This window comes from Sphingobium sp. MI1205 (assembly GCF_001563285.1).
GTDB lineage: Bacteria > Pseudomonadota > Alphaproteobacteria > Sphingomonadales > Sphingomonadaceae > Sphingobium.
Genome location: NZ_CP005188.1, coordinates 2,692,013 through 2,744,482, shown reverse-complemented (window position 1 = coordinate 2,744,482; position 52,470 = coordinate 2,692,013). Strand labels below are relative to the sequence as shown.

66 protein-coding genes (1 of these 66 running past the window's edge) are annotated in these 52,470 nt (G+C 63.3%); 36 read left to right on the top strand and 30 right to left on the bottom strand.

What is annotated here, in order from left to right; translation table 11 throughout:
• Positions 1-2 precede the first annotated feature (2 nt).
• Both K663_RS13550 and K663_RS13545 read left to right on the top strand, forming a co-directional pair.
• Positions 3-998, top strand: coding sequence for a FecCD family ABC transporter permease (locus K663_RS13550; RefSeq protein ID WP_062118542.1), 996 nt, complete (start codon positions 3-5; stop codon positions 996-998).
• Positions 992-1,771 carry an ABC transporter ATP-binding protein gene (locus K663_RS13545; protein ID WP_062118539.1) on the top strand — a complete coding sequence of 260 codons (780 nt, stop codon included), beginning with the start codon at positions 992-994 and terminating at the stop codon, positions 1,769-1,771. The genes K663_RS13550 and K663_RS13545 overlap by 7 nt, the downstream gene beginning before the upstream one ends.
• Before the next feature lie 14 nt (positions 1,772-1,785).
• Here the strand turns inward: K663_RS13545 and K663_RS13540 are convergent, their stop codons facing one another.
• Positions 1,786-2,985, bottom strand: a complete 1,200-nt coding sequence (locus tag K663_RS13540; protein WP_062118536.1) for a penicillin-binding protein activator — start codon at positions 2,983-2,985, stop codon at positions 1,786-1,788.
• Positions 2,986-2,996: 11 nt separating this feature from the next.
• Between K663_RS13540 and rsmI the strand changes: the two genes are divergently transcribed.
• Genes rsmI through K663_RS13520 form a run of 4 tightly spaced genes read left to right on the top strand, consistent with a single transcriptional unit; the run spans position 2,997 to position 5,825 of the window.
• Positions 2,997-3,839 (top strand): 16S rRNA (cytidine(1402)-2'-O)-methyltransferase, encoded by an 843-nt coding sequence (rsmI, locus tag K663_RS13535; protein WP_062118533.1) that lies wholly within the window; start codon positions 2,997-2,999, stop codon positions 3,837-3,839.
• Complete coding sequence (locus tag K663_RS13530) at positions 3,836-4,189, top strand: YraN family protein (RefSeq protein WP_062118531.1); 354 nt, start codon at positions 3,836-3,838, stop codon at positions 4,187-4,189. The genes rsmI and K663_RS13530 overlap by 4 nt, the downstream gene beginning before the upstream one ends.
• Before the next feature lie 30 nt (positions 4,190-4,219).
• Complete coding sequence (gene gshB, locus K663_RS13525) at positions 4,220-5,194, top strand: glutathione synthase (protein ID WP_062118529.1); 975 nt, start codon at positions 4,220-4,222, stop codon at positions 5,192-5,194.
• Positions 5,195-5,225: 31 nt separating this feature from the next.
• A complete protein-coding gene (locus K663_RS13520) occupies positions 5,226-5,825 on the top strand; it encodes a DedA family protein (protein ID WP_062118527.1) in 600 nt (199 codons plus the stop codon).
• A gap of 16 nt (positions 5,826-5,841) precedes the next feature.
• Here the strand turns inward: K663_RS13520 and K663_RS13515 are convergent, their stop codons facing one another.
• The gene (locus K663_RS13515; RefSeq protein ID WP_062118525.1) at positions 5,842-6,729 is read right to left on the bottom strand and encodes a tyrosine recombinase XerC; all 888 of its coding nucleotides are present in this window, start codon (positions 6,727-6,729) and stop codon (positions 5,842-5,844) included.
• Positions 6,730-6,889: 160 nt separating this feature from the next.
• On the opposite strand from K663_RS13515, the gene K663_RS13510 reads away from it, so the two are divergent.
• From K663_RS13510 to K663_RS13495, 4 genes are all read left to right on the top strand, one after another.
• Positions 6,890-7,768, top strand: coding sequence for an MBL fold metallo-hydrolase (locus K663_RS13510; protein ID WP_062118523.1), 879 nt, complete (start codon positions 6,890-6,892; stop codon positions 7,766-7,768).
• 72 nt (positions 7,769-7,840) lie between these two features.
• Positions 7,841-8,827 carry a quinolinate synthase NadA gene (gene nadA, locus K663_RS13505; RefSeq protein WP_062118522.1) on the top strand — a complete coding sequence of 329 codons (987 nt, stop codon included), beginning with the start codon at positions 7,841-7,843 and terminating at the stop codon, positions 8,825-8,827.
• Positions 8,828-8,831: 4 nt separating this feature from the next.
• The gene (gene nadC / locus K663_RS13500) at positions 8,832-9,680 is read left to right on the top strand and encodes a carboxylating nicotinate-nucleotide diphosphorylase (protein ID WP_062118519.1); all 849 of its coding nucleotides are present in this window, start codon (positions 8,832-8,834) and stop codon (positions 9,678-9,680) included.
• Positions 9,673-10,473, top strand: a complete 801-nt coding sequence (locus K663_RS13495) for a ribonuclease T2 family protein (RefSeq protein WP_062118517.1) — start codon at positions 9,673-9,675, stop codon at positions 10,471-10,473. The genes nadC and K663_RS13495 overlap by 8 nt, the downstream gene beginning before the upstream one ends.
• 19 nt (positions 10,474-10,492) lie before the next feature.
• Here K663_RS13495 and K663_RS13490 read toward each other — a convergent pair whose 3' ends face one another.
• Positions 10,493-10,915, bottom strand: coding sequence for a DUF4112 domain-containing protein (locus K663_RS13490; RefSeq protein WP_062118515.1), 423 nt, complete (start codon positions 10,913-10,915; stop codon positions 10,493-10,495).
• A 20-nt stretch (positions 10,916-10,935) separates the two neighbouring features.
• Positions 10,936-12,411 carry an ABC transporter substrate-binding protein gene (locus K663_RS13485; protein ID WP_062118512.1) on the bottom strand — a complete coding sequence of 492 codons (1,476 nt, stop codon included), beginning with the start codon at positions 12,409-12,411 and terminating at the stop codon, positions 10,936-10,938.
• A 190-nt stretch (positions 12,412-12,601) separates the two neighbouring features.
• Here K663_RS13485 and K663_RS13480 point away from each other — a divergent pair, with 190 nt between their 5' ends.
• The 8 genes from K663_RS13480 to grxD all read left to right on the top strand — a co-directional run bounded on the left by K663_RS13480 (position 12,602) and on the right by grxD (position 17,920).
• A complete protein-coding gene (locus K663_RS13480) occupies positions 12,602-13,540 on the top strand; it encodes a right-handed parallel beta-helix repeat-containing protein (RefSeq protein ID WP_062120929.1) in 939 nt (312 codons plus the stop codon).
• A gap of 42 nt (positions 13,541-13,582) precedes the next feature.
• Positions 13,583-13,786 (top strand): hypothetical protein, encoded by a 204-nt coding sequence (locus K663_RS13475; protein ID WP_062118509.1) that lies wholly within the window; start codon positions 13,583-13,585, stop codon positions 13,784-13,786.
• A gap of 165 nt (positions 13,787-13,951) precedes the next feature.
• Complete coding sequence (locus K663_RS13470; protein ID WP_062118506.1) at positions 13,952-14,638, top strand: glutathione S-transferase family protein; 687 nt, start codon at positions 13,952-13,954, stop codon at positions 14,636-14,638.
• A 96-nt stretch (positions 14,639-14,734) separates the two neighbouring features.
• A complete protein-coding gene (gene leuC, locus K663_RS13465; protein WP_062118502.1) occupies positions 14,735-16,189 on the top strand; it encodes a 3-isopropylmalate dehydratase large subunit in 1,455 nt (484 codons plus the stop codon).
• 109 nt (positions 16,190-16,298) lie between these two features.
• Positions 16,299-16,892: a 3-isopropylmalate dehydratase small subunit gene (gene leuD, locus K663_RS13460; protein ID WP_062118499.1), complete on the top strand. Its 594-nt coding sequence runs from the start codon at positions 16,299-16,301 to the stop codon at positions 16,890-16,892.
• A 57-nt stretch (positions 16,893-16,949) separates the two neighbouring features.
• Positions 16,950-17,273, top strand: coding sequence for a DUF1476 domain-containing protein (locus K663_RS13455; RefSeq protein WP_037467662.1), 324 nt, complete (start codon positions 16,950-16,952; stop codon positions 17,271-17,273).
• Between the two features lie 18 nt (positions 17,274-17,291).
• A complete protein-coding gene (locus K663_RS13450; protein ID WP_062118496.1) occupies positions 17,292-17,525 on the top strand; it encodes a BolA family protein in 234 nt (77 codons plus the stop codon).
• Positions 17,526-17,587: 62 nt separating this feature from the next.
• On the top strand, positions 17,588-17,920 hold the full coding sequence (gene grxD, locus K663_RS13445; RefSeq protein ID WP_062118492.1) for a Grx4 family monothiol glutaredoxin: 333 nt from the start codon (positions 17,588-17,590) through the stop codon (positions 17,918-17,920).
• A 19-nt stretch (positions 17,921-17,939) separates the two neighbouring features.
• Here the strand turns inward: grxD and hemW are convergent, their stop codons facing one another.
• On the bottom strand, positions 17,940-19,115 hold the full coding sequence (gene hemW, locus K663_RS13440; RefSeq protein ID WP_062118490.1) for a radical SAM family heme chaperone HemW: 1,176 nt from the start codon (positions 19,113-19,115) through the stop codon (positions 17,940-17,942).
• A 79-nt stretch (positions 19,116-19,194) separates the two neighbouring features.
• On the opposite strand from hemW, the gene K663_RS13435 reads away from it, so the two are divergent.
• Complete coding sequence (locus K663_RS13435) at positions 19,195-19,773, top strand: CAP domain-containing protein (protein WP_335339095.1); 579 nt, start codon at positions 19,195-19,197, stop codon at positions 19,771-19,773.
• Between the two features lie 17 nt (positions 19,774-19,790).
• Here the strand turns inward: K663_RS13435 and rdgB are convergent, their stop codons facing one another.
• Both rdgB and rph read right to left on the bottom strand, forming a co-directional pair.
• Positions 19,791-20,420 carry an RdgB/HAM1 family non-canonical purine NTP pyrophosphatase gene (gene rdgB / locus K663_RS13430; RefSeq protein WP_062118467.1) on the bottom strand — a complete coding sequence of 210 codons (630 nt, stop codon included), beginning with the start codon at positions 20,418-20,420 and terminating at the stop codon, positions 19,791-19,793.
• 88 nt (positions 20,421-20,508) lie between these two features.
• Complete coding sequence (rph, locus tag K663_RS13425; RefSeq protein WP_062118464.1) at positions 20,509-21,225, bottom strand: ribonuclease PH; 717 nt, start codon at positions 21,223-21,225, stop codon at positions 20,509-20,511.
• 97 nt (positions 21,226-21,322) lie between these two features.
• On the opposite strand from rph, the gene K663_RS13420 reads away from it, so the two are divergent.
• The 5 genes from K663_RS13420 (at position 21,323) to K663_RS13400 (ending at position 24,547) form a co-directional block, all read left to right on the top strand.
• On the top strand, positions 21,323-21,832 hold the full coding sequence (locus K663_RS13420; RefSeq protein WP_062120926.1) for a DUF6438 domain-containing protein: 510 nt from the start codon (positions 21,323-21,325) through the stop codon (positions 21,830-21,832).
• A 44-nt stretch (positions 21,833-21,876) separates the two neighbouring features.
• A complete protein-coding gene (gene hrcA, locus K663_RS13415) occupies positions 21,877-22,920 on the top strand; it encodes a heat-inducible transcriptional repressor HrcA (RefSeq protein ID WP_062120923.1) in 1,044 nt (347 codons plus the stop codon).
• Positions 22,917-23,471: a nucleotide exchange factor GrpE gene (grpE, locus tag K663_RS13410; RefSeq protein WP_062118462.1), complete on the top strand. Its 555-nt coding sequence runs from the start codon at positions 22,917-22,919 to the stop codon at positions 23,469-23,471. The genes hrcA and grpE overlap by 4 nt, the downstream gene beginning before the upstream one ends.
• 144 nt (positions 23,472-23,615) lie before the next feature.
• The gene (locus K663_RS13405; RefSeq protein ID WP_335339069.1) at positions 23,616-24,263 is read left to right on the top strand and encodes a PadR family transcriptional regulator; all 648 of its coding nucleotides are present in this window, start codon (positions 23,616-23,618) and stop codon (positions 24,261-24,263) included.
• Between the two features lie 5 nt (positions 24,264-24,268).
• Positions 24,269-24,547 carry a DUF2218 domain-containing protein gene (locus tag K663_RS13400; RefSeq protein ID WP_062118455.1) on the top strand — a complete coding sequence of 93 codons (279 nt, stop codon included), beginning with the start codon at positions 24,269-24,271 and terminating at the stop codon, positions 24,545-24,547.
• Positions 24,548-24,664: 117 nt separating this feature from the next.
• On the opposite strand, the gene ruvC is transcribed toward K663_RS13400, so the two are convergent.
• The 3 genes from ruvC to K663_RS13385 form a co-directional block, all read right to left on the bottom strand.
• Positions 24,665-25,156, bottom strand: coding sequence for a crossover junction endodeoxyribonuclease RuvC (gene ruvC, locus K663_RS13395; protein WP_062118453.1), 492 nt, complete (start codon positions 25,154-25,156; stop codon positions 24,665-24,667).
• 57 nt (positions 25,157-25,213) lie between these two features.
• Entirely contained in the window at positions 25,214-25,957 is a 744-nt protein-coding gene (locus tag K663_RS13390) for a YebC/PmpR family DNA-binding transcriptional regulator (protein ID WP_062118452.1), read from the bottom strand.
• A gap of 67 nt (positions 25,958-26,024) precedes the next feature.
• Positions 26,025-26,351, bottom strand: coding sequence for a heavy metal-binding domain-containing protein (locus K663_RS13385; RefSeq protein WP_174525906.1), 327 nt, complete (start codon positions 26,349-26,351; stop codon positions 26,025-26,027).
• Between the two features lie 36 nt (positions 26,352-26,387).
• Here K663_RS13385 and K663_RS13380 point away from each other — a divergent pair, with 36 nt between their 5' ends.
• Complete coding sequence (locus tag K663_RS13380) at positions 26,388-27,047, top strand: hypothetical protein (RefSeq protein WP_145902276.1); 660 nt, start codon at positions 26,388-26,390, stop codon at positions 27,045-27,047.
• A gap of 7 nt (positions 27,048-27,054) precedes the next feature.
• Here K663_RS13380 and K663_RS13375 read toward each other — a convergent pair whose 3' ends face one another.
• The gene (locus K663_RS13375; RefSeq protein ID WP_062118448.1) at positions 27,055-27,297 is read right to left on the bottom strand and encodes a DUF2312 domain-containing protein; all 243 of its coding nucleotides are present in this window, start codon (positions 27,295-27,297) and stop codon (positions 27,055-27,057) included.
• 45 nt (positions 27,298-27,342) lie between these two features.
• Positions 27,343-27,642, bottom strand: coding sequence for a DUF1244 domain-containing protein (locus K663_RS13370; RefSeq protein ID WP_062118446.1), 300 nt, complete (start codon positions 27,640-27,642; stop codon positions 27,343-27,345).
• A 106-nt stretch (positions 27,643-27,748) separates the two neighbouring features.
• Between K663_RS13370 and pyk the strand changes: the two genes are divergently transcribed.
• Positions 27,749-29,200: a pyruvate kinase gene (pyk, locus tag K663_RS13365; RefSeq protein ID WP_083535976.1), complete on the top strand. Its 1,452-nt coding sequence runs from the start codon at positions 27,749-27,751 to the stop codon at positions 29,198-29,200.
• Here the strand turns inward: pyk and K663_RS13360 are convergent.
• Together K663_RS13360 and ykgO are read right to left on the bottom strand one after the other, a co-directional pair.
• On the bottom strand, positions 29,184-29,816 hold the full coding sequence (locus K663_RS13360; RefSeq protein ID WP_062118444.1) for an HAD family hydrolase: 633 nt from the start codon (positions 29,814-29,816) through the stop codon (positions 29,184-29,186). The two genes, pyk and K663_RS13360, sit on opposite strands and share 17 nt — an antisense overlap.
• On the bottom strand, positions 29,817-29,942 hold the full coding sequence (gene ykgO, locus K663_RS13355; RefSeq protein ID WP_004210176.1) for a type B 50S ribosomal protein L36: 126 nt from the start codon (positions 29,940-29,942) through the stop codon (positions 29,817-29,819). It abuts the gene before it with no gap.
• 201 nt (positions 29,943-30,143) lie between these two features.
• Between ykgO and K663_RS13350 the strand changes: the two genes are divergently transcribed.
• The 3 genes from K663_RS13350 (at position 30,144) to K663_RS13340 (ending at position 33,283) form a co-directional block, all read left to right on the top strand.
• Positions 30,144-30,740: a hypothetical protein gene (locus tag K663_RS13350; RefSeq protein ID WP_062120918.1), complete on the top strand. Its 597-nt coding sequence runs from the start codon at positions 30,144-30,146 to the stop codon at positions 30,738-30,740.
• Positions 30,737-31,867, top strand: coding sequence for a M14 family metallopeptidase (locus tag K663_RS13345; RefSeq protein WP_062118441.1), 1,131 nt, complete (start codon positions 30,737-30,739; stop codon positions 31,865-31,867). The genes K663_RS13350 and K663_RS13345 overlap by 4 nt, the downstream gene beginning before the upstream one ends.
• 219 nt (positions 31,868-32,086) lie before the next feature.
• Positions 32,087-33,283 (top strand): FRG domain-containing protein, encoded by a 1,197-nt coding sequence (locus tag K663_RS13340; RefSeq protein WP_158511186.1) that lies wholly within the window; start codon positions 32,087-32,089, stop codon positions 33,281-33,283.
• A 105-nt stretch (positions 33,284-33,388) separates the two neighbouring features.
• On the opposite strand, the gene K663_RS13335 is transcribed toward K663_RS13340, so the two are convergent.
• The 3 genes from K663_RS13335 to K663_RS13325 form a co-directional block, all read right to left on the bottom strand.
• On the bottom strand, positions 33,389-34,108 hold the full coding sequence (locus tag K663_RS13335; RefSeq protein WP_062118435.1) for a dienelactone hydrolase family protein: 720 nt from the start codon (positions 34,106-34,108) through the stop codon (positions 33,389-33,391).
• A 151-nt stretch (positions 34,109-34,259) separates the two neighbouring features.
• Entirely contained in the window at positions 34,260-35,258 is a 999-nt protein-coding gene (locus tag K663_RS13330; RefSeq protein ID WP_062118432.1) for a 50S ribosomal protein L11 methyltransferase, read from the bottom strand.
• A gap of 166 nt (positions 35,259-35,424) precedes the next feature.
• A complete protein-coding gene (locus K663_RS13325; RefSeq protein ID WP_062118429.1) occupies positions 35,425-36,756 on the bottom strand; it encodes a methyl-accepting chemotaxis protein in 1,332 nt (443 codons plus the stop codon).
• A 168-nt stretch (positions 36,757-36,924) separates the two neighbouring features.
• Between K663_RS13325 and sdhC the strand changes: the two genes are divergently transcribed.
• The 5 genes from sdhC to K663_RS13300 all read left to right on the top strand — a co-directional run bounded on the left by sdhC (position 36,925) and on the right by K663_RS13300 (position 40,904).
• Complete coding sequence (gene sdhC, locus K663_RS13320; RefSeq protein WP_062118427.1) at positions 36,925-37,320, top strand: succinate dehydrogenase, cytochrome b556 subunit; 396 nt, start codon at positions 36,925-36,927, stop codon at positions 37,318-37,320.
• Positions 37,320-37,709: a succinate dehydrogenase, hydrophobic membrane anchor protein gene (gene sdhD, locus K663_RS13315; RefSeq protein ID WP_062118424.1), complete on the top strand. Its 390-nt coding sequence runs from the start codon at positions 37,320-37,322 to the stop codon at positions 37,707-37,709. Before sdhC ends, sdhD begins: the two co-directional genes overlap by 1 nt.
• Complete coding sequence (gene sdhA / locus K663_RS13310) at positions 37,709-39,523, top strand: succinate dehydrogenase flavoprotein subunit (RefSeq protein WP_062118420.1); 1,815 nt, start codon at positions 37,709-37,711, stop codon at positions 39,521-39,523. Before sdhD ends, sdhA begins: the two co-directional genes overlap by 1 nt.
• A 215-nt stretch (positions 39,524-39,738) precedes the next feature.
• On the top strand, positions 39,739-40,431 hold the full coding sequence (locus K663_RS24360; protein ID WP_062118417.1) for a hypothetical protein: 693 nt from the start codon (positions 39,739-39,741) through the stop codon (positions 40,429-40,431).
• The gene (locus K663_RS13300; protein WP_083535909.1) at positions 40,314-40,904 is read left to right on the top strand and encodes an FRG domain-containing protein; all 591 of its coding nucleotides are present in this window, start codon (positions 40,314-40,316) and stop codon (positions 40,902-40,904) included. Before K663_RS24360 ends, K663_RS13300 begins: the two co-directional genes overlap by 118 nt.
• Positions 40,905-41,087: 183 nt before the next feature.
• On the opposite strand, the gene K663_RS13295 is transcribed toward K663_RS13300, so the two are convergent.
• From K663_RS13295 to flgB, 13 genes are all read right to left on the bottom strand, one after another.
• Positions 41,088-42,149 (bottom strand): flagellar motor protein MotB, encoded by a 1,062-nt coding sequence (locus tag K663_RS13295; protein WP_062118410.1) that lies wholly within the window; start codon positions 42,147-42,149, stop codon positions 41,088-41,090.
• Positions 42,150-42,152: 3 nt separating this feature from the next.
• Positions 42,153-43,016 carry a flagellar motor stator protein MotA gene (gene motA / locus K663_RS13290; protein ID WP_062120915.1) on the bottom strand — a complete coding sequence of 288 codons (864 nt, stop codon included), beginning with the start codon at positions 43,014-43,016 and terminating at the stop codon, positions 42,153-42,155.
• A 178-nt stretch (positions 43,017-43,194) separates the two neighbouring features.
• Complete coding sequence (locus K663_RS13285) at positions 43,195-44,040, bottom strand: flagellin (protein WP_062118408.1); 846 nt, start codon at positions 44,038-44,040, stop codon at positions 43,195-43,197.
• A 13-nt stretch (positions 44,041-44,053) separates the two neighbouring features.
• Positions 44,054-45,391 (bottom strand): flagellar hook-associated protein FlgK, encoded by a 1,338-nt coding sequence (flgK, locus tag K663_RS13280; RefSeq protein WP_062118405.1) that lies wholly within the window; start codon positions 45,389-45,391, stop codon positions 44,054-44,056.
• Positions 45,388-45,699, bottom strand: a complete 312-nt coding sequence (locus tag K663_RS13275; RefSeq protein WP_062118403.1) for a rod-binding protein — start codon at positions 45,697-45,699, stop codon at positions 45,388-45,390. Before K663_RS13275 ends, flgK begins: the two co-directional genes overlap by 4 nt.
• A complete protein-coding gene (locus K663_RS13270; RefSeq protein ID WP_062118402.1) occupies positions 45,699-46,826 on the bottom strand; it encodes a flagellar basal body P-ring protein FlgI in 1,128 nt (375 codons plus the stop codon). Before K663_RS13270 ends, K663_RS13275 begins: the two co-directional genes overlap by 1 nt.
• Entirely contained in the window at positions 46,826-47,503 is a 678-nt protein-coding gene (locus tag K663_RS13265; protein WP_062120913.1) for a flagellar basal body L-ring protein FlgH, read from the bottom strand. The genes K663_RS13270 and K663_RS13265 overlap by 1 nt, the downstream gene beginning before the upstream one ends.
• Before the next feature lie 8 nt (positions 47,504-47,511).
• Entirely contained in the window at positions 47,512-48,300 is a 789-nt protein-coding gene (gene flgG / locus K663_RS13260) for a flagellar basal-body rod protein FlgG (RefSeq protein WP_062118399.1), read from the bottom strand.
• Positions 48,301-48,357: 57 nt separating this feature from the next.
• Entirely contained in the window at positions 48,358-49,101 is a 744-nt protein-coding gene (locus tag K663_RS13255; RefSeq protein WP_062118389.1) for a flagellar basal body rod protein FlgF, read from the bottom strand.
• A 35-nt stretch (positions 49,102-49,136) separates the two neighbouring features.
• Entirely contained in the window at positions 49,137-50,000 is an 864-nt protein-coding gene (locus K663_RS13250; protein ID WP_062118387.1) for a flagellar hook-basal body complex protein, read from the bottom strand.
• Between the two features lie 59 nt (positions 50,001-50,059).
• Positions 50,060-50,719 carry a flagellar hook assembly protein FlgD gene (locus K663_RS13245; RefSeq protein WP_062118384.1) on the bottom strand — a complete coding sequence of 220 codons (660 nt, stop codon included), beginning with the start codon at positions 50,717-50,719 and terminating at the stop codon, positions 50,060-50,062.
• Positions 50,716-51,126 (bottom strand): flagellar basal body rod protein FlgC, encoded by a 411-nt coding sequence (gene flgC / locus K663_RS13240; RefSeq protein WP_037467621.1) that lies wholly within the window; start codon positions 51,124-51,126, stop codon positions 50,716-50,718. Before flgC ends, K663_RS13245 begins: the two co-directional genes overlap by 4 nt.
• A 2-nt stretch (positions 51,127-51,128) precedes the next feature.
• On the bottom strand, positions 51,129-51,497 hold the full coding sequence (gene flgB, locus K663_RS13235; protein WP_062118381.1) for a flagellar basal body rod protein FlgB: 369 nt from the start codon (positions 51,495-51,497) through the stop codon (positions 51,129-51,131).
• 259 nt (positions 51,498-51,756) lie between these two features.
• Between flgB and K663_RS13230 the strand changes: the two genes are divergently transcribed.
• Together K663_RS13230 and K663_RS13225 are read left to right on the top strand one after the other, a co-directional pair.
• On the top strand, positions 51,757-52,425 hold the full coding sequence (locus K663_RS13230) for a motility protein A (RefSeq protein WP_062118379.1): 669 nt from the start codon (positions 51,757-51,759) through the stop codon (positions 52,423-52,425).
• Positions 52,422-52,470 carry the start of a flagellar motor protein MotB gene (locus tag K663_RS13225; protein ID WP_062118376.1) on the top strand. 449 nt of this gene lie beyond the right edge of the window, so 49 of the gene's 498 nt are visible here — the first part of the coding sequence; it begins with the start codon at positions 52,422-52,424; its stop codon lies beyond the right edge, outside the window. Before K663_RS13230 ends, K663_RS13225 begins: the two co-directional genes overlap by 4 nt.

Here is a 52,470-nt window from a genome sequence, read left to right as displayed (position 1 = left end):
CCATGAGCCTGCACCGTCACCCGATGCTGATCCCTATTCTGGCCGCACTGACCATTTTCGCCGCGCTGGGATCGATCACGCTAGGCGCGGTTCCGCTCAGCGCCACGCGCATTTTTGCGGTCCTCACGGGCGGCGGCGACGAGGTTGCTCGCGCGATTCTTGTCGATCTGCGCATGCCGCGTATGCTGCTGGGCGTCATCGTCGGCGCGATGCTCGGGCTGGCTGGGGCCGCCCTGCAGGGTTATCTGCGCAACCCGCTGGCCGAGCCCTCGGTCCTTGGTGCATCCAATGCCGCCGCGCTGGGCGCTGTCTGCGCCATATATTTCGGTCTGGCGCAGATGCACCCGGCCATATTGCCTATCATGGCAATCGCCACCAGCCTGATGGCGATCACCGCGCTTTTCCTGCTCGCGGGGCCATCTGAAAGCCCGCTGACGCTGATCCTCGCGGGTATCGCCGTCGCCACGCTGGCGGGGGCTGGTATCAGCCTGTCGCTCAACCTCTCACCTAACCCGTTCGCGGCGATGGAGATTATGAGCTGGTTGATGGGCAGCCTTGAAAACCGCAGCTATGCCCATGTTTGGATCGCGCTGCCCTGCGTCCTCATCGGTGGCGCGCTCCTGTTCGCCGATGGCCGCACGCTCGATGCGCTGACGCTGGGCGAGGAGGGCGCGCAGGCGCTGGGCGCTGACCTTGGCAAGGCGCGGCTGCGCATCATGCTGGGCGTCGCCATCGGCGTGGGTGGGGCGGTTGCGGTTTCCGGCGCGATCGGTTTCGTCGGCCTGATCGTGCCGCATCTGGTTCGTCCGCTGACCGACCGTTCGCCTTCGGCGATCCTGCTCCCTTCGCTGCTCGGGGGGGCGGCGCTGCTCACCTTCGCCGACATTGGTGTCCGGCTGATCCCGACCAGCAGCGAATTGAAGCTCGGCGTGCTCACCGCGTTGCTTGGCGTGCCGGTCTTTCTGGTCCACCTGATGCGGGAGCGGCGGCTATGGTGACCATCCGGGCCGAAAGCCTGTCCGTCCGCCTTGGGCGTCATGCCGCCGTAACCGCCGTTACCATGACGCTGGAGCCGGGCCAGCTGGTCGGCATCATCGGTCCCAATGGCGCGGGCAAATCGACGCTGATCCGTGCCCTGCTGGGCCTTGTCCGTGCGAAAAGCGGCGAGGTCTGGATTGATGAGAGTCCGATCGCCAGCCTCAGTCGCAAGGATGTGGCGCGTCGGGTAGCCTATCTGCCGCAGGGCCAGACGCTGCATTGGCCGTTATTGGTGGAACGGCTGGTGGCGCTCGGCCGGATGCCGCATCTGGGGCCACTGTCCCACCTGTCAGATCAGGATGAGGCCATTGTCGATGCCGCGCTCACCCGCGCCGATGTTCTGCATTTGAAGGGCCGAATCGCGACGGAACTGTCGGGTGGCGAGCGCGCCCGCGTCCTGCTGGCCCGCGCGCTGGCGGTGGGCGCTCCCGCGCTGATCGCCGACGAACCGCTCGCCGCGCTGGATCCGGGGCATCAGCTTGATGTGATGGACTTGCTCAAGGCCGAAGCGAGCGCCGGGTCGTTGGTGGTGACTGTGCTGCACGACCTGGGCATGGCGGCGCGCTATTGCGACCGGTTGCTGCTGATGGACAAGGGCAGGCTGGTCGCTGATGGCAAGCCGATGGCGGTGCTGACCGAACAAAGCCTTGCTGAGGTCTACGGCATATCGGCTTGCATCGAGCCTGATGGCGAATGGCCTCTGATCCTGCCGACGGGGCGAATCAGAGGCTAAACAGGGAGAGTTTATTACTCCCCAAAAGCCTTGGGAGCGGCTGCCACTACCGTATAGGTGCCCGTGCTGATTTCCGATACTTCCAGCGCGCGTTCCGCCACGCCATTCCGGCCGAAGCGGAATGCGCCGTCGATGCCGGAAAAGCCGCCCGAATCGCGGAGCCTGGCGGCCGGGAAAGTCGTCCCAGGCTTCCAGTCGCGCGCGATCCGCACGGTCAACAGCACGGCGTCATAGCCCAGTGCCGACAGGCGGAACGGTGCGCTGCCATAGCGTGCGCGATATTTGTTCGCCAGCTGGCCATAGAGTCCGTCGGAAACAGTGGCGAACCACGCGCCGCGCAGTGCCGGGACGGATGCCAGCCCCCTGTCCGTATTCCACAATTCCGTCCCCAGCAGGCGTGCGGTGGCCCCGCCATTTTTTCGCACGATCGGGGCCAGCTGCATAGCGACCCGGCCGCTGTCTGCGATCAGCAGCGCGTCATAGCTGGACGACGCCTGCAATTTCTTGACCGCGGCCGTCATGGACGCAGGCGTCCGGTCGAATGTCTGCATAGACACGACCGTCCCGCCTTCTGCCTCTACCGCCCGGAGCAGGGACGTGCCCGACCGCTCGCCATAGGTGCCCTTGGGTATCAACGCCGCGAATTTCGAAAGTCCCTTGGCTTTTGCGAATTCGACGACCCGATCGATCGACTGGTTGGGATTGTAGCCCATGATGTAGACGCCGTTCCCGGCAACGCTGACATCGTTGGAAAAGCTGATGACCGGCACGTTGGCACGCGCCGCGATCGGGCCGATGATCCGCGCATCTTCGGCCAATAAAGGGCCAAGGATCAGCCGGTTGCCTTCGGCCAGGGCCTTGTTGACGGCCGCCGCCGCGCCCATGCCGGTGTCATAGGTGGTGATCCGTACCCGATCCGCCTTGGTATCCAGCAGCGCCAGCGTGGTCGCATTGGCGATCGACTGACCCACGCCAGCGTTGGGACCGCTCAATGGCACCAGCAGCGCCACGCGATGGCGCATCGTGTCGGTGGGCAGTCCTTGGGTCACATCGGGACCGCTGGGTGCGGGATCGACAGGTGCAGGGCCCGCGCCCCGTGGAACGACCGACTGACAGGCAGCGACCAGCAATGCGCTGGCCGCGAATATCATGCGCGCGCCGCGCTTCATGGCCGCGAACATGTTCGCTTGCCGGGAGGCATCCGTCTCTGTCATCTGGCGTCCTTATGGAAACTCAATCTTCTGGGCTGGAGCCCGGGCTTTACATCGTTGCGGGGCCGATCGGCAACCTTGGAGACCTTAGCCCGCGCGCAGCCGAAGTCCTGCGCCTTGCCGATGTAATCGCCGTGGAAGATACACGGGTGAGCGCACGCTTATTGCGGCATGCGGGATCAGACCGGCCGATGATCCCCTATCATGACCATAGCGCCGAAGGCGTGCGTGCGCGCCTGATCGAGCGCATGGCGGGCGAATCGGTCGCGCTGCTTTCCGACGCGGGCACGCCGCTCATTTCCGATCCGGGCTACAAGCTGGTTCGCGACGCCCGTGCCGCTGGACGGACCATCACGACGCTTCCCGGCCCCAGCGCGGTCATCGCCGCGCTCACCCTGTCGGGCCTCCCCACCGACCGTTTCCTTTTCATGGGGTTCCTGCCCGCCAAGCAGAAGGCGCGCGCGGACGCTCTGGGCGAAGTCGCCGCGCTGCGCGCCACGCTCATCTTCTACGAAAGCGGGCCGCGTCTTTCCGAAAGCCTTGCCGCCATGGCGGAGCATCTGGGTGACCGTGACGCCGCCGTATCGCGTGAAATCAGCAAGACGTTTGAGGAAACGCGGACCGGCACCCTCTCCGAGCTTTCCGCCCGCTATGCGGACGCTCCACCCAAAGGCGAGATCGTCGTCATCGTCGGCCCTCCGGGCGAAGCGCCGCCAGCCAGCGCAGAGGATGCCGACGCTGCCCTGCTGGAAGCGATGGAGCGGCTTCCGGTCTCCAAGGCGGCCGGGGAAGTGGCCAAGAAGCTGGGTCTCGACCGCCGCGCCCTTTACACACGTGCGATGGAACTGAAAGGGTGAGGCGTCAGCAGGCCGAGAGGCGCGGGCGACAGGCGGAGCGCATCGCGGGCTGGTGGTTGCGCCTGAAGGGCTGGCAGATCGTCGGCCGCCGTTTGCGCACTCCAGCGGGCGAGGTTGATCTGGTCGCCCGGCGCGGCGCGATGCTTGCCTTTGTCGAGGTGAAGGCCCGTGCAAGCGGCGCCGATCTGGACCTTGCCATCGACGAGCGCCGCCTGTCGCGCGTCGCTGCGGCGGCAGAAATGCTGTTCTACGATCTTGCGAAGCCCGGTGATGATATGCGGATCGATGTGATCCTCCTTGCACCGGGGCGCGCGCCGCGCCATCTGGCGAATGTCTGGCATGGGGGGTGACAGCCCTGAACGGAAGGAACAGCTAGTCCGATGACCGATCTCAACCCCCTGACCGTCGCTGTGCAGATGGACCCGATGGAAGGGATCAATATCAAGGGCGATTCGACCTTCCACATCATGCTGGCGGGGCAGGCGAGGGGGCATCGCCTCTACCATTATCTCGCGCCCGACCTCACCTATCGCGACGGTCGCATCCTGGCGAAGGCCCGTCCCGTCAAGGTGCAGAAGGTGGACGGCGATCATTTCGCCTTTGGGGCATCGGAGCTCCTCGACCTTGGTCGCGACGTGGACGTCGTGCTGATGCGACAGGACCCGCCCTTCGATCTCAGCTATATCACTGCCACTCACCTGCTCGAACGTGTGCAGGACGAAACGCTGGTTGTGAACGACCCGGCTTCGGTTCGAAACGCGCCTGAAAAGCTGTTCGTCCTGGACTATGCGCGATTCATGCCGCCGACGATGATCACCCGCGACCTGGCCGAGGTTAAGAGCTTTCTGGCCGAACATGGGGAAGTCGTCGTCAAGCCGCTCTACGGCAATGCGGGCAATGCCGTCTTTCATGTCGGCCAATCCGGCGCAAACCTCTCCGCACTGGTGGAACTGTTCAACGCGTCGTGGGTCGAGCCTTTCATGGTTCAGGCGTTCATTCCGGGCGTCGCGCAAGGCGACAAGCGTATCGTTCTTATCGACGGCGAGATCGCAGGTGCGATCAACCGCATTCCCGGCGCTGGCGAAATACGGTCAAACCTTGCGGTCGGCGGATCGGCTGCCAAGACCGAACTGACCGATCGGGAACTGGAAATCTGTGCAGCCATGGGGCCGGAACTCAAACGTCGCGGCCTGCTGTTCGTCGGCATTGACGTTATAGGGGGTGAGTGGCTCACCGAAATAAACGTGACCTCTCCTACCGGCATCGTCTCGATCGACGCCTTTAATGGCACGGACACCGGCGGCATGATCTGGGACGCCATCGACGCCCGCCTGGCTGCGCGGGCCGCCGCTTGACGCTTGACCCCGCTATCATAGCGAGGCGCAAGTGACCGACTGGGTTCTCCACCTGATCGACGCGGGCGGCTATTGGGGTATTTTTGCCCTGATGGTGATAGAAAATGTCTTTCCGCCGATACCATCGGAACTGATCATGGGGATTGGCGGCATCCGGGTTGGGCAAGGCCGGATGTCGATGGAGTGGCTGCTGCTGGCGGGGACGCTCGGCACGACCGTCGGCAATTATTTCTGGTATCTGGTGGGTCATGTCCTGGGATTTCATCGCTTGAAGCCATTGGTCGATCGTTATGGCCGTTGGGCGACACTGGAATGGAGGGATGTGGAGGCGCTGGACCATATATTCGGGAAATATGGCCAGATCGTCGTCTTCGTCTTCCGCTTCCTGCCCGCCTTCCGCACCATGATTTCGCTGCCGGCAGGGCTGTTCCGCATGGGCCATTTCAAGTTTTTGGCCTGGACGGCGGGTGGGGCGCTGATCTGGAATATCATCCTGGCCTATGCGGGATTTCTTCTGGGCCAGAATTTCCGCGACATTGACAAATATGTGGGGCCAGTTGCGACCGCCTGCGTTGTAGGAGCAATCGCCCTTTACCTCTGGCGTCTTGCCACGTGGAAGCCCAGGGGCTGATCGTCATACGATGCGATCAGGCGCGCGGATGTGCGTTCCGATACACGTCCAGCAGATGTGCCGCATCCACCTGGGTATAAATTTGCGTGGACGACAGGCTGGCATGCCCCAGCAGTTCCTGAAGCGAGCGTAAGTCCGCCCCGCGTCCGAGCAGATGCGTCGCGAAACTGTGTCGCAGCGCGTGGGGGGTCGTTCGATCCGACAGTCCCAGCCTGCCCCGGGCGCCCTGCACTGCCCGCCGGATGATCGCAGCCGACAATGGCCCGCCCCGCGCGCCACGGAACAGTGGCTGGCGCTGCTCCAGCGGATGGGGGCATGCCGCAACATATTTTTCGATGGCTTCCCGCACCTGCGGCAGCAGCGGCACGATCCGCGTTTTCCCCCGCTTGCCCGTCACGCGCAGCGTTTCGCCTAGCGGCATGACGTCGCCGGTCAGCGCCATCGCCTCACCAATCCGCAATCCAGCGCCGTACAACAACAGCAGCACCGCCCAGTCGCGTGCGCCGATCCACCCTTCTCGCGCGGATTCCGCAATATCCGCGGCCAGCGCGACCGCTTCGTCGGGTGACACAGGTCGCGGCAACCCGCGCTTTACCCTCGGCCCCTTCAGCAACGGCACGCGCGCGTCTTCGCCGCCAGTGAATTTCAGAAAGCCCCGCACGGCCGATAGCTCCCGCGCCGCAGACCCATTGCCGATCCCGTCCATCCGTCGCACCGTCAAAAAAGCGCGAAGGTCGGCTTGCTCGATCGTCGCCAGTGTCGCTGCGCTCACCGGGCCGCCGCGATGCTCTTCAAGAAACGCGATCAGCCGCTCGGCCGTCGCCATATAGGCGCGTACCGTATGCGTTGAGCGTCGGCGGTCGAGCGTCAGATGATGCCGCCATGCTTCCACCAGATCTCGCAACTTGCACTCCCAACGCCCGTTCGCGGCGATCCTCGCGACCGCCTGCCAATCTACTCACCCCGCACGAACGGAAGTGGGGATATTAGGGCAGCCTTCCCCCAAACGGAATCCCTCATCACCGCGCCCTTGAAAATCCCCGCTAAATGGGCACATGAGGCGCATGGCCTCCGCTTCCGACACAGCCGACATGCCCACTGGCGCATTGCTGCAGATTTCACCGCTGGTAGGCCGCGTGCTGGCGCCCAACCCATCGCCCTTTACCTATACCGGCACGCAAACGTACCTCGTAGGCGGCAGCGATCTCGCCGTCGTCGATCCCGGCCCGGACGATGCGGATCATCTTGCCGCGCTGATTGCCGCCGTAGGCGACCGCCCGGTGCGCGCGATCCTTTGTACCCACACGCATCGTGACCACAGTCCTGCGGCAGCGCCGCTCTCTGCCAGGACAGGCGCGCCGGTCATTGGTTGCGCTCCGTTGGCGTTGGAGGATGACGGGCCGCGCGCCGACGCTGCGTTCGACATCCACTACAGCCCCGACAGCATAATGGCCGATGGGGATCGGTTGGCCGGGGAGGGCTGGACGCTGGAAGCTGTCGCCACGCCCGGCCATACCTCGAACCATCTCTGTTTCGCCCTGGTTGAGGAGAACGCGCTCTTTACGGGCGATCATGTCATGGGCTGGTCCACCAGCGTCATCTCGCCCCCGGATGGCGACATGGCTGACTATATGCGCTCGATGCAGCGCCTGCTCGATCGAGAAGACGCGGTCTATTATCCTGCCCATGGCGAGGCGGTCAAAAATCCCCGGCGGCTGGTGCGCGGCATGATGGGACACCGCAAGCAGCGTGAGGGTCAGATCGTGCGCTTCCTGGAGCGTAATGGTGCATCGGAAGTCCCCGAGATGGTGGCCGAAATGTATCGGGGCGTGGATGCGCGGTTGCATCCTGCTGCGGGCCGTTCGGTGCTGGCGCATCTCATCGACCTTGGCGGGCGAGGTGTCGCTACCGCCATGGCGGATGGCCGCTGGCGGCTATGCTAGGATCAAATACTGGCCAATCGGGCCAACGCCCGCTAGGGGCGCGCTGAACAAGGCCCTTGAGGAGTAGGGACAATGAACGCCATCACGGGAATCCCCCAGGGGGTTGATCTGCGCGCGGAAATCGACCGCCTGCGCAAGGAACGCAACGCCGTCATCCTCGGCCATTATTATCAAAAGCCCGAAATCCAGGACCTGTCCGACTTCGTTGGCGACAGTCTGGAGCTTTCGCGCAAGGCGGCGGAGACGGATGCGGAAGTCATCGCCTTTTGCGGCGTGCGCTTCATGGCTGAAACCGCCAAGATCCTGTCGCCTGAAAAGATCGTCGTCTTGCCGGACATGGATGCCGGCTGCTCGCTGGAGGACAGCTGCCCGCCCGCGCAGTTCAAGGCATTCCGGGAAGCGCATCCCGACCATATCGCCTTGAGCTACATCAACTGCTCGGCCGAAGTGAAAGCGCTGAGCGACATCATCGTCACATCATCGTCGGCGGAAACGATCCTGAGCCAGATCCCGAAGGACCAGAAGATCATCTTCGGCCCCGACAAGCATCTGGGCGGCTACCTCATGCGCAAGTTCGACCGCGACATGCTGTTGTGGCCTGGCGTGTGCATCGTCCATGAGGCGTTCAGCGAGACCGAACTGCTGAAGCTGAAGGCCGAGCATCCCGACGCGCCTGTCGCCGCTCACCCCGAGTGCCCGCCATATATCGTCGATCACGCGGACTATGTCGGATCGACCAGCGGCATCCTGCAATATGCCAAGACGATGACCGGCGACACGCTGATCGTCGCCACCGAACCGCATATCATCCACCAGATGCAGAAGGCGGTGCCCGACAAGAGCTTCATCGGCGCACCCGGCGCGGACGGGAATTGCAACTGCAATGTCTGTCCGTACATGGCGCTCAACACGATGGAGAAGCTCTATCTGGCGCTCCGCGATCTACAGCCGCGCATCGAGATGGATGAGAATCTGCGCCTTGGTGCCCGCAAGAGCCTGGACCGCATGTTGGAGATGGCCAGCGGCACGGTGGGCAAGGGCGACGTGGGGAATCGCTGACGACATGACTTTTACGCTCCCCGGCTTCGATCTCGACGCCTTCATCGCTTCCACGCTCGCAGAGGATCTTGGTCCGGAAGGTCGCGACGTCACCAGCGAAGCGGTGATTCCGCAGGATGCGATCTTCGACGGGGTCATGGACAGTCGCGACGCTGTAACGCTCGCCGGGCTTCCGATTGCCGCCGCTTTTTTCCGCGCGCTCGATGCGGATGTGGAGATTGAACTGCTCCAGCAGGATGGCGACCGCGTGGGACCAGGCACTGACATCATGCGCATTCGGGGCAAGGCGCGCGCGATGCTGACGGCGGAGCGATCCGCCCTCAACACCGTCCAGCATCTGACCGGCATTGCCACCATGACGCGCGCTTATGTGGACGCGATCATGGGCACCGGCGCTACGCTGCTTGATACCCGCAAGACTATTCCCGGGCTTCGCGTGCTGGAGAAATATGCCACGCGTATGGGCGGCGCGACCAACCATCGCATGGGGCTGTGGGACGCGGCGATGATCAAGGACAATCACGTCGCCGTCGCGGGATCCGTTGAGGAGGCAGTCCACCGCGCCGCTGCGGCGGGGATCGAGCGGATCATCGTGGAGGTCGATCGCGTCGATCAGATCGAGCCCGCGCTTGCGGCCGGGGCGACCCACCTGCTGCTCGATAATATGGATGCACCCACATTGCGCGGCGCGGTCACGCTGGTCGGGGGGCGCGTTCCTACCGAAGCATCTGGCGGCGTCACGCTCCAGACGATCCGCGCGAAGGCGGAAACCGGCGTCACCTTTATCAGCGTGGGACGGCTGACCCAGTCCGCCCCCGCCGCCGATATCGGCCTGGACTTTGCCTTTGCTTGAAAAGATCGCGGCGCTCCTGTTGTTGGTCGCGCCCGGTACGGCTCTGGCGCAGGCGGCTTCGTGCAGCCCTCCCGCACAGTTTCCCCAGCCTCGCCTGGACACTGCGAGCGCCAGTGAGCCGCGCCGTTTTCTTCCCATAGGCGGCTATACGCTCGCCCTGAGCTGGTCGCCCCAATATTGTGCGACGGCGCGGGGCGCAGACAGCGCCTTCCAATGTGGCGGCCGCAGCGGCCGTTTCGGTTTCGTCCTGCACGGTCTATGGCCCGAAGGAGCGGGGGCTGAATGGCCGCAATATTGCCGCCCCGCCAAGCTCCTTCCCCGAAAGCTTATCCGGGAAAATCTCTGTACGACGCCGTCGGTCCAGCTGCTCCAGCATGAATGGGCCAAGCATGGCAGCTGCATGGCGACAAGGCCGGAACTATATTTTGATCTTGCCCGCGCCCTTTACGGATCAATCCGCTATCCCGACATGAACGCCCTGGCGCGGCGCGGCACCCTTACGGTAGCTGACTTTGTCGCGGCCTTCGCCCGCGTAAATTCGCGTCTGAAGCCAGAGATGATCCGGGTGCAAACGGCGCGCGCTAACCGCCTGAAGGAAATCTGGATTTGCATGGATCGGGCGATGGAGTTTGCTCGCTGCCCCGCTCACCAGCGAGGCGCGAAAGCCACCAGCCGTCTCCGTATCGAACCGGGGCCGGCCATGCCACGCACGAAAAGGCCCGGATCGACGCCGCCGCGTCGTCCAGCGCTGATCCTTGACCTGGACCCCAATGCGCAGGCGCCAGCCAACTGAATCGGCGATATGGGCCCGGCTATAGGTCGATCGTGGCCGTTGAGGGATGATGCCTGTCCAGATGCCTGCGAATGAGGCGCAGGTTCTTGGTGTTGGATTTGAACAGAAAATCGAAAACATCCCCGGCAAAGGGAATCGCGCCGACGACCGTGTCGAAACCCACATTCGCCGCCATGCGCGTCAATTGCCATTTTGACATGCCCAGGTTTCGGGCTTCCCACACGATCCACGCGCCCATCGCCGCAGTGGCCAAATCACCCACGACCGGGATCAGGCCGACCAGGCTGTCCAGCCCCACGCGCCGGTTGGTGCCGGGGATGACGAACAGCCCCTCCAACAAGGCTTCCATAGCCTCGATCCGCCGCCGCACCGATGCGGGGTCGCGGCCAAAGCCGGGCATGTCGCGTACCATCCGGTCAAACTGGTCTTGCGAAAGCGCCATTGCTGCTCCTCCAATAGATCCTAATTGGGGCTGCGGAACAGATGGTTCAATGGGTGTCGCGCCCGGGGGGATGGCATGAAACCCGTGAGCCGCCGGGACACGAGCGACCATCGCACGGGCGAGCCCAGCGCGATATAGCCGTTATGGGCTTGCATCAGCGCCTCTGCCTCCGCCACGCGCGCCAAACGCTCCGACGCGCTGCTGGCCATGCTCGCCGCCTGCATTTGCGCCTCCGCCTGGGCCGAGCAATGCACTTTTCGCGCGCAGCTGACCCGCCCAAGATACCAGAGCGCGCTGTCATAGGCCGCTACATCGTCGATCAGCCGCAGGTCCGCGTCATCCTTCATCGCCACTCGCTCTACCCGCAGGCCGATCAGGCCCAGATCATGCCGGATCAGCCCGAACAGCGTGGTGGCGCCCGGCCCGTCTGGCAATGCGACGCGTAGCACCGGGGGATCGCCATTGTCGCTGCGCCAGCGCGTTATCGCCGCAGCCGCCTGCGCACGCCGATCATCCATCGTCATGTCCGACCAGCCGGGTGCGGTGGGTGGTCGCGGCAAATCCAGCTGCGCGGGTACGATCTGCTCGGTGGTTGCCCAGCCGCCCAAGGGGAAAAGGATGGGCAATTGCTTACGATCGATCGCCATGTTGATCGCCTGTCGCACGCCGTCATCGTCCAGCAGCTTGCCTTGACCCGTTACCGCCAGTCCGAGCAGTCCCTGTACCGGATCGATCTGGACCGCATTACGATCAACTCCGGCGGGCACCAGCAACGGCAGATCAGCGAAGCGCCCGCCCAACACGATCGCCGCCTTGCCCTCCCGGAAACGGATGACGGCCAATGCTGCCCGTTCCGCCCGCAGGATGCGCGTTTCCCAAGCGCTTGCTGGCGGTTCATCCTCGCCGTCATCTGGTTGGTCCACCGGGGTCAGTATCAGCGCCTTGCCCCAGCGTTCGCGGCGGTAGGGGCCTGTGCCCCCTTCGCGTGACAGCAGCGCCATCTGCGGCTGTGCCAGCATCTGCAACAGATAGGGGCGCGGTGCTGCCAGCCGGATTTCGATGACTTCGCCTGTCATCGGCACCACGGCTTCCACGGCGTCGAGCGGCCCTTCGGGATCCAGCCGCCGCAGCGATTCGATTCGCGCCATCAGCAGGCGAGCGACATCCTTCGCCGCCACCCTCTCGCCATCGGGCCATTGCGCCCGCCGCAGCCGGAAGATGTAGCTGCGCCCGTCCTCACCCACGATCCAGCGCTGGGCGAGCGCGGGCAATATCTCGCCGCTTGCATCGAATGCGACCAGCCCCTGCGCCGTCGCCTCAAGGATCAGCTTCGCGCCGGGATCGGGTAGATTTTCCAGCGGCTTGGTGAAATCGGCAGGAGATCCAACGACGCTGACCACCACTGGCCCGCTCGCTTCCCGCGAACAGCCAGCAAGCAGCGCAACGGCGCCCATCAGGACGGCAATCGATCGGAGCAGGGGGGCAGCTACGGTCATGCGTTCAACAGGCTTAGAGTCTGTCTCGTCCAAGTTGAAGCATTTACGTCAGACATCGCCTCCTTTGTGATCCGGGACCGGTTTTTTCGTCGCCCGATCCCGCCGGACGAACTCTTCCGATCCCGGAATGGGATTTTGTTAACCATGAGCCCGCATTGCCGTTTGGTAGCTCGAGCCTATGACTTTCGATATGCGAATCCTATCCACAACATTGCTCGTCTTTGCCGCCGCCGGAGCGGCCGCTTTGGCGCAGGGCACGCCGACGCCCTTCACCATAGCCGAAAGCGGGCGCGGCTATGCCTCGCTCAAGGACGCGGTGGCAGCGATCGGCAATGGCAAAGGCACAGTGGTAATCGCGCCCGGCACCTATGCGCAATGCGCGGTGCAGGAGGGTGGGGATATTGTCTACCGCGCTCAGACGCCCGGCAGCGTGATCCTCGATGGTGTGCCCTGTGAGGACAAGGCGGCGCTGGTGCTGCGCGGCCGGTCGAGCAGCGTCGATGGTATCATATTCCAGAACTTGCGCGTTCCCGATGGCAATGGCGCGGGCATTCGCCTGGAAAGCGGCGATCTGACCGTCACCAACAGCCTCTTCCGCAACAGCGAGGAAGGGATTTTGAGCGGCGATGCGCCGGGTAGCAGCGTCACCATCGATAAGTCCACGTTCCGCCATCTTGGCCGCTGCGACCGGGACCTGGATTGCGCCCACGGCATCTATATCGGTCGTTACGGCAAACTCACCGTCACCCGGTCGCGCTTCGACCTGGGTGATGGCGGTCATTACCTCAAGACCCGGACGCCGCGCATCATCATCACGGACAATAGTTTCGACGACAGCGGCGGCCGACTGACCAACTATATGATCGACCTGTCAAACGGCGCCAGCGGCGAGATCAGCCGCAATGAAATGGTGCAGGGCCGGAACAAGGATAATTACAGCGCCTTCATCACCGTCGCGCCGGAAGGGCGGGAGCATGACAGCGCGGGCCTGTCGATTGCGGGCAACAGCGCGTCTTTTGTCCCCGGCCTGCAACGCAGCAGCAGCTTCGTGGCCAATTTCACGGGCGACGCCGTGAAGATCGGCGCGAATCGTTTGGCTAGCGGCATCAAGCCGGTCGATCGCCGCTGACCCCGGCTTGCACGCTCCGGCACGCCCGCCGATAATGGCGTGATGCGCACCACTTATGATTCCGCCACCGTCCGCCTCTATCATTTGAGCGATTCCGGCGAAGGAGGGGCGGCGACCACACTTTTTTACGGCCCGCTAAGCCAGGCCATCCTTATGGCTGGGCAACAGTCGCAGGAAATCCAGGAAGGACTGTTCATCGCGACCGAGAATGATGTGGTCGCCTGGCTGGATTTGCAGGGGGATTGAACGGGGCGCTCCTTCTATGAGGAGGGGGTGCAGAGATTGGAAGGCCATTTCGATACTGACGATGCGGCGACGGAGTGGCTCGCGGCTGGCTGTCCGGTCCTTTCCAACTTTTCGGCGCGCGGGCGTACCTGTATTGTTTGCGAAACGCCGCGCGGGAGAGCATTGATGTCCTACACCCTCATCACCGCAAACCGGAATTATTCCAGCTGGTCGCTTCGTCCCTGGGTGCTGATGAAGGCGCTGGGCATTTCGTTCGCGGACCGGCTTGAGCCCTTCGCGCAGAGCGTCAACTATGCCGAATTCCGCAGTTTCTCTCCCACAGGGCAGGTGCCGGTGCTGATTGACGGGGCGCAAACTGTCTGGGACTCTCTTGGCATCACGCTTTACCTGGCCGATCGTCATGCTGGCATATGGCCGAAAGAGGAAGGTGCGCGCGCCTTTGCCCAATGTGCCGTCGCGGAAATGCACAGCGGATTTTCAACGCTGCGCAATGAGTGTCCGATGAATGTCGGTGTGCGCGTTGAGCGTGTCATGCCCTCGCCGCGCCTCAACCGGGACATAGCGCGCCTCGCGGAACTGTGGGGCGAGGGATTGAAGCGATTCGGAGGGCCATTTCTGGCGGGATCCGCCTTCACTGCCATCGATGCCTTTTACGCGCCCGTTGCCTTTCGGGTGCGGACCTATGGTCTGGATGTCGGACCTGTGGCGCGGCGGTGGGTCGATCATATGCTGGCCCAGCCGGCAATGCAGGAGTGGGAGGCTGCCGCACTGGCCGAAACCTGGCGCGAAGAAAGCCATGAGGCCGAGGTGGGGGCGGCGGGGCGCATCATCCAGGACGATCGGGCAAGCTGAAGCCGCGTGAAACAGCTGCGCTATTGGCTGGAACTGGAAATATTGACCTCATTCCCCCTTTCGCCATGCCCCGACTGGGTCTAGGGGGAAATGACTATGGTCAAGCCCCGCACGCTGTACGAAAAAATCTGGGACGCGCATGTCGTTGAACGCCGTCCTGATGGAACCTGCCTCATCTACATCGATCGTCATCTCGTTCATGAGGTGACGAGCCCCCAGGCTTTCGAAGGGCTCCGGTTGGCTGGCCGTCCCGTGCGCCGTCCCGATCTGACGCTTGCGGTACCGGATCATAATCTGCCGACCACCCCCCGCCGGGACGCGGAGGGACGCCGCATTCCCATCGCCGATCCTGAAAGCGCGCAGCAGCTTGCGGCGCTGGAGCGGAACGCCCCGGAATTTGGCGTTCGCCTGATCGGCGACGCAGACCTGGAACAGGGCATCGTCCATGTGGTCGGGCCGGAGCAGGGCTTCACCCTGCCGGGAACGACGCTGGTATGCGGCGACAGTCATACCAGCTCGCATGGCGCACTGGGCGCGCTGGCCTTTGGCATCGGCACATCGGAAGTCGAGCATGTGCTGGCCACCCAGACGCTCATGTTGAAGCAGTCGAAGACCATGGAGGTCGTGGTCGAAGGTGAACTGGGCTTTGGTGTCACGCCCAAGGATGTGGCCCTGGCGATCTGCGGGCGCATCGGCACGGCGGGCGGCACCGGCTATGTCATGGAGTATCGCGGGTCGGTTTTCCGCGACATGTCGATCGAAGGTCGCCTGACCGTTGCCAACATGTCGATCGAGGCGGGGGCCCGTTCGGGCCTTTTCGCGCCAGATGAAAAGACCATCGCCTATCTCAAGGGACGTCCGATGGCGCCCCAGGGCGCGGCTTGGGACGCGGCGGTCGCCTATTGGCGGACGCTCGTCACCGATGAAGGAGCGCAGTTCGACAAGACGGTCGTCATCGACGCTGCCGACATTGTGCCCAACGTCACCTGGGGCACCAGCCCCGAGGATGTCGTGCCGGTCACGGGGGCTGTCCCCAGCCCGGACAGCTTTGCCGATCCGTCCAAGCGTGCCGCCGCGCAAAAGTCGCTCGACTATATGGGCCTTTCCGCCGGGCAGCGGATGGAGGATGTGTCGGTTGAGCACATCTTCATCGGCAGTTGCACCAACAGCCGCATCGAGGATCTGCGCGCCGCCGCCGCCCTGCTTAAGGGGCGTCACATCGCCAGTGGGATCAAGCAGGCACTGGTTGTGCCGGGTTCGGGACTGGTCAAGCAGCAGGCCGAGGCCGAGGGGCTGGACCGCATATTCAAGGATGCGGGCTTTGAATGGCGCGAGCCGGGCTGTTCAGCATGTCTGGGCATGAACCCGGACAAGGTGCCTGCTGGCGAGCGCTGCGCCTCCACCAGCAACCGCAACTTCATGGGCCGTCAGGGTCCGGGGTCGCGGACGCATCTCGTTTCTCCGGCCATGGCCGCCGCCGCCGCCATCACCGGGCGCCTGACTGACGTGCGGGAATTGCTGAAAGAAAAACAGGGGGAGGTCGTCGCATGAAGAAGGTGTTCTGGCTGCTGGCGCTCGGCGCGCTGGCCAGTGCCGCAATGGCGGCGACACTCGGCCGCGCGGAAGATACGCGCAGCCTGGAGAGCAAGCAGGCGAATTGATGGAAAAGCTGACTATCGTTGACGGCCGGGCCTATCCGTTCGGGATGAAGAATGTCGATACGGACATCGTCATCCCGGCGCATTGGCTCAAGACGATTTCACGCGCTGGCCTCGGCAAGGGCGCGTTCGAAGTGCTGCGCAAGGAGCCCGGCAATGTCTTTGACGATCCGGAATATACCGGTAGCCCGATCCTGATTGCGGGTGATAATTTCGGTTGTGGGTCTAGCCGCGAACATGCTGCCTGGGCGCTCGCTGACCTGGGCATCAAGGTCGTGATCGCGCCCAGCTTTTCGGATATTTTTTCCGGTAATGCGTTCAAGAACGGCATATTGACGGTCGTCCTGCCGCAGGATGCCATTGATCGGTTGATGGAGGTCGCGAAGACCGACCCGATCCATGTCGATCTGGAGCAACAGACCGTCACGACGCAGTTCCAGGATCGGTTCGAGTTCGAGATCGACCCGTTCCGCAAACATTGCCTGCTGGGCGGCCTTGACGAGATCGGACTGACTTTGGGGCAGGCGGACACGATCAGCCAGTTCGAGGCGAAGGACGCGGGGCTGCGACCGTGGCTCGTTCCCGCCGTTGCGTAACCGTCGCAATCTTCCTATCTCGATAGATATTCCAGCTTATCTCAACAGGGCATCAGCATGACGACTTTCGACGATCGCGAAAAGGCCTTTGAAAATATGTATGCCCGCGACCAGGAGATGCAGTTCCGCATCCAGGCGCGGCGTAACCGGCTGCTGGGCGAATGGGCCGCGGCGAAGATGGGCCTGACGCCGGAAGAAACCGATGCCTATGCGAAGGCGGTGGTACAGGCGGATTTCGAGGAAGCGGGTGATGAAGATGTCATTCGCAAGCTGGTGGGCGACATGACGCAGGCTGGCGTCGATATAGACGAGGCGGGTGTGCGCACCGCGCTGGAAGAGCAGCAGGTGATCGCCCGCCGACAGTTCATCGAAGCACAGTAAAACAGGACCCGTTTTCCCATGCCCATGGCTGCCGATGAAATTGCGGATATGATTCGGGCGGCCATTCCCGATGCACAGGTCGAAATTACCGATCTTGCCGGGGATGGCGATCATTATGCGGCGCGGGTGGTGTCGGAAAGCTTTCGCGGCATGAGCCGGGTAGCCCAGCAGCGTGCGGTTTACGCCGCGCTGGGCGGTCGGATGGGCGGCGTGCTTCACGCCTTGCAACTGACCACTGCCGTTCCCAACTAACGGCTTGTAAATTTCATGCGCGCCAAGGTTTCTTGCGGGCGCCCGACAGGAATGGACCGACAATGACCGACGCCGTGCAACAGCGGATCGCCGATATCGTGAACAGCAATGATGTGGTGCTCTTCATGAAGGGGACGCCGCTGTTCCCCCAATGCGGGTTTTCCAGCCGGGCGATCGCCATTCTCGAACATCTCGGCGTAGCCTATGAAACCGTCGATGTGCTTCAGGACCAGTTGGTGCGGCAGGGCATAAAGAGCTTTTCCGATTGGCCGACCATTCCACAGCTCTATGTGAAGGGCGAATTTGTGGGCGGCAGCGACATCATGATGGAAATGTATGAAGCGGGCGAGTTGGAGCAGTTGATGACAGACCAAGGCGTCGCATCAGCGAGCTAAGGGCTGTTCCTGCCCCGGGTCAGACGCTTACGATCTCGGGCAATATGGCGTCGAGCAGCAGCATTGCCGCCGGGGTAACGCACAGACGTTGCCCATCCCGCTCTACCAGTTGCAATGCCGAGAGGCGAGCGACCGCTTTGTCATCGAGCAGCATATCGGGCTGTAGCCCAGATATGTCGGCAATCCTGCGAAGGTCCACCCCTTCGGCAAGGCGCAATCCCATGATCAGCGCCTCGCGAGCGCGGTCGGCGGGAGCAAGCGGTTCCTCGCTTTGCAGCCCATGGCCATTGCGGTGGACGGCCTTCATCCAGTTTTCCGGCTTTTTGTGTCGCAGTGTCGCTACGCCATCCCGACGGCCATGCGCTCCAGGACCCACGCCGGCGTAGGTGCCGTAGCGCCAGTAAGTGAGATTGTGCCGGCTTTGCTGGCCCGGCCTCGCGTGATTACTGATCTCATATGCGGGCAGGCCAGCGGTGCTAGTCATGGCCTGAGTTTGTTCATAAAGCGTTGCAGCATGGTCGGGGTCTGCGGGCGTCATCTTGCCCTGTGCCACGAGGGTAGCGAACCGGGTGCCTGGTTCGATCGTCAGCTGATAAAGGGAAAGGTGATCGGTGCCAAAGGAAAGGCCTTGGGCCAGTTCTGCTTCCCAAGCCGCCTCGCTCTGATCCGGCCGGGCGTAGATGAGGTCGAAATTGACGCGGTCGAAGACGGATTGCGCCACATCGAGTGCGGCGAGCCCCTCGGCAACGTCATGAGCCCTGCCCAGAAAATGCAATGCCTGATCGTCGAGCGCCTGAATACCGAGCGAAACGCGGTTCACCCCCGCGCTTGCCAGATCGGCAAAGCGTGCGGCCTCCACCGAACTGGGGTTCGCCTCGAGCGTGATCTCTATGTCCCTCGTCGGCTGCCAATAGCCTGACGCGGCATCAATCAGGCTGGCGACGATTGCGGGCGGCATGAGCGATGGCGTGCCGCCGCCGAAAAAGATCGACGACAGTGGACGCCCAGGGTTCATTGCCGCTTCATGGGCAAGGTCGTTCAGCAGGGCGCTACGCCACGCATCCGTGTCAATGTCAGCGCGAACGTGGCTGTTAAAATCGCAATAAGGACATTTCGAAACACAAAATGGCCAGTGCACATATAAGGCCATGGGTTCTTGCGCGAGCGCAGTAGAATCGAGTGGGGACAGGGGCATGACTGGGGGGCGCATTAGACGGCTTTGGACCGCGCGGCTAGCAATCGCTGGTGCGGCCATCATCATTGCCGACAGCGCCATGGCGATGCCGGGGCATCAGGCCGCGCAGTCGGAAAGGGTGATGTCCGCATCCTACTATGGCATGAAAGAAGCCGATCGCGACGACGACCTGCTCCGGGGTGTCATTCTGGGCATGCATAATGATGAGCGGAAATCGCTAGGCCTGCCGCTGCTCAGTTGGGACAATGCGCTTGCAGAAGATGCCGCGCGCTATGCCCGGCAGATGGCGGTGACCAATCATTTTCAGCATTCGCCGCGTTCATCCCGTTCTGTTCCAAGTGGCGAAAATCTTTGGATGGGTCCGCGGCGGCTGTACGAATATGATGTCATGATCGGCGCATTTCTGGATGAAAAGCGGCTGTTCCGGCGCGGCGGCAAACTGCCCAATATCAGCACTTCGGGACGTTGGCAGGATGTGGGGCATTATACGCAGATGATCTGGCGCGGCACGCGTAAGCTGGGCTGCGCGCTGGCGGACGGGCAGAATTACGAATATCTCGTCTGCCGCTATTTTCCGGCTGGCAACAATTTCGGCCAAGGCCCGCTGGACGCCGACGACAGCCCGCGCGGATCCCAGTTCGCGAGCGGGGGCGAGTAAGCGCCCCCGGCGCTTCTTCAGAATATCGATGCAACCAGTTGCGCGAATGCGTCGGCGCGATGGCTCATCGCATGCTTTTTTGCAGGCTCCATCTCACCGAAAGTGATCGCGTGGCCCAGTGGCTGAAAGATCGGATCATAGCCAAAGCCCCTGTCGCCGCGCGGAGGCCAGGCGATCGTGCCATCGACCCGCCCTTCGAACGCTTCGACATGACCGTCGGGCCACGCCAGGGCGAGGGCGCAGATGAAATGCGCGCCGTGACCCGCGTTCGGGCCCTTGGCTTCGATCGCGTCCCAGACCAGCTTCATGGCGATGCCGAAATCCTTCGTTTCGCCGGCCCAGCGGGCGGAGAAAATACCCGGATCGCCGTTCAATGCCTCGACGCAAAGGCCGCTGTCGTCGGCCAGCGCAGGCAGCCCCGACAGGTCGGCCGCCTGCATCGCCTTCAGCTCTGCGTTGGCGATGAAGGTGGTCCCGGTTTCTTCGGGTTCGGGCAGGTCCATCTCCGCCGCCGACACGGTTTCTATGCCGTAGGGAGCCAGCAGTTCGCCGATCTCCCGAACCTTGCCGGGATTGTGGCTCGCGATCACCAGCTTGCCCGGGGCCAGCTTGCGGATCGCCTGTTCCTGTCCGAAGTCGTCGCTCATTATCTGTCCTTATTGCCGTTCGCCGGGGGCGTGTCGAGAAGCGGATATCCATTTCCCGGCACGCCTGAAACGAACGGAGACCGGGATCTTAGCGGCCGGTCGCCTTGTCCTGCGCCGCGAAGATCTGCGCGCAGCCGATGCGGGCGAGGCGAAGCAGGCGGAGCAGCTCTTCCTCGTCATAAGCCGCGCCTTCCGCAGTAGCCTGGACTTCAGCGAACTTGCCGTCACCGGTCAGGATCAGGTTCGCGTCGGTTTCGGCATTGCTGTCCTCGGCATAGTCGAGGTCCAAAACGGGCGTGCCGTTATAGATGCCGCAGCTGATCGCCGCGACCTTCTGCACGATCGGGTCTTCGCTGAGCGCGCCGGACGCCAGCAGCTTGTCGATGGCGATGCGCAGCGCGACCCAGCTGCCCGAGATGGCGGCGGTGCGGGTACCGCCATCGGCCTGGATGACGTCGCAATCGACGACGATCTGGCGTTCGCCCAGTTTCTTGAGGTCAACGACGGTGCGCAGCGAGCGACCGATAAGCCGCTGGATTTCCTGGGTACGCCCCGACTGCTTGCCCTTGGCGGCTTCGCGGCTGCCGCGGGTGTGGGTGGCGCGAGGCAGCATGCCATATTCCGCCGTGACCCAGCCAGAGCCCTTGCCGCGCAGGAAGGGGGGCACCTTTTCCTCGACCGATGCGGTGCACAGCACCCGCGTGTCGCCGAAGCTGACGAGGCAGCTGCCCTCTGCATGAATGGTGAAGCCGGGCTCCATGGTGATGTCGCGCATCTGGTCGGGCGCGCGGCCGGAAGGACGCATAAATTTGTTTCTCCGAAGCGGTCAGTCGGTGGGGCTTAGCGCCGGGCGTGGCGTCATGCCAGTGGCGATACGCGCGAAAGATGATAGGAAGTCTGGCATGCAACTCCGATGGACGATGATTTTGACGGGTGCGGCCCTTTTGACGGGATGCACGCAGGAGCGCCCCGAGCTGGAAAAGCCGGTCGCGGGGGGGGATACGATTCGTTTTTCCGCTGGTCCCTGCTTCGGCACCTGCCCCATCTATAGCCTGCGCGTGACGCCGGACGGTTCCGGCCTGATTGAGCCGGAGCGGTTCACGGCCGTCCCCGGCGCGACCCGCTTTACGGTGACGCGCCCGCAATATCGCCGTTTCCGAGCAATGCTGGCGCAGTTCCGCCCGCCTGCCGGGACAACCAAGCGAATCACGCATGGCGAAAACTGCAGGCGCTTCGCGACCGACATGCCCGGTTACACGATTGAATGGTTGAGGGCAGAGGCCCCGCCAACCCGGCTGGAGTTTCAATCGGGATGCGGCGACGCTGCCTATGGCAAGCTGCGGGCGGCGATCGCTTCGATCCCCCGGATGCTGGACATCGACGCCATGGTAAAGCCGACAGGCCGCCGCTAGTGCGCGACTTGAGTGCGGCCGATTGCTTGCCTAGATAGATGGCCATGGCGGTCACACCGGTTACAGAACTCAATGAGCGGGCGCGCGACGTCTTTCGCGTGGTGGTCGAGAGCTATCTCGGCACCGGCTTGCCCGTGGGTTCGCGCACCATCAGCAAGATCGCCTCGCTCAGCCTGTCGCCCGCGTCGATCAGGAACGTCATGCAGGATCTTGAGGAACTGGGGCTGCTGGCCGCGCCGCATACTTCTGCGGGGCGGATGCCGACCGAAACCGGGCTGCGCCTTTTTGTTGATGGCATGATGCAGGCGGCTGAGCCATCTATCGAGGAAAGGCGCGCGATCGAGGCGGGTGTAGTCGAAGGCGGGCCGATCGAGGAAGCCCTGTCAGCCGCCACCGCCGCCTTGTCCGGCCTTTCCGCCTGCGCCGGGATCGTGATGGTGCCAAAGCGTGAGCCGGTGCTGCGGCAATTCGGTTTTGTGCCGTTGAACGATCGGCAGGCGCTTGCCGTGCTGGTCGGGCAGGACGGATCGGTTGAAAACCGCGTGCTGGATATGCCGCGGGGCGTGACGCCGGTGATGTTGAACGAAGCCGCCAACTTCATGTCGGCGCGCTTTGCTGGAATGACGCTGCGGGAAGCGGGCGAAGCGCTGCAGCGGGAGATGGAGGGCGAGCGGACGGCGTTGCACGGCGCGGCGCGCGAGCTGGTGGAACGGGGGATCGCGGTCTGGTCGCAGGATGCCGATGATCGGCCGGTGCTGATCGTCCGGGGGCAGGCGCATTTGCTGGATGACGGCACCGCGGCGGACCTGGAACGGGTGCGGCAGTTGCTGGAGCAGCTGGAAGGTAAACAGGAGATTTCACGCCTGCTGGAAAACGCGCTGGCGGGGAGCGCGACGAAAATCTTCATCGGATCGGAAAACAAGCTCTTTTCCCTGTCCGGTTCTTCGGTCATAGCCGCGCCTTACCGTGGCGGCGATGGCCGTGTCGTCGGCGTGGTCGGGGTCATTGGCCCCACGCGCTTGAACTATGCGCGGGTGATCCCCATGGTGGACTTCACTGCGCAGACGTTGTCGAGATTGATGAGATGAGCGAAGACAAGCAGAATATCGAAAATACCGAAATCGTGGACGAACTGCCCGAGGACGCCGCGCCCGCCGGAGACGCTGCGGCGGAGCGTATCGCTTCGCTGGAGGCCGAGCTGGCGACGGCCAAGCAGGACGTTCTCTATGCCCATGCCGAAACGCAGAATGTCCGGCGGCGGCTGGAAAAGGAGCTGGCGGACGCCCGGTCCTATGCCTCGACGGCGTTTGCCCGCGACATATTGTCGGTCGCCGACAATCTGGGCCGCGCGTTGCAGGCGATCCCGGCGGATCTGCGTGAAGACGACAAGTTCAAAGGGCTGGTTGCCGGTCTGGAAGCCACGGGCCGCGAGCTGGAGAATGTCTTTGCGCGCAACGGCATTGAGAAGCTGGTTTCCGTCGGGCAGCCGCTCGACCCCAACAAGCATCAGGCGATGATGGAAGTGCCATCCGATGAGGTCGAGCCGGGAACGGTGCTGGTTGAGATGCAGGCGGGATATATGATCAAGGACCGGCTGTTGCGGCCGGCGCTGGTGAGTGTGGCGAAGAAGCCGGACTGACCAGAAAACGCCCATTTCTGGGAGCTATTGACCCTCCGGCCCTTTGGGCTGGAGGGTTTTTTCGTGAATGAAATAGCTGGTTGGATTGACTTTTTTCGAATCAACGATATATCGTAATACATCTTCGACATATGGAATAATATTATGCACGCTTTTATGAATAGGGAGGCCCGCCGGTGCAGTGGTGTCCACGCGCATTTCGCGGCGATGGGTGGCCGACATGGTCGGCATGGTGAAGGACACGGGCCGTTTGGCGCAGGGCACGGTTCCTTTGGCGGTGGGTCGATGCGCGGCGGCGGCGGCGGCGGCGGCGGCGGTGGCCGGGGCGGCCGGCGGCGGTTGTTCAGCAACGACTCGCTCCAGCTGATCCTGCTGCAATTGCTGAGCGAGACCCCTCGCCACGGCTATGACCTGATCCGCGAGATCGAGAGCCGGTCGGGGGAAGCCTATGCGCCCAGTCCGGGCGTGGTCTATCCGACGCTGACGATGCTGGCCGACATGGACCTGATCGCCGAACAGCCGGGCGCGGGTAGCCGCAAGCTGTTCGCCATCAGCGAAGCGGGCCGGGCGCATCTGGGCGAGAATGCGAACGCGCTGAAGGAGGCGATGGAGCGGCTGACGTCGCTGGCGCAGCAGGCCGAGCAGGTCGATGGCGCGCCGATCCGGCGGGCGATGCACAATCTGTCGATTGCCGTGCGGGCGCGGCTGGAACGTGAGGGAGCGGACCGGGAGACGATGTTCGACGTCGCATCGCTGATCGACGAGGCCGCAACCAAGATCGAAAGGCTCTGATTACCATGACCTTGACAGCAAATGTGCCGACGACGCAGGGCGGCCGCTACCTTCAGCAGCTATGCAAGCATTGGGGGCACAAGTTCGAGACGGCGTTCGACGCGGAGCAGGGCGTGGTCGCGCTGCCGATAGGCGCCATCCGGCTGGCGGCCGGGGCGGATGTGCTGGCCGTGACGATCGAGCCGAACGAGGATGCTGACGTCGAGCGGTTCAAGCAGGTTGTGGCGGAGCATCTCGACCGCTTTGCGTTTCGGGAAGCGCCTTTGCAGCTTGATTGGGGGTAAGGGGGATGAGGAGCGCTTCCCTTGTCTCGACTTCGCTCGACACGAACGGCTTTGGGATGTGGAGGTCGAGCCACACCGCGAGATCCCAGCGCCCGCTGGGATGACGGGGAGATGAGGTCAGGCGCGCGGTATGCGGCGTGCGCTGGCGAGGTGGTGGGCGTGGGTGATGGCGACCGCGAGTGCGTCCGAAGCGTCCGGCCCCGCGACTTTCGCGCCGGGTAGCAGGCGGGCGACCATGGCGTGAACCTGATCCTTTGAGGCGTTGCCGACGCCGACGACCGACTTCTTGACAAGGCGGGCGGCATATTCGCCGACTTCCATGCCGGAGCGGGACGCGGCGAGCAGCACGACGCCGCGCGCCTGGCCCAGTTTCAGGGTGGATTGCGGATTCACGTTGACGAACACCTCCTCCACCGCCGCGCCGCCCGGCTGATGTTCGAGGATGAGGTCGGCAAGCGCGAGATCGAGCACCAGCAGGCGGCTCGCCAGCGGCATTGCGGAGTCCGTCTTGATCTGTCCGTTGGCGATGTGGGAGAGGCGATTGCCGTCAGCGGCGATCACGCCCCAGCCCGTGGTGCCAAGGCCGGGGTCGAGGCCGAGGATGATCATTGTTTGGCCAGGCTATAGCCCCCCCACTCCTGAAGGGGAGGGGCTTTGCTGATCATCTTAACCCAGCTTCTCCATGACCGCGTCGGACACTTCATAGTTGCCCCAGACGGTCTGGACGTCGTCATCATCTTCCAGCGTATCGACCAGCTTCATCAGCGTGGCGGCATTGGCTTCGTCGACTTCGACGGTGGTCTGCGGCTTCCAGGCGAGCTTGGCGCCTTCGGCCGGGCCGAGCTTGGCTTCCAGCGCCTTGGCGACTTCGTGGAGCGCGTCCATGGCGGTCCAGATCTCATGTTCGTCATCGTTCGACGACACGTCGTCCGCGCCTGCTTCCAGCGCCGCTTCGAAGATGGCGTCAGCGTCGCCCGCAGCGGCGGGATAGGTGATGAGGCCCATGCGGTCGAAACCGTGGCTAACAGCGCCGGACGCGCCCAGATTGCCGCCATTCTTGGAAAAGGCGGTGCGGACGTTGGTCGCGGTGCGGTTACGATTGTCGGTCAGCGCCTCGACGATGATCGCGACGCCGCCGGGACCGTAGCCCTCGTACCGGATTTCCTCGTAATTCTCCATGTCGCCGCCCAGCGCCTTGTCAATGGCGCGCTGGATATTGTCCTTGGGCATGGACTGCGCCTTGGCGGCGTTGACCGCCAGGCGGAGGCGGGGGTTCATGTCCGGGTCGGGCATGCCCATTTTCGCGGCCACGGTGATTTCGCGGCTGAGCTTGGAGAACATCGAGGAACGCTTTTTGTCCTGCGCGCCCTTGCGATGCATGATGTTCTTGAATTTGCTATGGCCGGCCACGGCCTGCTCCTAAACTTGTCTGTTTGTCCGAAGGGCGCTCTCTAGCGGGCGCGTCTGCCAAGCGCAACTAGACGAGGATCGCCGTGCCCGAGGCGGAAACCATCAGCATGGAGCCGTTGGAGCCAAGCACCTCATAATCGAGATCGACGCCGACCACCGCATTGGCGCCAAGGGTGGCGGCCCGCATGCGCATTTCCCCGATCGCCTGTTCGCGGGCGCGTTGCAGCACATCCTCATAAGCGCCCGAACGGCCGCCGACGATGTCGCGCACACTGGCGAAAAGATCGCGGAAGAGGTTGGCGCCCACGATCACCTCGCCAGTGACGATGCCGAGATATTCCTTGGCCGGCCGCCCTTCCAGACGGCTGGTGGTGCTGACGATGATCTCGGACATGCAAACATCCCTTTCGGACCGAAGCGCGGATTGGCTATGGGCGGCATCTTACAAAGGGGCGAAGCTATGGAAAGAGAGCATACGGAATTTCTCCGGCTGCTGGCGGGGGATGTGCAGCATGCTCTTGATCTTGCCGCGCTCTCGGCTTCGCCGACGGATCGGCGGAATCTGTTGAGAACAATCATTTCCGCGGCCGAAGGAATATCCTGGATTTACAGGGTGCATGTCCTGTCAGTGGCGAAAGAGTTCGATGCGACAACGCCGTTTATTGAAATGGCGTTGGCCGAGGCGTCGTTTTCCGTCAGCGAGCAGGGAGAAATTGTCGAACAGGCCCGGTATACATCGCTAACGGCGATAATCAGGCTGACGACCAGAATTGCGCAGTCCATCTGCCCCGATCTGGATGTCGATTTCGGCGGGGTCGGATGGATGCATCTGAAAGACGCCATCAAGATGCGAAACCGGATCACGCATCCTAAAAATATCAGGGATCTGGCGGTGTCCGAACAGGAAATTGAAAAAGCCAAGCTTGGCTTTTTCTGGTTCCTCGACATCGCGCTGCGCGTGATGGAGGAAACGGTGAAGGAGTTTTCGGTTCTTGTCGTTGACCTGAAAAAGCTTGGTCAGGAGCTGAGGCGAGGCGATCCCGACGCGCTCGACCTTTATCGGCGGGCGCATCGGGACAGTGATGATTGATGCGCGGTTATTCCATTCCCAGCGCGGCCAAGTAGGTCTGGAGGACTGCTTCCATTTCCTGGCGGTCGTGCGGCGCCATTTTCCGCAGGCGAATGATTTGGCGAATGATCTTCGCGTCATAGCCGGTAGCCTTCGCCTCCAGATAGACGTCCTTGATGTCGTCGCCGATGCCCTTCTTTTCTTCCTCGAGCCGCTCGATGCGCTCGATGAGAAGGCGTAGCTGATCGGCGGCGACGTTGCCCTCGCTCATATTTCAAATCTCCAGAAAGAATGTGAATCGGGTTGGCGACTGCTCCTAATGGCTGTCGGCGTTCTTCGCCACACTCTCCTGCATCTTTGCGATTTGTTCGGGGGTCGCTTCGCCCTGATGGCGCTGTTTCCATTCGGAAAAAGGCATGCCGTGGACGATTTCGCGCGCCTGATCGCGGTTGAGCGTGCCGTCGGCCTCCGCGATCCAGTCGGCCAGGCAGTTGCGGCAGAAGCCCGCCGTGCCCATCAGGTCGATATTCTGGACGTCCGTGCGATGCTGCAAATGCGCGATCAACCGGCGGAAGGCGGTTGCGGCAACTGTATCGGTGAGTATGGTGTCGGCCACGGCGATCCTTTCGCTGATCTACATCATCCTGTCGTGCAGCACGGATAATCGAAAACGACGCCCTGGCAAAGCAGAGGCGCCCATGACGGTCAGGAGCCATTTGGGAATGACAAAATTGCCGCCCCGTTCGCGCAAGGTCCGCATATTGGCGACCCTTGGCCCCGCGAGCGACACGCCCGAGGTGATTCGGGCATTGTTCGTCGCCGGGGCGGACGCTTTCCGCATCAATATGAGCCATGGCGCGCATGAGGATCATGCCGCGCGGATTGCCATCATTCGCGGGCTGGAAAAGGAATTTGGCCGACCGACGACCATATTGGGCGACCTTCAGGGGCCCAAGCTGCGCGTCGGCACGTTCAAGCGCGGGCTGGCCGTGCTGGAAACCGGCGCGCCTTTCGTGCTGGACCGCGACGAGGAGCCGGGGGATGCGCGGCGGGTCAACCTGCCCCATCCCGAGATTTACGAGGCTTTGTTGCCCGAAACCCGGTTGCTGCTGGACGATGGCAAGCTGGTGTTGCGGGTCAAGGCGGTGACGGACGGGCGCATCGACACGATCGTCGAGGTTGGGGGCACCCTGTCCAACCGCAAGGGCGTCAATGTGCCTGACGTGGTCGTGCCCGTGCCTGCGCTGACCGACAAGGACCGGCGCGACCTGAGCTTCGCGGTCAATCACGGGTGCGACTGGATCGCGCTGAGCTTTGTGCAGCGGCCCGAGGATCTGGCCGAGGCGCGCAAGCTGATGGGTGGGCATGGCGCGTTGATGGCGAAGATCGAGAAACCCGCCGCCGTGCAGCGGCTGGAGGAGATTATCGAGCTGGCCGATGGCGTCATGGTGGCGCGCGGCGACCTGGGTGTCGAATTGCCGCCGCAGGCCGTGCCGCCGCTGCAAAAACAGATCGTGGCGGCGGCACGGCGCATGGGGCGTCCTGTCGTCGTGGCGACGCAGATGCTCGAATCGATGATCAAGGCGCCGACGCCGACGCGTGCGGAAGTGTCCGACGTCGCGACGGCCGTCTATGACGGGGCGGACGCCATCATGTTGTCGGCGGAAACGGCGGCGGGCGACTGGCCCGAAGAGGCGGTGGCGATGATGGATAGCATTGCGCACAGCGTGGAGCGCGACCCCGGCTATGTCGCGCGGCTGCACTTTACGGAGACCAAGCCGGACGCGACCACCGCCGATGCGCTGGCGGAAGGGGCTGCGGGCATCGTGTCGGTCGTGGGGGCGAGCGCCATCACATGCTTCACCCTGTCGGGCAGCACGGTGCGCCGGGTGGCGCGCGAGCGGCCGTTGACGCCGATCCTGGCGCTGACGCCACGGCTGGACACGGCGCGCAAGCTGGGGCTGACCTGGGGCGTGCATGCGGTGCGGACCAAGGATGTCGGTACATTCGAGGAAATGATCGGCAAGGCGCGGCGCATGGCGTTGCGGCACGACATGACGCGCAAGGGGGGCAAGATCGTCGTGCTGGCGGGGGTGCCCTTTGGCACGCCGGGATCGACCAATGTGCTGCATGTCGCCGCCATTCACGGCGACGAGCTTAAAGGCCGGGAATAGGCGCGAGCAGGCCGAGCGCGGTCAGGTCGCGGCGCAGAGTGGGGGCGTCGCGGAACAGGTGCCCGTGGATGCCGAGCGCTTGTGCCGCCGCGATATTGTCTTCGCGATCGTCGATGAACAGCGTCTCTTCCGCGCGCAGGCCGAATCGGTCGAGCGCCAGGCGGTAGATCGCGGGATCGGGCTTTGCGATCCGTTCCACGCCCGACACGACGATGTCGCGGAAATGCGCGAAGAGCGCGGCTTCGCGGGCGTGGAAGGGCGTCCAGAATTCCGCGCTGAAATTGGTGAGGGCGAAGAGGGGAACGCCGCGGCCATGGAGGTCGCGGACCAGTTCGGCCATACCGGGAATCGCGGGCTGGACGCTGTCGATGAAGCGTTCGCCCCAGAGGCGGATCAGCGGTTCATGTTCGGGATGGCGCGCGATCAGTTCGGCGCTGGTTGCCGCGAAGGGGCGGCCCATGTCGTGTTGAAAATGCCATTCCGGCGAAACGACATCGCGCAGAAACGCGTCGAGCGCCCGATCATCATCGATCAGGCGCTCGTAGAGGAGCCTAGGCTCCCAATGGTAGAGGACCTTGCCGACGTCGAAGATGACGGCGGCGATGCCCGCAGCCAATCAGCCCTGGCGGGCCTTGAAGCGGCGGTTGGTCTTGTTGATGACATAGGTGCGGCCGCGACGGCGGATCACGCGGTTGTCCCGGTGACGGCCCTTGAGCGACTTGAGCGAGTTGCGGATCTTCATGGAACCAGCCTTTGATGAATCTTGCGTGATCGGAAAATCGAAGCGCAGCCCCTATGGGCGGGGCAGGCGAAAGTCAAGGGCGGGTGGCCGTACTTTTGCCCCGTTCATTCGCCATGCAGCAAAGGCGTGGCTTCACATGTTTGAAGGGAAAAGCCGCGCGGCGTCGTGTATGGCGGACGCATCCTGTCGGAGACAAGCATGATGATGAAGCAAATCCTCCTCCCCGCCGCATTGGCCCTGTCGCTGGCGGGCTGCGCCACGGCGGTGCCGCCGGTTGAAGTGACGCGGTTCCATGTCGGCAATCCGGCGCGCAGCGGCACGATTGCGGTGGAGGAAATGCCCGACAACCCGGACGCGGGACTGGAATTCCGCACCTATGCAGCGGCCGTGGAGCAGGAATTGCAGCGCGTGGGATTCGCCCCGGCGTCGGCGGGCGCGCGGAGCGACTATGTCGCGCTGGTCGGCCTGCGCCGCAGCTTCCGCCCGACCGGCTATGGCAATGACGGCAGGCCGGTGAGCGTGGGCGTCGGCGGCGGCGTGGGCAGTGGCGGCTTTTCCGGCATGGGCGTGGGCATCGGCATCAACCTGTCGGGCCGCCCCAAGGATATGGTGACGACAGAATTGCAGGTGCAGATCCGCCGCCGCGCCGATTCGGCGGCGCTGTGGGAAGGGCGGGCGGTGAGCCAGGCGCGCGAAGGCACGCCCGCAGCCCAGCCAGGCATCGCCGCGCAAAAGCTCGCGAGCGCGCTCATCGGGGGCTATCCGGGCGAATCGGGGCGCACTATAACGGTCAAATGACCATTTCGATCAGCAGCGCTTTCGACAGCGGCAATATTCGCGTTCGTTCCATCATCGACAGCGGCGCCAGCGTCCGGGCGGAACTGGAGATCGTCAAGGACCGGCAGAGCGACTTCTATCAATGGTTCCATTTCCGCGTCGCGGGGGTGGCGGGACGCGAGGTGGAGCTGGCCATCACCAATTGCGGGACGTCGGCCTATCCCGATGGCTGGCCGGATTACAGGGCGCGGGTCAGCGAGGATCGGGAAAACTGGACGCAGGCGGACACCAGCTATGCCAACGGCACGCTGACCATCCGCCTGTCGCCCGACGTCAACGCGGTCTGGCTGGCCTATTTCGCGCCCTATTCGATGGAGCGGCACCATGACCTGATCGCGTGGGCGGCGTGCCAGCCGGGCGTGGCGCACCGCGAACTGGGCGTGACGCTGGATGGGCAGCCGATGGACCTGCTGAGCGTGGGGGACGGGCCAAAGCAGGTGTGGCTCTATGCGCGGCAGCATCCGGGCGAGAGCATGGCCGAATGGTGGATGGAAGGCGCGCTGGAGCGGCTGTGCGACGAAGAGGATGCGGTCGCCCGGCTGCTGCGCCGACAAGCGACGTTCCATATCGTGCCGAACATGAACCCCGATGGCAGCCGCAGGGGGCATTTGCGCACCAACGCGGCGGGCGTGAACCTGAACCGCGAATGGCATGAGCCGTCGATGGAGCGTAGCCCGGAGGTATTTCTGGTGCGGGCCGCGATGGACGAGACGGGCGTTGATTTCGCCATGGACGTCCATGGGGACGAGGCGATCCCGGCGGTGTTCCTGGCGGGGTTTGAAGGGATTCCCGCGCTGACCGACAAGCAGCAGACCCTTTATACCCGCTTTCGCGACACGCTGGCGGCGCGGACGCCGGATTTCCAGACGAAGCGCGGCTATCCCTCTTCCGCTCCGGGCAAGGCGAACCTGTCCATGTCCACCAATCAGGTCGCCCAGCGTTTTGGCGCGGTGGCGATGACGCTGGAAATGCCGTTCAAGGATAATGACGATTTGCCGGACGCCGAGTTCGGCTGGTCCCCCGCGCGGTCGATGCAGCTGGCGAAGGATTGTTTGGGCGTGCTGGCGGAGATGATTGGGGACGTTTGAGGGGGGTGGGGTAGGGAGGCAAAATCGGTCGTTCGAGAAGTTCAGACCAAACCTCGGCTGCCGACATTCGTTCAGTTGAACTCGCGATGGCAGTCAGCCGCGAGATAGACCAGCTTGACCGCTCATAATCGGACAGCTTCGCGCGGCGCTGATCGAGGGGCAGCTAGAGCGCTTGAAGTTCCAGCCCGAATGCTCATGATGCCCTCTTTCGGAGGGCACATGATCGGACAGTGGATAGGCAGGATTGATGGGGAATTACCTGCGACGTTGAGGATTGAGATTGAGGATAGGGGCTTCGGCTTAGTCGGACGCGGATACCTCTTCTACGACAATGGCAATCTACCAGGTTTCCTATTCGATATAAACTTGGCCAAAGGTCAGCCCCTTCGGACAAAGGTCATAACGATCTATCTATATCCGGCTGGCGGGGTGATGACCGCAGAACATAGGCGGGATGCGGAAGCGCATATCGCGGCTAATTATGATGTCGGGATGCCACCTGAAATTGATGTTGAGTTTTCATCAATCGGTGCGGAGCTAATCGTCACTTGGTCGGGTGCCTCGCCGGGCCCAACAGACACATCCGGCGTAGCGAAACGTGTATTACGCTTAGTGCAGAAGCAGTCCGTTGCCAACGAGCGTCAGCAAGGCGTCATTACGATGGAGTTGTCAGACCCTGATGGTGCATCTGTCCTAACCCCTAGAAACGATCTATCCTCGTGGGACCAGTTCCGTCATTGGGCGACCGGGCAACATCCCCGCAATTTTATCTTCCGCGGACAACGCCAGCCATTCAAGCTTGCTACCACATTTCACCGCACATGGCGCAAGAACCTGAACCTCTGGATCACTCAAGACATTGAGCTTCTTTTCGGCACGGTCGCTGAACATCTTAAATACCCATTACAGTTGGGCAATTTGCAACATAATACAGCGATATGGAGCATTCTTCAGCACCACGGCTATCCCACACCGATGTTGGACTGGTCCTATTCGCCGTTCGTCGCAGCCTACTTCGCCTTTCAGGAGGCGATCGAGAACAACGTCTCGCCCCGCATCTTCATATTCGACCGTGTTGCTTGGACGAATAGATACGGTAGACTTGGGTTCATTGTAGATCCGGCCCCGAACCAGCTCGTAGTCGTTGAGTCTATGCCGACTGGTAATCCGCGTCACGCGCCACAACAGGCAATCTCAACTGTCACTAACGTCGCGGACGTGGAAGCGTTTATCCGGGGGCGCGAAGATGCGGACGGGATGTCCTACCTGACCGCCTGCGACTTGCCGATTCAGAGCAAGCCGCAAATTATGCGCGAGCTTGAATTGATGGGCATCACCTATGGTTCGCTGTTCCCCGGCTTAGACGGGATATGCCGCGACATGCGCAGTCGCCTGTTCGCCCCGCCTAGTCAGTGAACCGTCTGCCGCTCGGATAGCGAACTTCCACGGTGGATTGGCCTCGAACGGTAGCTATCCCTATATTTGTCCCCTAAAGCGATAGTCCGCAACCGGCCAAACCCCTCACCCAAACAAATCCCCCAGAAAATCCCGCATCGAACGAAAGCTGCGGCGATCGGCGTCGGCGCTGTAGGCAAGGCCCTTGTCGGGCATGTTCACCGCATGGTCGGTGAAGGCGTGGCCGGTGTGGCCATAGGCGTGGATCTGCCAGTCGCAGCCTGCCTGCGTCAGTTCTTCGGCGAGGGCGACGGTGGCTTGCGGCGGGGCGATGGGGTCTTCCCAGCCGTGGCAGATCAGCAGCCGGGCGCTGATGGCGGCATTGGGGAAGGGCGGGGCGTCATAGACGCCGTGGAAGCTGACGCCGCCCGCTATGTCCGCGCCGCTGCGGGCCAGATCGAGCACGCATTTGCCGCCGAAGCAGAAGCCGATTGCGGCGGTGCGGCCTTCGTCCACTTCGTCGAGTGACTTGAGCAGGGCGTGCGCCGCCGTCAGCCGGTCGCGCAGCAGGGCGCGGTCTGCGTTGAGTTCGGCCATGTAGCGGCCCATGTCCGGGTCGGCGCGCGCGGTGCGCTTGCCCTGTCCATAGAGGTCGGTGACGAGGACGGTGTAGCCGAGTGCCGCGACCTTTTCGGCATAGGCGAAGTCGGCTTCCTTTGTGCCGAGGACGTTGGGGAAGAGGAGGATGCCGGGGCTGGGGCCTTGCGCTGCGCTGTCGAAGACGGCGAGGCTTTCGAACGTGCCGCCGGGGCCTTCATGGATGGTGACGCGGCGGGTGATGGTCATGGCGGCCTCGCTTGAGTGGTGAGGCCCCCGTCATAAATGAATGCCCTCCGTCATCCCAGCGGAAGCTGGGATCCTGGGAGAGGGCGTGCGATGTGGCCAGAGACCCCAGCTTGCGCTGGGGTGACGGGATGAAAGCGTCAGGCTTTGGCTGTCACAAGCTCCCGAAACCCGGCGCTTCGCCGCGGGCCTGGCGGTCGATGCGGCGGGGGCGTTTCCAGCCGATGGCGGGGCGCTTGCGCAGGCGCAGGGTGGGCCAGTCGCCGCGATCGGTGCGCTCGGCCAGGCGCATGCCCTGCGCGCGGTAGGCGGCGAGGACGGCGTCGGCCTGTTCGTTCAGCAATCCGGCGAGCAGGATGGAGCCGCCTTCATCGACCAGCGCGCAGAGCGAGGGGGCGAGTTCGATCAGCGGGCCTGCCAATATGTTGGCGATCAGCAGGTCGTAGGGCGCGCGGGTGGCGATGGCGGGATGATCGACGCCCGCTGCCGTGTAGAGCGCGAGCTGGCCCTGACCCCGGCCGAGCGGGATGCGGTTGGCGGCGGCGTTCTGCGCGCTGATATCGACGGCGATCGGGTCGATATCCGACGCGGTGGCATAGGCGCGGGGCCACAGGTGCAGCGCGGCGAAGGCGAGCAGGCCGGTGCCGGTGCCGACATCCGCGACATTGCCGAAGCGCATGCCGATCCGGCGCATCTGGTCGAGCATCAGCAGGCAGCCTGCGGTGGTTTCATGCTGGCCAGTGCCGAAAGCGCGGCCCGCTTCGATCAGGAAATTGATGTGGCCGGGCTGCTGCGGGTCCGTGGCGAGATTGCGGATGTGGAAGCGGCCTGCGGTGACGGGTTCAAGGCCCTGCTGGCTGAGCGTCACCCAATCCTCGTCCGGCAACTGTTCGATCAACGGTTTCGTGCCAGCGGCGCTGGGGACGAGGGTGCGGAGCAGCTTGATCGCGGTGGGGCTTGGCTGGCCTTCGAAATAGGCGTCGAGGCGCCAGGCATTGTCGTCGTCGGGGGTCGCTTCGCTGGTCATCAGGACGGGCGGGCTGTCCATCAGCGCGAAGGCCGCGATGTCGCCGTCCAGCGCCTCTGCCTCCGCACGGGTGCAGGGCAGGGTGACTTTCCAGCTTTGGGCGGCGGGTGAAGCGGCGTCGGTCATGCCGCGCCCCTTAGAACTTTGATGAGGGGAGGGGAAGCGGGTGCGGAACGGGCGAGCGGTAGACCGCTCCCCCTCATCCAACTTCGCCTAGCTTTCACTCCGTTGCAGCAAGGCTACGTATCCTTCTCCCCAAGGGGAGAAGGTTTGCAGTCGTGCCGTGCCGCTCTCAGGCCACCTGACGTCCGAAGTCGGATGAAGCGGCGCGCAGGCTGGCGAGCTTGCCTTCGACGCTTATGAAGCCGCGTTCTAGCTGGTCGATTTCCGACGCGACGACTTCGGTATCCTGGCGGATGGCGGAAATGGTGCCGGACATCGAATCGGCGGCGAGCGCGGTTTCATCGACGGCGGCGGTGATCATGGTGACGGTCTGCGCCTGAACATCCATCGCGTGGCGGATGCGGTCGGCGCTGGACTGCACTTCGCCCACGGTGTCGCGGATGCGTTCGTTGGTTTCCACCGACTGGCGGGTCGATGCCTGGATGTCGGCGATCTTGCCCGCAATCTCGTCGGTCGCGCGCGCCGTCTGGTTGGCGAGGCTCTTTACTTCCTGCGCGACGACGGCAAAGCCACGGCCAGCATCGCCCGCGCGCGCCGCTTCGATCGTGGCGTTGAGGGCGAGCAGGTTGGTCTGACCAGCAATATCGCGGATGAGGCCCAGGATCGATTCGATCGACTTGGCATGTTCGGTCAGCGTGGTGGACATGGTGACGGCGTCGCCCGACTGGCGGGCGGCGCGCTGGGCCACGTCGGCGGCGCTTTCCACTTCGGTCCGGGCATCCTCTATCGCGCGGATCAGGCCTGCGGAGGTGCGCGCGGCTTCGCGCATGGCGATGGCGGACTGTTCGGCGGCGGCGGCGACTTCGGACGCCTTGCCCAGCATGCCGCGCGTGGCGGCGGACGCATCCTTTGCCTGTTCGCGCAGCGATTCGCCCAGTTGGGACGCGCCGTCTATCTCTCCCATGATTCGCTGTTCGAACAAGGTGCCGATCCGCTGGCGCTCGTTGCGCTGCGCTTCCGCCTCGTCGCCGGCAAAGGCGCTGGTCATCATGCTCGCGTCTACCATGCTGACCATGGTGATGATGTTGACAAGGCGCATGCGCACCGCGTCGTCGGGCGCCTTTTGCCAGACCAGTTGCGTCAGCTGCTTGTTCGCTTCCGCAATGGCCGTGAGCACGACGCCGAGCGGCAGGTTGCGCTTGCGGGCGAGCCGGACGCAGGCGATGCAGGAGCCAGCCCAGCTGCCTGCTTCATAATAGCTGAGCTTCTGTCGCACATATTCATGCGCCTCTGTCTCGATCTTCGCGATCGTGGAGGCCGCCAGAACGCTGCGCAGGCGCGATTGGTCCATATAGCTGTCGAAGAAGGTGCGCGCAGCGATGGATGCGGCGTCGCCGATCAGGTCGCGGATTTCCCGAAGTCCGGCGGCCAATTCGCCGGTGGGATCGATCTCTGCCATGCTGGCGATCATTTCGCTCTTCGATGATGCGGCGGACGTCATATGCGGCAAACCTCAATTCTCTTCTTCGTCAGGCCCGTGATAACGCGATCTGGTTAATCAGTTCTTAGCCGTGATCGTCCGGCCGCTCCGTCGGGGCGGCTTGCCCTCTTGACCGATCGTGCCTAAGGGGACGGGAATCAGGGACAAGCATCAGGGACGTAGGTAGATATGGCGCGAACCACGAGCCGGCCGCTCTCGCCGCATTTGACGATCTGGAAATGGGGACCGCACATGGCGATCTCCATCCTGCACCGCGTGACCGGAAACGGCCTCGCCACCGCCGGGATTCTGGGCGTGGTCTGGTGGCTGATGGCGATAGCAATGGGCCCGGAAGCCTATGCAACCTTCGTCAAATGCGCGACGTCGCCGATCGGCTATCTGGTGATGATCGGCATCAGCTGGTTCTTTTTCCAGCATATGATGTCGGGGCTGCGCCATTTCGTGCTGGATTTGGGCGCTGGCTATGAACTCAACACCAACAAGACATGGTCGCTGGTGATCCCGGTCCTGTCGACGCTTGCCACCGTGGCGCTGTGGGCCACCATCTTTTCGGGGAAAATCTGATGGGAACGGGAACCGGAATTGGCCGCGTCCGTGGCCTGGGTTCGGCGCGGCATGGCGCGCATCACTGGCTGGCGCAGCGCTATACCGCCGTCGGCAACCTGCTGCTGGTGCTGTGGCTGATCTTCAGCCTGGTGAGCCTGCCGGGGCTGGATTATGAAAGCGCCCGCAACTGGATCGCCAATCCGCTGGTGGCCGTGCCGCTGATGCTGATGCTGGTCAGCATCTTCTACCATCTGCGGTTGGGCATGCAGGTGATGCTGGAGGATTATGTTCACGACAAGGGGCTGAACTTTTTCTGCATCCTGCTGCTGAACTTCTACACCGTCGCTGGCGCCGCCGCTGGTATCTTCGCGATCGCCAAGATCGCCTTCACGGGGGTCGTCAACTAATGAGCGAAGCCTACAAGATCATCGATCATACCTATGACACGGTCGTGGTGGGCGCGGGCGGTTCGGGCCTGCGCGCGACCATGGGCAGCGCCGAAGCGGGCCTGAAGACCGCGTGCATCACCAAGCTGTTCCCCACCCGGTCACACACCGTGGCGGCGCAGGGCGGCATCGCCGCGTCGCTGGGCAACAACTCGCCCGACCACTGGACCTGGCACATGTACGACACCGTCAAGGGATCGGACTGGCTGGGCGATCAGGACGCCATCGAATATATGGTGCGTGAAGCACCTGCGGCCGTCATCGAGCTGGAACATGCCGGCGTGCCGTTCAGCCGTAACGAGAATGGGACGATTTATCAGCGTCCGTTCGGCGGCCACATGCAGAATATGGGTGCTGGCCCGCCGGTGCAGCGCACCTGCGCCGCCGCCGACCGTACCGGCCACGCCATGCTTCACGCGCTCTATCAGCAGAGCCTGAAATATGACGCGGATTTCTACATCGAATATTTCGCCATCGACCTGATCATGGAAGATGGCCCGAACGGCAAGGAATGCCGGGGCGTCGTCGCCATCTGCATGGAAGATGGTTCGATCCATCGTTTCCGCAGCAAGGCGGTCGTGCTGGCGACCGGCGGCTATGGCCGCGCCTATTTCTCCGCCACGTCGGCGCATAGCTGCACCGGCGACGGCGGCGGCATGGTGCTGCGCGCGGGCCTGCCGCTCCAGGATCTGGAGTTCGTGCAGTTCCACCCAACCGGTATCTACGGCGCGGGCGTCCTGATCACCGAAGGCGCGCGTGGCGAGGGCGGTTACCTCACCAACTCCGAAGGCGAGCGTTTCATGGAGCGCTATGCCCCGTCGGCGAAGGATCTGGCGTCGCGTGACGTGGTGTCCCGCTCGATGGCGATGGAAATGCGCGAAGGGCGCGGCGTTGGTCCGAACAAGGACCATATCTTCCTGCACCTCGACCATATCGATCCCAAGGTGCTGGCCGAGCGTCTGCCGGGCATCACCGAAAGCGGTAAGATCTTCGCGGGCGTCGACCTGACCCGTCAGCCGCTGCCCGTGACGCCCACCGTCCATTATAATATGGGTGGCATCCCCTGTAACTATCATGGGCAGGTGGTGACCAAGGTCGGCGACGATCCCGAAGTCGTGGTGCCGGGCCTCTACGCAGTCGGCGAAGCGGCCTGCGTGTCGGTCCATGGCGCGAACCGCCTTGGCTCCAACTCGCTGATCGACCTTGTCGTGTTCGGCCGCGCGACCGGCCTGCACCTTAAGGAAACGATCAAGCCCAACGGTTCGCACCGTCCGCTGCCCAAGGATGCGGCCGATCTGGCGCTGTCGCGCCTCGACCATTACCGCAACGCCAAGGGCGGCTCGCCCACCGCGAAGATCCGTCTGGAAATGCAGCACACCATGCAGAAGCATGCCGCCGTGTTCCGCGACAGCGCGCTGCTGGGCGAGGGCGTCAGCAAGATGGCGCAGGTCAATGCCAGCTTGGCTGATGTCGGCGTGTCGGATCGCTCGCTGATCTGGAACACGGACCTTATCGAGACGCTGGAGCTGGATAACCTGATGTCCCAGGCGGTCTGCACCATGGTCAGCGCGGAAAACCGCAAGGAAAGCCGCGGCGCCCACGCGCACGAGGATTTCCCGAACCGCGACGACGACAACTGGATGAAGCACACCGTCAGCTGGTTCGAAGGCTGGGGCGGCAAGGGCGGCAAGGTGTCGCTCGATTACCGTCCGGTGCACGATTACACGCTCACGGACGAGGCGGAATATATCCAGCCCAAGGCCCGCGTTTACTAAGACGCGCTGACAGGCGAGGTGATGAAGGGGCGGGCCGTGAGGTTCGCCCTTTTTCGTTTTGGAGATCGGGACGCCTCGTGTTGTGGCGGCTGGGGTGGAAATTATCGGACTGCGTGAGTTTTCACCCTGACCTTTTTTCATCAATGGATTTCTTATTAGATCGAGGCTGCATCAGCGATTTATAGGTGTGAGGGTATTTGACCAAAGGGGCGGACATGCAGGGGCAATGGCTGGGCGAATTTGACGACGAGTTTAGTGGAACAGTTCGTCTTGAACTCGAAGAGCGCGAGGGCCGTTCGGTCGGCAATGTCTACCTATTCTACGCTCAAAAGGATAATCTGCCGGGGTTCATGTTTAACTTGAACATCGGACTTCAGCCCCCATTCGCCACGGAAGTTACCACGACGTATCTTCATTCGGACGGTGGAATAATGACGCAAGAGGCGCGGGAGCGAGCGGAAGCGTCGCTGGCGGAACGCTTTGGCGAGGTGCCTATTCCCGCAACGCTTCAGGTCGAGCTAGTCTTGCAGAGCGACGACGTTGTGGTTCGATACACGGCAACTGACGAAGAGGCTGAAGCCATCACATTGATCAAGTCGAGTGTACAGGCCCCTTCAGAGTTGGTTAGCCGAACGGATTTGACGACGTGGGATCAGTTTCGGGAATGGGCGGTTAATAGGCGCCCCCGGAATTTCATCTTCCGAGGTCAGGCGAAGCCGTACAAACTGAGCACAACCTTTCACCGAACGTGGCGGAAGAACCTGCAGCTTTGGATGCTGACGATGTTCGGATGCTTTACGGTGCGATGTCTGAGCAGATTTCGTACCCCCTTCAACTTGGGAATATGGCTCACAACGCGGCATTCTGGAGCCTTCTTCAACACCACGGTTACCCAACGCCGCTCCTAGACTGGACATTCTCGCCATTTGTCGCCGCATATTTTGCCTTCGCAAATGTAGAACCAGACGATCCGGTGCGTCCGCGCATCCATATCTTCGATCAGGCGAAGTGGAATGAGCGATACGGCAAGATTGGATTCACCGCTGATCCGTCACCACCGCAGCTTATCGTGCTCGAAAGCAACCGGTTCGGAAATCCCCGCGCTGCCCCCCAGCAAGCGCTCGCCACTGTTTCGAACGTGACGGATATTGAGAGCTTTGTCCGGGCGAGAGAAATTCAAGACGAGCAGGAATACCTCACGATATGCGACCTACCTGCGACCGAGGCTCCCCGCATTCTTCGCGAGCTAGAGTTGATGGGGATCACCTATGGCTCGCTATTCCCTGGTCTGGACGGCATCGCCCGAGACGTAAAGGACAGATTGTTTGCAGAGCAGGCCAAGCCGGACGTAGTTGTTGATGGGGGACTAATATCCGCATGACGAGGCATGGCTATATCGCGTGCGAACATCGCGGCAGATGATTGCAATATAACCTGTTCTCATTTCCGCGATCGCGGACACTTCAAGCGGCAAGCCATCACCATGAGATCCCAGCTTTCGCTGGGATGACGGTGAAGGCGGTGGGATGGCGATGGGGGGTTGCTCGCCCCTCCAGCCTGCCGGTCAGTGTTTGCCCGGTTTGTTTGATGTGCCTGCTGCCGATGGGTTGAGGAGTTGCACGCCTGTCGGCAATCCGGTTCCGCCCATGTCGATTTTCTTCGCTTCGGTGCGGGCGACGGTCATGGGGTTGTCGCGTTCGCGGATCGCGGCCCTGGTTTCCGCGTCCATGCCTTCCTCTTCGGCAGTGTCGCGGCTGTTGCCGCCCTGCGTCCAGCCGAGGATCACCGACATGCGGCGGTTGCGGGGGTCGTAGGCGTCGCCCTTGGCGAAGGGTTCGCGGTCGGCGACGCCTTCGATCCGGGCGAAGCGGTCGTTGCCGATGCCGTTGCTCGCCAGCGCCTTGCGCGTCGCTTCGGCGCGGGCGGAGGAGAGCATCCAGTTGTTCATCGTCTGCCCGGCGCTGTAGGGCAGGCCGTCGGTATGGCCGCGCACGATCAGCGGGTTGGGCATGGTCTTGATGACGCCCGCGACTTCGCTGACCAGCGCCTGCGCCTGGGGCAGCAGCCGATCGGTGCCCATGGCGAACATGGCGAAATCCGATTCGTCGATCAGGTCGATGCGCAGCCCTTCGCGGGTCATGGAAAAGCGGATATTCCTGTGCAGCCTGGCGATCCCGGCCTTTTTGGCCATGCGGGCTTCCAGCTCTTTCTTGATCTGTTCGAACTTGGCCCGGTCGGCGGCGCGGGTAGCCTTGCCGCCCTGATCCTTCGTGCCGCTCGCGTCGCGGGGGATGGTGATGGCCAAATTGCCCTGACCCCCGGTGGTCGGGTAGTTTTCCTTGCTGACCATGGAGTCGCCGCCGAACAGCCCGGTGGAGCCAGCAGACGCCATCTTCAATTCGACCAGCGTCGGCGTGAAATAGTCAGCGAGGCCCTTGCGCTGCTTTTCCGTGGTCGCGCCGAGCAGCCACATCAGCAGGAAGAAGGCCATCATGGCCGTCACGAAGTCGGCATAGGCGACTTTCCACGCGCCGCCATGATGGCCGCCATGGCCATCGACGATGATCTTCTTGACGATGATCGGCCGTGGTTCAGGCTCGTTCGCGCCGCGCTTCTTTTCCGCCATGGTTTATTTGCCCCGCATGCCGTCGAACACCTCGGCGAAGGCCGGCTGGTTCGCGTGGGTCAGGCTTGAGCGCGCGGCTTCGATGACCAGCGGCTGGGGATGGCCGTGCAGTGATGCGATGATGATCTGCTTGACGACATGGTACATGGCGCCGTCCGCCTCGATCACCGCGCGGCATCGGTTGGCGAAGGGGCCGACCATGCCATAGGCGAGCAGAACGCCCAGGAAGGTGCCGACAAGCGCGGAACCGATCATGCCGCCCAGGATCGCGGGAGGCTGGTCGATCGAGCCCATGGTCTTGACCACGCCCAGCACCGCCGCGACGATGCCGAGCGCGGGCAGGGCATCCGCCAGCCCCTGAAGATTGTCGGCGGGCTTCAGCGATTCATGATGGTGGGTCTTGAGCGCGTTATCCATGACCTCTTCCACCGCATGCGGATCGAGCGTGCCGGAGGATACGACGACAAGGCGCAGCGTGTCGCTCATCAGGTGGATCAGCGTCTTGTCGGCCATCAGGCGCGGATATTCGGAAAAGATGGTGGAGCTTGCCGGATCTTCGATATGCGGTTCCAGCGCGACCGGCCCTTCGACCCGCAGCGTCTTCATCAGGCGCGAGACGAGGAAGATGCAGTCGAGAAAATCCTGCTTCTTGTATTTGGGGCCTTTGAACACCTTGCCAACGCCGCCGCCCAGCGCCTTCAGGTCCGCGCCTGAATTGCCGATGATGAGCGCGCCGACCGCCGCGCCGCCGATGATCAGCATTTCATGCGGCAGGGCGTGGAGAACGGGGCCAATGTCGCCGCCCGTGAAGATGAAGCCGCCGAAAACCATGGCGAGCAGCACGACGAGGCCAATGACTGCGAACATGAATACCCCTGAAAATTCCGCCCGTGGGCTTTCATCCGACAGCGCCAACGCGGCGCTTTCATCAGATGGTTAATGCGCAATGGTTAGCGCGAGGTTTAGGACGACGGGTTTTTTGATCCGTTTTTGCGTCTTTTGCCCGTCGATAGTGCAGATGAGGATAGAGGAGCGGTGAAGGCGCTTATCGGATCAGGTCGAACAGCGTTTGCTGATTGATGCGGGCAAAGGCCGACTGGGCCGCTTCGAGCTGGAGCAGCTTGCTCTTCACCGAAGAGATGACTTCGGCAAGGTCGGTCGACTCCAGGCCCTGGCGACGTTCTGCCAGATCAAGATCGACGTTCGTCAGCCGTTCGCCGATCACATCGAGCCGGTCGCCGCGCACGCCCTGCTTTGCCTGTTCGACGGAGATATGGGCCTGCCCGACCTTGATGGTATTGAGCGCCGTGACAAGGTCTGCGTCCGTGCCGTTCTGAACGGCGGTGATGGCCTGGCCCAGCATATCGTCGAGGGACATGGGCGTCCCGCTGACGTCGATCCCTTCCGACACTTCCTGCCGCGTGCCGACAACGGAAAGGTTAAGGCTGCGGCTTACCGGCACCAGCACGCTTTGCGTGTCGTCGAACACCGGCACGCCTTGATAATCCTGCTGGTTCAGCAGTGACGCGACGCTGGTGCGGATGGTGTTCAGTTCCTCGAGGAAGGCGGCGCGGCCGGTATCGTTGAGCGAGCCGCTGCGCGTCGATGTGATGATTTCCTGCGCGCGGACCAGCAGGCTGTTGATTTCTTGCAGATTGGCTTCGGCATTGGCCGCGCGGCTCATCCCATAGCTGACATTGGCCTGCCAGGCGGACTGCTGCGCCTGCGCCTTGCCGATTTCCGACACTTGCACCCATGCGAGCGCGTCGTCGGACGGCTTGTTGAGCGTGATGCCGGTCGAAATGGCTGTCTGCCCTTCGATGATGCCTTGCGAAAGCTGTTGCTGCCGGCGGATTTCGGCGATCAGCGTCTTGTTTGTGATGCCTACCATGGGTCAGCCCTCTTCAGATGATCTGCAAAATCGCGTCGACGGTTTCCTTGGCGATCTGCAATATTTTCGCCGAGCCGGAATAAGCCTGCTGCAAGCGGAGAAGCTCTGCCGCTTCCATGTCGAGATCGACACCGCTCACCGCTTCGCGGGCGGCGATCGCCTGGTCGCTGCGGCCCTGCGCGGTGGTCTGTTCCGCTTTTACCGCCGACAGGAGATTGGCCTGGGTGGCGATGAGCGCGGTCCAGCCCTGCTCGACGCTGCCATTGCCCCGCAAGGTGGTGGATACGGTGAGCAAATTGCCGTTGAGCGTGCCGTCGGACGATTTGGTGGCCAGCGCCGCCGGATCGGTGATGAGCGCGGTCACGCTGGCCGCGCCGCCGCCATAGGACAGCAGCGCCGCGCCAGCAGCGCCAGCGTCGGTGACGCCCTGCGCATGCCAGGCGTTCATGTCGGTGACGAACTGCTGCGCCAGCGTGTCGAGGCTCGCGCGGCGCTCCATCGTGGTCGATGCGGCTGAAAACAGGCCGCCCAGCGTGCCGCTGGCAGGTGCGGTCAGCGCGGTGCCGCCGTTGGTCGCGAGAGCAAGGGTGCCATCGGCGTTCACGGTCAGCGCGACCGGGGTGGCCGCATTTCCCTGAACCAGCGTCTGGCCGTTGTAGCTGATCTGCGCCTGATCGCGCGCGCCGAAGCTGATATCGACGTTGAGATTGGACGACAGCGTGTTGAGCGCAGCGTCGCGGCTGTCGAGCAGCTGGGCATAGGCGGAGGTGCCCGGCTGCGATCGCAGCAGGCTGTTGTTGATTTCCGAAAGCTGCGCAAGCGAGCGGTTGATGGTGGTGACCGATGCTTGCGCTTCGGTGGCGATGCCTGCGGAAATCTGGGCGAGGTCAGCGTCGGTGCGCTGGAACGCTTCGGCGACGCGGCTGATGCTGTCCAGCGTGGTCACGCGGAGCGACCGGTCGCTGGGGCTGGCGGCCAGCTTGTCGATATTCTGGAACATGCCGGTCATCAGCTTGCCGATGCCGGTGTCGGTATCGTTCAGCGCCCCTTCGATGTCGGTCATCCAGCGCAGGCGCGCTGTCGAACTGGTGAGCGCCGTGCCGGTCTGGCGGACCGCCGCATCCAGATAGGGGTCGGCAGCGCGCGCGACGCCCGACACTTCGGTCCCGCCGAAATTGGCGCGCGCGATGTAGGTGGCCATCGTCGCGGTGGACGAGCCGGATTCAACGGTGGTCAGCGAACGGCGCGAATAGCCTTCGGTGCTGGCGTTGGCGATATTTTCCGCAATCGCCGCCATCGCCTGCCGATAGGCCTTGGTCCCCGAGGCGCCGATGATGAAAAGATCGCTCATGCGCCCTTGCCCGGAGTGGGCGCGGCGGGCGTTGCGGGCGTGCGGCTTTCATATTGGCGCAGCAGCATTTCCGCGATGCCCAGCGCGCCCTTTTCCGCCATCGTGTCGGCGGTGCGCGCGTCGGACATGTCGCGGAACTGTTCGGTCGCGCTGGAATCAAAGATGCCTTCGCCGCCGCCCGACTGGCGCATGGTGCCGATCATCTGGCGCAGGAAGATGGCCTCGAACTGCTTCGCGACCTTTTGAAGCTGCGCCTTTTCCGGCGATGCGGGGGCATTAACCCCTGAGGAAACCGAGCTTATCTGCATCACAATACCACCAGTTCAGCCTTCATCGCGCCCGCCTGTTTCAAGGCTTCGAGGATCGCGACCATGTCGGCGGGGGAAGCCCCGATGGCGTTGACCGCCTTCACTATATCGGTCAGCGACGCTCCACCTTTAAAATTGACCATCGGTTTCTTTTCCTGGTCGATGGAAATCGAGCTGGAAGGCTCCAGCGCGGTGCGCCCCTGCGAGAAGGGGGCGGGCTGGACGACGCGGGGGGATTCGTTGACGCTGACGGTCAATTTTCCGTGCGCGACGGCGGCCGGATGGATCTTCACCGCGCCATTGATGACGACGGTGCCGGTGCGGGCGTTGACGATCACCTTGGCGGGCGCGTCGGCTGGTTTGACCTCGATATTTTCGATCATGCCCATCATCATGATGCGATCGGTCGCGCCGGGCGCCGCGTCGATATTGACCGAAACGGCGTCGGTGGCGCGGGCGCGCTGATCGCCGAAAGTGCGGTTGATGCCGTCCGCGACGCGAAGTGCGGTCGTGAGGTCTGCCTCGGCAAGGTTGAAGGTAAGCGTCGGCGCGGTATCGAAGCCGGTCGCGACCGCGCGCTCCACCGTCGCGCCGCCGGGAATACGGCCTGCCGAGGGGATGTTGACGGACACCTGGCTGCCGTCAGCGCCGGAAACGCCAAGGCCGCCTACGGCAAGGTTGCCCTGTGCCATGGCGTAGATTTCGTTATCCGCGCCGCGCAGGGGCGTCATGATCAGCGTGCCGCCGCGCAGCGACTTTGCCTTGCCGAGCGCGGAGACGGTGACGTCCAGACGCTGGCCGGGTTTGGAAAAGGCGGGAAGGTCGGCCGTCACCAGAACGGCGGCAGCGTTCTTGAGCGCGGGATTGATGCCCTGCGGCAACGTCAGGCCGAAGCGCGAGACGACGCCTTTCATGCCCTGCGTCGCATAATCCAGGCTGTCGTCGCCCGTACCCGCGAGGCCGACCACGAGGCCGTAGCCGGTCAACTGGTTGGGACGGACGCCCTGGAAAGTGCCGAGATCCTTGATCCGTTCGGCGTGGGCCGGAACGGTGATCAGGCTGGCGACCGCAAGGCCGGCGAGCACCAGGACATATTGCAGCAAGCGGGTCATGAAGGCGCGCTCCATCAGAAGGGGCTGATCATCGAGAAGAAGCGCTGCAGCCAGCCCTGGCGGCTTGCGCGGGCGATTTCGCCCTTGCCGGTGTAAATGATCTTGGCGTCGGCGACGCGGGTCGATGCGATGCGGTTGTCCGGGCTGATGTCCGCCTGACGGACGAGGCCGCTGATCTGGATGAATTCGTCGCCGCGGTTGAGCGTCAGCGCCTTCTCACCCTTCACCAGCATCGTGCCGTTGGGATAGACCGCCGCGATCGTGACGGTGATTTCGCCCGTCAGAGCATTGGATTGGGTGGCGCCACCCTTGCCGGTGAAGCCCTGATCCCCGCTGGATGCAATGTCGCTGGCAGAAAAGAGCTTGGACAATATGCCGGTGCTGGGCGGCGTCAGGCCGATGCTGCCGCTGCGGCTGGTGTCGGCGGTGTTGCTCTTGGTCGCCTGCGTGCGTTCGATGAGGACGATCGTGATGATGTCGCCGACGCTCTGCGCCCGCGCGCCGCTGGTAAGCGGGGTATAGCCCATCGACGCCTGGAAGATGGAGCCGTTCGCTACAGGGGCGGCGGGCTGCGCGACGACGGTGGGGGCAAAAAATTGCCGCTCGGCATCGCGCTTTTTGCCGGCCATTGCCGGTGTTGCCGCAAGCGCGACCAGCGAGACAGCGACGAGGGTGGGGAAGGCGAAGCGCATCATGCCGCTCACAGCTGCTGGTTGACGTACTGGAGCATCTCGTCGGTCGCCTTGATCATCTTGCTGTTCACCTCATAGGCGCGCTGCGTTTCGATCATGTCGACCAGTTCCTCGACCACATTGACGTTCGAGGTTTCAAGGTTGCCGGAACGGATGACGCCGCGCCCGTCAAGGCCGGCGACGCCGACCTGGGGCGTGCCGCTGGCCGCGCTTTCGGCGAGCAGGTTGCCGCCGATCGGCTGAAGGCCCGCGGGGTTCATGAAGCTGGCCAGTTCGACCTGGCCAAGCTGGGTGGGTTCGGTCTGCCCCTGAAGCGTGGCGGTGACGGTGCCGTCATTGCCGATGGTGATGCCGGTCGCGCCCTGCGGCACGGTGAGCTGCGGCACCAGCGGCAGGCCATCGCTGGTGACGACGATCCCTTCGGCGGTCGTGCTGAAATTGCCAGCGCGGGTATAGGCGAGCGTGCCGTCCGCGCGCTGGACCTGGAAGAAGCCGGAACCCTCGATGGCCATGTCCAGCGCGTTGCCGGTCTGGCTGAGCGTGCCCTGCGTGTTGATCTTGCTGGTGCCCTGCATCGAGACACCCGAACCCAGGTTCAGGCCGGTTGCGAACTTGTTTTCGCTGTCCGAATTCGCGCCCGCCGCGACCATCTGCTGATAGGCGAGGGTTTCGAAATCGGCGCGGTCGCGCTTGAAGCCGGTCGTGTTGACGTTCGCCAGGTTGTTGGCGATCACGCGCATCTTCGTGTTCTGCGCGTCGAGGCCGGTGCGGGCAACGTGAAGGGCTGCGTTGGTCATCGTCTAACTCCGTGATGCCGTTAGGCTTGCACAAAGAAAAGCAAGGTTCGTGCCAAATTAACCATCAAGCCGCATAAGCGACGCGCCACCGTCATCCAGCTGCTTGGCGGTGTCGATCAGCTTGACCTGGGTTTCCCAGGCGCGGCTTGCTTCGATCATCTGGACGAGCGCGGAAGTTGCGTTGACGTTAGAGCCTTCGAGCGAGCCGCCGGTCACCGTCGCCAGCGGGTCTTGCGGCAGAGCGCCGCCATTGGTTTCGCGGAACAGGCCGTCCGTGCCCTTGGCGATGCTGGAGCCGACCGGGCGCACGAGCTTCAGCCCGTCGACCCGCTGCGGATTGGAGGCTTCGCCGCCCAGCGGCACGCCCCAGATACTGCCATCCTGCGCGATGGAAACACTGTCCATCGCGGGCAGGGTGATCGGGCCGCCTTCGCCCAGCACGGGCAAGCCGTCGCCGGTGGTGAGGAGGCCGCTGTCGGAGAGTTTGAGGTCGCCGCGGCGCGTATAGGCTTCGCTGCCGTCCGGGGCCTGAACGGCGAGCAGTGCATCGCCGTTCATGGCCACGTCCAGCGGATTGCCGGTTTCGGTCACCGCGCCTTGCGCCATGTCGGCGGCGATCACCTGTTCGGATGCTTGCGCCCGCGTGTCGAAACCGTCGCCCTTGATCCAGCGTGTCTCGGCATTGGCGATTTCCGCGCGAAAGCCAACCGTGTTGACGTTCGCGAGATTGTTGGAAATCGCCGCCTGCCGCGCCATCGCGCCGCGCATTGCGGTGAGTGCCGTATTGACGAGCCGGTCCATGGGTTAAATCCTGTTTCTAGCGGGCGTCCGCGGTTTTAGGTGCGCATGTTGACGATGGTGGTCGACAGCGTGTTGGCCGCCTCGATCGCCTTCGAGTTCGCCTGGAAGTTGCGCTGGGCAGAGATCAGGGCGACCAGTTCTTCAGTGATGTCGACGTTCGCGCGTTCCAGCGAACCGGAACGGACCGACCCGTAAAGGCCGCTGTTGCCGACGCCGAAGCGCGGCTCGCCGCTGGCCGAGGTCGAGGTCCAGTGTGCGTCGCCCTGCTGGCGCAGGCCGTCCTGGCTGTTGAAGGCGGCCATGGCGGTCGTGCCCAGATAGACGGTCGAACCATCGGCATAGACGCCGGTGATCTGCCCGTCCTTGCCCACGCCGACGCTGTTCAGCTGATTGCCCGTGCCGCCAGCGGGCCAGTTGGTGGGAATCTGAAGGTCCGCGAGGTCGCCAGACGTCACCGTGCCGGCAGCGAGACCTGCGGCGAGGGCAGCGCTGGGTTCTCCGGTCGTCGGATCGACGGGGATGACCTGAACCCGCGCGCCGGTCGTATCGACCACATAGCGGTCCTCGGTCAGCGACAGCGCACCGTTGCGGGTGAAGCTGACCTGGCTGTCGCCGGTACGCTTGACGGTGAAGAAGCCTTCGCCGGTGATGGCGAGGTCAAGCGTCTTGTCGGTGCCCTCGATCGTGCCCTGCGTGAATTGCTGGGTGATGCCCTGCACGCGCGCGCCCTGGCCAGCGACCTGCGTGGTCGTCTGCATCGGCGCGGCGGCGAAGATGTCGCCGAACACGGCCTTGCTCTTCTTGAAGGCGGTGGAGTTCACGTTCGACACGTTGTTGGCGATGGTCGCCAGATCGGTCTGGGCGGCCTTCAGGCCGGAAAGCGAAATGTAAAAGGACATGGCGTTGCTCCTTGGGTGAAAAGGATTTTGGGGGTGATAAGGATTTGGGGTGAGTGATGTCAGGCGAGTGAAAGGGCGTCCGACGGGCTGTAGGTGCCGAGCGCGGTGATGAGTTTTGAGGCGCTGCCGTCAGCGGGTGACTGCACGGCGGCGACGGTCGCCCAGCTGGCGACGCGGGTGGGGGATGCGCCGTTCACGCGGATCTTGAGCGCGTCGGTGGCGACCTGCTCTCCCGCATCATTCTTGCCATCCCAATAGAAATTGATGTCGCCAGCGTCCTGATTGCCAAGCTCGATGGTTTTCAGGACATTGCCGTCGCCGTCCATCAGATCGACGGTCGCGCCACTGGTGGCGTCGGCGAAGCTGACCTGGCCGATATATTGACCGGCCGCGTCCGGCGCGACGATGTTGCTCTGCACCAGCATCGACTTGCCGATCCAGCTGGCGGCGTCGCCCAGGCGCGTGCCCGTCAACTCCGACGACAGATCTTTCAGCGTCTGGTTCATTTCGGCGATACCGCTGGAATTGGTGATGGTCGCCATCTGCGAAACCATCTGCGCATTATCCATCGGTTCGAACGGATCCTGCGTCTGCATTTGCGCGGTAAGCAGGCGAAGGAAATCGGCCTGGCCCATTTCGGACTTGCCCGTGCCGACATTCGCGTAGGGTTTATAGACGGACAGGCCCGCGCTGTCGGTGACAGTGGAGGTCGTGCTCATTTGCCGATCCTTATGGTTTCGAGCATCAGGGACTTGGCGGTGTTCAGCACCTGCACGTTGTTCTGGTACATGCGGGCGGTTTCGATCATGTCGACCAGTTCGGCGCTGCTATCGACGGCCGCTTCCCACACATCGCCATTCTGGTCGGCGAGCGGGTGGTTGGGGTCGTGGCGCTTGGTCGGCTTGGCGTCGGTGGTGAGGACGTTGGCGACCTTCACCGTGGACACGCCGGGCTTGTCGGTGACCGACTGGAAAACCGGCTTGATGGCGCGATAGGCTTCCGCCTCGCTGCCGGTCACATTGCCCGCATTGGCCATGTTCGAAGCCGTGGCGTTCAGGCGGACCAGCTGCGCGCTCATGGCGCGGCCGGCGATGTCGAAGACGTTCATGGGGCCGGAACCGCTCATGCTCATTCTCCCTTCAGCGCGCGAGTGATGGTGTTGATGCGGCCCTCAAGGAAGGAGAGGGTCGTGCGATATTTGACGGCGTTTTCGGCGAACAGCGTCTGTTCTGTGCTGAGTTCGACGGTATTGCCGTCCAGGCTGGATTGTAGCGGGACGCGATAGCCCATGCTGTCATCGACGGCCTTCGACACATCGGCCACAGACCTGTTCTGCTGGGCCGATGCTTCCTTGAGCGCGGATTCGAAATCGATGTCCCGCGCCTTGTAGCCGGGCGTCGAGGCGTTCGCGATGTTGGACGCGAGCAGGGACAGGCGTTGCGAACGAAGCGCCAGCGCCTTTCCATGTATCCCGAACAATCCGTCTTCCAGCGACATTGTCTCTTTCCATCTTTTTTGGGCCGGAGCCCTAAAACCTGGCCGTTCCCCGCCGTTCTGAAGCCTGATGGCGTGAACCGCGGGTGAGCCGAACGGATATTCGCAAGAGCCGTGCCAATTTGCGTGGGTGACGCATCGGCAAGGACAGAAATGGCGGAAATTCGTCGGATTGAGCGGTGGAGGCAGCAGGGGCGGCAAGATTTTGCCGGTCGCTGGCACAAGTTTGCCGCGGTGATTCCGGCAGTTGGGGGATTGGTTGATGATCGCGATATTGGCGCAGCTATTTGATCCCCTGACACTGGTCGTGATGATCGCTGGCGTGGGCGCGGTGGCGCTGTTCCAGAATGGCCTGTCCGCGATCGGGCGCGCCTTTGCCGCTTTGCCGCCGCTGTTTCGCGCCGATCCCGACAAGGATCAGGCGGCGGCGCGTGCGGCCATGCTGAAGATCGATCAGGTCGCGCAATTGCGCGGGCTTGCCTGCACCGACCGGGTGAAGACGGCGAACCCGTTCCTTGCCGAAGCGGCGCGGCGTCTGGCTAACAGTGATCGAACCGAACAGTTCGAAATCTGGGCAGCGCAGGCGCTGGCCGATCGGGCGCGCCGCCATGCAGGCGCGCGCAATGTCTGGCTGTCCATTGCCGACGCCGCGCCTGCATTGGGCATGGCGGGCACGATCCTGGGCCTGGTCGGCATGTTCGCGGCGATGGATGATCCTGCCGCGCTTGGCCCGTCCATGGCCCTGGCGCTGCTGACGACGCTGTATGGCGTGGTCATCGCCAATATGATCGCCGCACCAGTCGCCAGCCGTCTGGCCGATCTGTCGGAACGGGAAATCGCCTGGCAGCAGGAGGCCGTTGGCCGTATGCTGGCGATTGCGCGGCGGGAAAATGTGCCGACGCGGCGGGCGTCGATCCGCGAGGTCGCATGATGATCGGCGCTGCATCGCAGGCGCGGCGCAACCGATGGGCGGTGA

Bases quoted from the DNA above. Each gene is read 5' to 3' on its own strand.
- nadC (WP_062118519.1), top strand. From the start codon at position 8,832: ATGACTTTTACGCTCCCCGGCTTCGATCTCGACGCCTTCATCGCTTCC.
- K663_RS13335 (WP_062118435.1), bottom strand. From the start codon at position 34,108: ATGACCATCACCCGCCGCGTCACCATCCATGAAGGCCCCGGCGGCACG.
- K663_RS13485 (WP_062118512.1), bottom strand. From the start codon at position 12,411: ATGACCGTAGCTGCCCCCCTGCTCCGATCGATTGCCGTCCTGATGGGC.
- K663_RS13330 (WP_062118432.1), bottom strand. From the start codon at position 35,258: ATGACCGACGCCGCTTCACCCGCCGCCCAAAGCTGGAAAGTCACCCTG.
- K663_RS13375 (WP_062118448.1), bottom strand. From the start codon at position 27,297: ATGAGCGAGGGCAACGTCGCCGCCGATCAGCTACGCCTTCTCATCGAG.
- rsmI (WP_062118533.1), top strand. From the start codon at position 2,997: ATGGAAACTCAATCTTCTGGGCTGGAGCCCGGGCTTTACATCGTTGCG.
- flgC (WP_037467621.1), bottom strand. From the start codon at position 51,126: ATGAGCGGTTCCGGCCCCATGAACGTCTTCGACATCGCCGGCCGCGCC.
- ruvC (WP_062118453.1), bottom strand. From the start codon at position 25,156: ATGATCATCCTCGGCCTCGACCCCGGCCTTGGCACCACGGGCTGGGGC.
- gshB (WP_062118529.1), top strand. From the start codon at position 4,220: ATGACCGATCTCAACCCCCTGACCGTCGCTGTGCAGATGGACCCGATG.
- K663_RS24360 (WP_062118417.1), top strand. From the start codon at position 39,739: ATGCAGGGGCAATGGCTGGGCGAATTTGACGACGAGTTTAGTGGAACA.
- leuD (WP_062118499.1), top strand. From the start codon at position 16,299: ATGGAAAAGCTGACTATCGTTGACGGCCGGGCCTATCCGTTCGGGATG.
- K663_RS13270 (WP_062118402.1), bottom strand. From the start codon at position 46,826: ATGGAGCGCGCCTTCATGACCCGCTTGCTGCAATATGTCCTGGTGCTC.
- flgB (WP_062118381.1), bottom strand. From the start codon at position 51,497: ATGTCGCTGGAAGACGGATTGTTCGGGATACATGGAAAGGCGCTGGCG.
- K663_RS13405 (WP_335339069.1), top strand. From the start codon at position 23,616: ATGCACGCTTTTATGAATAGGGAGGCCCGCCGGTGCAGTGGTGTCCAC.
- K663_RS13450 (WP_062118496.1), top strand. From the start codon at position 17,292: ATGCCCATGGCTGCCGATGAAATTGCGGATATGATTCGGGCGGCCATT.
- K663_RS13275 (WP_062118403.1), bottom strand. From the start codon at position 45,699: ATGCAGATAAGCTCGGTTTCCTCAGGGGTTAATGCCCCCGCATCGCCG.
- K663_RS13480 (WP_062120929.1), top strand. From the start codon at position 12,602: ATGCGAATCCTATCCACAACATTGCTCGTCTTTGCCGCCGCCGGAGCG.
- K663_RS13325 (WP_062118429.1), bottom strand. From the start codon at position 36,756: ATGACGTCCGCCGCATCATCGAAGAGCGAAATGATCGCCAGCATGGCA.
- leuC (WP_062118502.1), top strand. From the start codon at position 14,735: ATGGTCAAGCCCCGCACGCTGTACGAAAAAATCTGGGACGCGCATGTC.
- K663_RS13400 (WP_062118455.1), top strand. From the start codon at position 24,269: ATGACCTTGACAGCAAATGTGCCGACGACGCAGGGCGGCCGCTACCTT.
- hrcA (WP_062120923.1), top strand. From the start codon at position 21,877: ATGGCGGTCACACCGGTTACAGAACTCAATGAGCGGGCGCGCGACGTC.
- K663_RS13455 (WP_037467662.1), top strand. From the start codon at position 16,950: ATGACGACTTTCGACGATCGCGAAAAGGCCTTTGAAAATATGTATGCC.
- K663_RS13255 (WP_062118389.1), bottom strand. From the start codon at position 49,101: ATGGACCGGCTCGTCAATACGGCACTCACCGCAATGCGCGGCGCGATG.
- K663_RS13300 (WP_083535909.1), top strand. From the start codon at position 40,314: ATGCTTTACGGTGCGATGTCTGAGCAGATTTCGTACCCCCTTCAACTT.
- K663_RS13540 (WP_062118536.1), bottom strand. From the start codon at position 2,985: ATGACAGAGACGGATGCCTCCCGGCAAGCGAACATGTTCGCGGCCATG.
- sdhC (WP_062118427.1), top strand. From the start codon at position 36,925: ATGGCGCGAACCACGAGCCGGCCGCTCTCGCCGCATTTGACGATCTGG.
- K663_RS13510 (WP_062118523.1), top strand. From the start codon at position 6,890: ATGGCCTCCGCTTCCGACACAGCCGACATGCCCACTGGCGCATTGCTG.
- K663_RS13470 (WP_062118506.1), top strand. From the start codon at position 13,952: ATGTCCTACACCCTCATCACCGCAAACCGGAATTATTCCAGCTGGTCG.
- grxD (WP_062118492.1), top strand. From the start codon at position 17,588: ATGACCGACGCCGTGCAACAGCGGATCGCCGATATCGTGAACAGCAAT.
- K663_RS13550 (WP_062118542.1), top strand. From the start codon at position 3: ATGAGCCTGCACCGTCACCCGATGCTGATCCCTATTCTGGCCGCACTG.
- K663_RS13250 (WP_062118387.1), bottom strand. From the start codon at position 50,000: ATGTCCTTTTACATTTCGCTTTCCGGCCTGAAGGCCGCCCAGACCGAT.
- K663_RS13345 (WP_062118441.1), top strand. From the start codon at position 30,737: ATGACCATTTCGATCAGCAGCGCTTTCGACAGCGGCAATATTCGCGTT.
- K663_RS13490 (WP_062118515.1), bottom strand. From the start codon at position 10,915: ATGGCGCTTTCGCAAGACCAGTTTGACCGGATGGTACGCGACATGCCC.
- K663_RS13245 (WP_062118384.1), bottom strand. From the start codon at position 50,719: ATGAGCACGACCTCCACTGTCACCGACAGCGCGGGCCTGTCCGTCTAT.
- sdhA (WP_062118420.1), top strand. From the start codon at position 37,709: ATGAGCGAAGCCTACAAGATCATCGATCATACCTATGACACGGTCGTG.
- flgG (WP_062118399.1), bottom strand. From the start codon at position 48,300: ATGACCAACGCAGCCCTTCACGTTGCCCGCACCGGCCTCGACGCGCAG.
- K663_RS13380 (WP_145902276.1), top strand. From the start codon at position 26,388: ATGGGCGGCATCTTACAAAGGGGCGAAGCTATGGAAAGAGAGCATACG.
- rdgB (WP_062118467.1), bottom strand. From the start codon at position 20,420: ATGAGCGACGACTTCGGACAGGAACAGGCGATCCGCAAGCTGGCCCCG.
- K663_RS13545 (WP_062118539.1), top strand. From the start codon at position 992: ATGGTGACCATCCGGGCCGAAAGCCTGTCCGTCCGCCTTGGGCGTCAT.
- rph (WP_062118464.1), bottom strand. From the start codon at position 21,225: ATGCGTCCTTCCGGCCGCGCGCCCGACCAGATGCGCGACATCACCATG.
- K663_RS13435 (WP_335339095.1), top strand. From the start codon at position 19,195: ATGGCGATGCCGGGGCATCAGGCCGCGCAGTCGGAAAGGGTGATGTCC.
- hemW (WP_062118490.1), bottom strand. From the start codon at position 19,115: ATGCCCCTGTCCCCACTCGATTCTACTGCGCTCGCGCAAGAACCCATG.
- ykgO (WP_004210176.1), bottom strand. From the start codon at position 29,942: ATGAAGATCCGCAACTCGCTCAAGTCGCTCAAGGGCCGTCACCGGGAC.
- K663_RS13340 (WP_158511186.1), top strand. From the start codon at position 32,087: ATGATCGGACAGTGGATAGGCAGGATTGATGGGGAATTACCTGCGACG.
- sdhD (WP_062118424.1), top strand. From the start codon at position 37,320: ATGGGAACGGGAACCGGAATTGGCCGCGTCCGTGGCCTGGGTTCGGCG.
- K663_RS13420 (WP_062120926.1), top strand. From the start codon at position 21,323: ATGCAACTCCGATGGACGATGATTTTGACGGGTGCGGCCCTTTTGACG.
- pyk (WP_083535976.1), top strand. From the start codon at position 27,749: ATGACAAAATTGCCGCCCCGTTCGCGCAAGGTCCGCATATTGGCGACC.
- K663_RS13475 (WP_062118509.1), top strand. From the start codon at position 13,583: ATGCGCACCACTTATGATTCCGCCACCGTCCGCCTCTATCATTTGAGC.
- K663_RS13230 (WP_062118379.1), top strand. From the start codon at position 51,757: ATGATCGCGATATTGGCGCAGCTATTTGATCCCCTGACACTGGTCGTG.
- nadA (WP_062118522.1), top strand. From the start codon at position 7,841: ATGAACGCCATCACGGGAATCCCCCAGGGGGTTGATCTGCGCGCGGAA.
- flgK (WP_062118405.1), bottom strand. From the start codon at position 45,391: ATGAGCGATCTTTTCATCATCGGCGCCTCGGGGACCAAGGCCTATCGG.
- motA (WP_062120915.1), bottom strand. From the start codon at position 43,016: ATGTTCGCAGTCATTGGCCTCGTCGTGCTGCTCGCCATGGTTTTCGGC.
- K663_RS13295 (WP_062118410.1), bottom strand. From the start codon at position 42,149: ATGGCGGAAAAGAAGCGCGGCGCGAACGAGCCTGAACCACGGCCGATC.
- K663_RS13285 (WP_062118408.1), bottom strand. From the start codon at position 44,040: ATGGTAGGCATCACAAACAAGACGCTGATCGCCGAAATCCGCCGGCAG.
- grpE (WP_062118462.1), top strand. From the start codon at position 22,917: ATGAGCGAAGACAAGCAGAATATCGAAAATACCGAAATCGTGGACGAA.
- K663_RS13350 (WP_062120918.1), top strand. From the start codon at position 30,144: ATGATGAAGCAAATCCTCCTCCCCGCCGCATTGGCCCTGTCGCTGGCG.
- K663_RS13265 (WP_062120913.1), bottom strand. From the start codon at position 47,503: ATGCGCTTCGCCTTCCCCACCCTCGTCGCTGTCTCGCTGGTCGCGCTT.
- K663_RS13385 (WP_174525906.1), bottom strand. From the start codon at position 26,351: ATGTCCGAGATCATCGTCAGCACCACCAGCCGTCTGGAAGGGCGGCCG.